This window comes from Cryobacterium sp. TMT2-18-2, from assembly GCF_004402245.1.
GTDB lineage: Bacteria > Actinomycetota > Actinomycetes > Actinomycetales > Microbacteriaceae > Cryobacterium > Cryobacterium sandaracinum.
Genome location: NZ_SOFU01000023.1, coordinates 1 through 56,383, shown reverse-complemented (window position 1 = coordinate 56,383; position 56,383 = coordinate 1). Strand labels below are relative to the sequence as shown.

The window sequence follows — 56,383 nt, the reverse complement described above, 5'->3', positions numbered from 1 at the left end:
ACCCGGGGCGTCGTTTCGTCCCGGGCGCCGTGTTCACGCTGCAGGTCCCCACGGGTTCACCCTGGCACGGCAAGAAAATCGAGCTCGTCGAGCTCCGCTGGTACAACCAGCACGCGGTCGGCTTCTTCAAGGATGTCCCCGACCGCGAAGCGGCCGAAGCCCTGGCCAAAGCGATCCTCTGGATCGACCAGGACGACGCGGAACAGTCCGGCGAAGAAGACGCCTGGTACGACCACCAGCTGATCGGCCTCTCCGTCGTGCGCGACGGCGTCCAGATCGGAACCATCGCGCGGCTGGAGCACCTTCCCGCGCAGGACCTGTTGATCGTGAAGACCCCCGCCGCCGAGGTCATGATCCCCTTCGTGAAGGCCATCGTGCCCTCCGTCGACATCGCGACCGGCATCGTCACCATCACCCCGCCTCCCGGCTTGCTCGAAGAGCTCCCGGAGGAACCGGACGACGACGATGACAACGCCGTCGATGACAACGTCGGCAATAGTGACAACACCGCAGCCACGGCTGCCCCCGAAACTGGATCAGAACCCCAGGCCGAGATCGACGGAGCCCCCGGCCGGAGCTGAAACACGTCCTCGGGGAGAGGCGCGCCGCGCCCGACCGTCTCCCCACCTCGTCACGACGCGGCAGACCTCTTATAGGAGCACCGTCGCATGTCGTACGTTAAACCGAGCCAACTCATCGATGACATTACTCACTCCGGTGTGCTTAAAACGCAATTGACCCTGGGGCAAATGGCGATGCGGGGGGTGCTGGCCGGGGCGATTCTCGGAGCGGCCACGACCGTCGCCTTAACCGCCACGGCTCAGACCGGCCTGCCCATCGTCGGGGCCGTGCTCTTCCCGGTCGGCTTCGCGATGATCCTGTTGTTGGGTCTCGAGCTGGTCACCGGTAGCTTCGCTCTTGTCCCGCTTGCGATCATGGAAAGGCGCACGACGGTCACCCGGGGACTCAGGAACTTCTTCGTGGTCATTCTCGCCCACCTCTTCGGGGCCGGACTGTACGCCGTCCTCTACACGACGTCGATCACGTATCTGGGCACGGACATGTCCGACCCGATGGTCCAGGCCATCATCGACCTCGCCGAGCACAAGGTGCTGCCCTACGAGGCGGTCGGTGCCGGCGGCATCCTTGTCGTGATCATCAAGGCCATGCTCTGCAACTGGATGGTCGCCATCGGCACCATCATGTTCTACACGTCCACGTCCACGGCGGGCAAGGTCCTCGCGATGTGGCTGCCTGTGACGACCTTCTTCAGCCTCGGCCTCGAGCACGCTATCGTCAACATGTTCGCCATTCCGGCCGGCATCATGCTCGGCGCCGACGTCACGGTTGGCCAATGGTGGGTATGGAACCAGGCCCCGGTTCTCCTCGGCAACGTCCTCGGGGCCATCCTCTTCACCGCGCTGCCCATCTACTTCTCGCACCGCACCCATGTGAACCGCGCCCCGGCATCCGGTGACGCAGGCGACGTCGACGCGGAGGTGGCCGCCGAGACGACCGAGCATGCCGAACCGACGCTCGTTCGCTCGTAGACTGCTCCCGTGCGTATCGACATCATCACGATCTTTCCGGAGTTCTTCTCCGTCCTCGACGTCTCCCTGGTCGGCAAGGCCCGGCAATCGGGGCTGATCGACCTTCGGGTGCACAACCTGCGCGACCACACCCACGACCGGCACCACTCCGTCGACGACACGCCCTACGGCGGCGGCGCCGGCATGGTGATGAAGCCGGAGCCATGGGGTGACGCGATCGACGCGATCCTCACCGACGTGCACCCGGGTGGCGAGCCGACGGATGCATCCGCCATGCCCGAAACGACGGATGCCGGTCCGCTCCTGATCTTCCCGTCCCCGGCCGGGGAGTTGTTCACGCAGGCCATGGCCCGGGAGCTGGCCGAGGAATCGAATCTCATCTTCGGCTGCGGACGTTACGAGGGCATCGACCAGCGGGTCTTCGACCACTTCGAGCAGGACGGCCGGGTGCGCCTGGTCAGTCTCGGCGACTACGTGCTCAACGGGGGAGAGGTGGCCGTGATGGCCATGATCGAGGCCGTCGGTCGTCTGATCCCGGGGGTCGTCGGCAACCCGGAAAGCCTTGTCGAGGAGTCCCACGAGGACGGCCTCCTCGAATATCCGAGCTACACGAAGCCCGCGGCGTGGCGCGGCCTCGACGTTCCCTCGGTGTTGCTCAGTGGCAACCATGGCGCCGTCGCCGCGTGGCGGCGGGAGCAGCAATTCTTGCGCACGGCGCGGGTGCGCCCGGACCTTCTGCCGCCAGCGAACTGAGCTCGCCGGCGCAGGTCGCCCGGGTAGTCTGGTGTCGTGTTCGTACGCAGATTCTTCTACTACTGGCAGTTCATTGCCGTCCTCGTGCTTCCGGCGTGGCTCCTGGTCGGCGCCTCCGTTTACGGCAGCGGCGGCTGGGACGTGGTCGGCAGCTTCTTCAGCGGCCTCGTGGTCGGTGTGGGCCTGCTCGCCGTGAGCATGATCTTCTTCGCCCGCACCGAGGTGCGCAGCACCCGCATGGTGTCGTGGGCCGACGTGGGCATCCTCACGCTCTGGCACGCCCTGATCGTGGGCATGGGGTTCACCTACGACGTCGCGCCGGGCCTCGCCGCGCTGGTGATCGTGGTCGGAATCGGCGCGTTCTGGTTCGCCATCTGGGAGCTGATCGCCGCCGCCCGCCGCAGCATGCGGGCCATGATGCTCCTGGTCGAGGAGACGGCGAGGGGCCCCGCGTTCCCGCCGAGCGTGCCGCCCACGCTGCCGCCGACCGACGGTTTCAGCGCCACCCCGGATCCCTCCGTCATCATCGTGCGCGAGCATCCACTCCACCCGCCCGAGGAGTCGGTCGAGAATAAGGAATCCGGGAAGAAGCACGGTCAGGCGCCGGAGGCCTGACCTTCACCCAGCTTTTGCGGGGGTGGTGCGTTTCGTGACATAATCATCGCTTGTGCCGTGGCAAGCCTCTGCCACAGGGGAGCTGCAACGTATCGGCACGAAACACACTCATTCATTTGCGGATTCGCACGCCTCGCGTGTCGCATCGCATAAGCCGTAGTCGTCCTGTGGCGGATACAGAGAGCGAACAGTATGCATATTCTCGACCAGGTGGATGCCCCATCCCTCCGCAAGGACATCCCGGCGTTCCGCGCCGGCGACACCGTCAAGGTCCACGTCAACATCGTTGAGGGCGCTCGCTCTCGTGTGCAGGTTTTCCAGGGAGTCGTCATCGGACGCTCCGGCGAAGGCGTGCGCGAAACGTTCTGCGTTCGCAAGGTCAGCTTCCAGGTCGGCGTCGAGCGTACCTTCCCGGTGCACTCCCCGGTGATCGACCGCATCGAGGTCATCACCCGTGGTGACGTGCGTCGCGCGAAGCTGTACTACCTGCGCAACCTGCGCGGCAAGAAGGCCAAGATCAAGGAGAAGCGCGACTAACACCCGTCGCAGTCGACTCCCGGCTTGCGCTGGATTCCCCCTGAGCTCCTCACCCGTACACTGGGTCAGGAGCTCAGGCGGTTTAATGACAGAAAATTCTCTGCCCACGCGATCCAATCGCCCGGGAACAGAAACAAAGCGCAAGAAGCGCGGCGTTGCACTCTTTATACGTGACCTTCTGGTCATTTTCGTGGTGGCCCTGCTCATCTCGTTCCTGATCAAGACGTTCCTGGTGCGCTCGTTCTACATTCCCTCCGGGTCAATGGAGACCACCCTCCTAATCAACGACCGGATCATCGTGAACCAGCTCGAACCGAAGCTGATCCCGGTCGAACGCGGCGACGTCGTCGTGTTCCGGGATCCGGGCGGCTGGCTGCTGCCGCAGGCGCCCCTTGAGCAGAACGCCGTCATCGCCGCCGTGGACTGGGTCATGGCCGCGGTGGGGCTGTCGGCGCCGGACAGCAACGACCACCTGATCAAACGCGTCATCGGGCTGCCGGGCGACCACGTCACCTGCTGCAACCCGCTCGGCCAGATGAGCGTCAACGACGTGCCTCTGTCCGAACCCTATGTGTCTCTGCCGACCGGGGAGACGAGCGTTTCGCAGGACGACTTCGACATCGTCGTTCCGGACGGCTCGCTCTGGGTGATGGGTGACAACCGCTACAACTCCAAGGACTCCCGCTACAACACCGAGACCCCCGGCAAGGGGTTCGTGCCCATCGACAACGTTGTCGGGCGCGCCCTCGTGATCAGCTGGCCGACCGCGCGCTGGTCTTGGCTCGACGACTACTCGGAGGTCTTCCAGGGCGTCTCCACGGAGACGAGGTAGGGAATGGTCGTGGATCCGACCCTCGACGTCGAACGGGCGTTGCTGGCCGCCGGGGCGACCTGCGTGATCGGCGTCGACGAGGTCGGCCGCGGCGCCCTTGCCGGCCCGGTGGGGGTAGGTGTGGCCGTCGTCAACGCCTCAGCTCCGGCCTTCCCGGCCGGTTTGCGCGACTCAAAGATGCTCAGTGAACCCCGACGCGGGCTCCTCGCGCCGCTGGCCGTCGCCTGGGCGCTGCACTCAGCGGTCGGCCTCGCGACGCCGCTGGAGGTCGACCAACGGGGCATCATCGCTGCGCTCGGCCTCGCCGGCAAGCGGGCCCTCGCGCAGTTGTTCGCGGCCGGGGTCGACATCACCGGCGCCGTGGTGCTCCTGGACGGCAACGACGACTGGCTGAACAGGGCACTGAGCACTCCGCTCAACGTGGTGACCCGTGTGCGGGCCGACCAGGACTGCGCATCGGTGGCCGCGGCATCCGTGATCGCGAAGGTGCACCGCGACGCTCTGATGATCGAGGCGGATGCCGCGACGCCCGGCTACGAGTGGGCCGGCAACAAGGGCTACGGCAGCCCCGCCCACATGGCGGCGATCGCCCTGCTCGGACCCACCCTGCTGCATCGCAAATCCTGGCTGAAGATCACAGCGTAGGATTGAGGAACCATGGAAGAAGATGAATTCGAGGACTACGACCGCGAGGTCGAGCTGGCCCTGTACCGCGAGTACCGAGACGTTGTGGGGCAGTTTCAGTACGTCGTGGAGACCGAACGACGCTTCTACCTCGCGAACGAGGTCGAACTGGTGCGCCGTGACACGGAGCACGATTTCTACTTCGAATTGACCATGAAAGATGTCTGGGTCTGGGACGTCTACCGTTCCGACCGGTTCGTGAAGTCGGTGCGGGTGCTGACCTTCAAAGACGTCAACGTCGAGGAACTCGCGTCCAAGGAGTTCGAACTGCCGAAGGAACTCGCGCTCGACGAGTAGCACAACGAAGACTCAGGCCGGGGGCCTGCACACTCGGCGCAACGATGCGGTCGAGAACGAAGGGTATGTCTTTTGCTGCAGGAATCTGATCGCGCTCTGGCCTCGTGGATCAACCGGGAGGCACTCGCTGAAGAGATGATCCCCTTGATCGGCCGTCTGTATCGGGAAAATCACGTCGTCACGAGCGTGCACGGCCGGGGACTGGTCAACCAGTCGGTGATCGGACTGCTCAAGGCGCACCGCTTCGCGCGGCACATCGACGATGTGGAACTGCCCCTGGAGGAGACCCTGCCGCTGCTGCAGACCCTCAGCACCCTCCGGCTCGGGACCGCGTCGATCGACCTCGGCCGGCTGGCCATGGCCTACAAGCTGGAGGGCGCCGGGCGCGGCCGGGAGGAATTCCTCCGGGCCGAGCTGGCGGATGTCGTCGACCGGCAGGGTGACTTCGTCACCGCGGGCACGGATGTCGTGCTGTACGGCTTCGGCCGGATCGGACGTCTCCTCGCGCGCATCCTGATCGACCACGCCGGCGGGGGACAGGGTTTGCGCCTGCGGGCCATCGTGGTGCGCCGCGGGTCGGACAACGACATCGTCAAGCGGGCGAGCCTGCTGCGCCGCGACTCGGTGCACGGACCATTCGAGGGCACCATCACCGTCGACCCGGTGGGCAACACGATCCTCGCCAACGGCACGCTGATCCAGGTCATCTACTCGAGCGACCCGGCCACCGTCGACTACACCCGATACGGCATCCAGAACGCTGTCGTGGTCGACAACACGGGGCGCTGGCGCGACGCCGACGGACTCCGCCAGCACCTGGCCTGCCCGGGTGTCGCCCGGGTGCTGCTCACGGCGCCGGGCAAGGGCGCGCTGAAGAACATCGTGCACGGCATCAACCATGACGCCATCACCGCGGACGACACCATCATCACGGCGGCATCCTGCACCACCAACGCGATCACGCCCGTGCTCAAGGCCGTGAACGACCGCTTCGGTATCCGGGAAGGCCATGTGGAGACGGTGCACTCGTTCACCAACGACCAGAACCTGATCGACAACTTCCATTCGGGCGACCGCCGCGGGCGCAGCGCCGCCCTGAACATGGTGATCACCGAGACAGGGGCCGCGAAGGCCGTCGCCAAGGCGCTGCCCGAGCTGGCCGGCAAGCTCACCGGCAACGCCATCCGGGTGCCCACGCCCGACGTGTCGATGGCGATCCTCAACCTCACCCTCACGCAGGGCACCACCAAGGACGAGCTCAACACCTACCTGCGCACCATGTCGCTGCACTCCGAGCTGCACAAGCAGATCGACTACATCGACTCGCCCGAGGTGGTCTCCAGTGACTTCCTCGGCTCTCGCCGGGCCGGCATCGTCGACGGTCTGGCTACCATCTGCACCGACACGAAGGCCGTGCTGTACGTCTGGTACGACAACGAATACGGGTACAGCTGCCAGGTCATCCGGGTGCTGGAGGAGATGGCGGGCGTGCATCCTCCGGTGTTCCCGAAGGTGTTGATCGAGCCGGTCGCCCTGGTCTGAGTCACTCTGGTCTGAGTGACTCTGGTCTGGGTCACTCTGGACGGAGTCACCGAGCGGCGTTGGCCCGGGTTCGGGTCAGCGCGGCCGGGGCTCGCAGATCACGACCGGGATATCACGGCCGGTTTTCTGCTGGTAGCCGTCGTAACCCCGATAGGCCGCCACGATCTGCGGCCACAGCTCGGCTTTCTCCGCGGGGGACGCCGTTCGCGCCCGCAGCTTCAGGGTGGTGCCGCGCACGGTCAGTTCGACGTCGGGGTTCGCGACCAGGTTGAGATACCACTGAGGGTGGCGGTCGTCGCCGCCCTTCGAGGCGATCAGCACGAAGCGCTGGTGCCCGTGCACGGGCGCGGTGAGCATGGTTGTGCGACGCTTGCCGCTGGAGCGGCCGATGGTGTGCAGTTCGACCGCCGGCATCGACCCGAACGAGGCGAGCAGGCGCCCGCCGGAGGCCGTTAGTACCGCGCGGTGCAGCACGCTCATCGTCTTCATCTGCAGATCCGTCAGCCGATTACGCAGTCCCATGCCTCCAGCCTACGAGGTGAACAGGGGCGACCGACGGATGTCCCGGCGTCTTCTCCCCCGCTACAGCGGCAGTGCCCCGGCAATGTCCACTAGCGCGGCCTCCAGGTTGACGTCCCAGGTCTCCAGCAGCGCGAACAGCACGCCGTAGCCCGCATAGGCGGTGACCGGGATCAGCAGCAGCCACTCCCGCAGGGAGCCGGCGTTGCCCAGCACCGGCACGGACAGGTAGCCGCCCGATGACCACAGATTCTCGAGCACCGGTACCCGGCGCCACCATCTGGGCGGTTTCGGGATCCACGGCCAGAACAGGGGCAGCCCGCCGGTGGTGAGCAGGTCGCCCAGCAGGTGCACGCCGTAGCCCAGTGTGAAGCAGATCACGAACCACGAGTGCTGCTCCGGGGCGAAAACGGCGATGAAGGCCGCCACGGCGAAGCCGATCGCCCACGCCAGCCCCCACGACTGCTTCGAGAGGCCGAGCACCTTGGCCGCAAACGCGATCGCCGCGGCGCTCATCAGGGCCGGGCCGACGCGCACCGGTTCCGTGGCCCAGACGGGCTCCCAGAGCACGAGACCGATCACGGTGGCGAGCAGCCACGCCGAGAACAGGCCGAGCAGGCTGTGCAGGCCGTGCCGGTGCCCGCCGGAGGCCCGGGAGATCCCCGTGGTGACGAGCCGGCCGAGCACGGGGACGGATTGCGAGATGGTGGCCGAGTTGTGGTCGGCGTCGGCGAGGAGGGCCGCCCCGGCGCAGAGCAGCGAGCCGGCGATCGTTCCGACGGGCGTCACGGGGAAGAGCCCGAGACCGTGCCCGGCGGTCGCCGTGACGGCGATCCAGGCGGCGGCGCCGGTCATGGCATGGTGTGCACCCATCATGAGAGGGGGTCCTAACTGGTCCAGGTCTGATTCAGGCCGTCGGGGGCAGGCCGAGCCTCGATTGGGCCGGTTCACCAGGGCCGGTTCAACTGTAGGTGGCTTCCGCTCCCCGCCCGTGCCGGCCGGCACTAGCGTGGGGGCATGAGCACACCGGTTCCGTCCGCGCCCGCCCCGGCATCCGTCGTTGTCAGCGTCGCGGTATCCGTCGTCGTGGAGCAGGCGCTGGCCCTGGCCCCGCTGATCGACGGCCACAACGACTGGGCGTGGGAGTGCCGGCAGAGCCGCGACTGCTCCGTGGAGGGTCTCGGGGGCGGTCTGTCCACCGACACCGACATCGCCAGGCTGCGGGCAGGGCAGGTCGGGGCGCAGTTCTGGTCGGTCTACGTCAGCGACGACCACACAGGCGCCGACGCCGTGCAGGGCACGCTTGAGCAGATCGACTGGGTCTACCGCCTCGCCGCACGCTACCCTCACGACTTCGGCATCGCGCGCAGTGCCGCCGACGTGGAGGCCGCCCGCGCGACCGGGCGCATCGCCTCCCTGCTCGGCGCCGAGGGCGGACACAGCCTCAACGACTCACCGGCCGCGCTGCGCATGTTCGCCCGGCTGGGCGTGCGCTACCTCACCCTCACCCACGTGCACAACACGACGTGGGCCGACTCGGCCACCGATGAACCCGAGCACGGTGGCCTTACACCCCGCGGCGTCGACTACGTGCACGAACTGAACCGGCTGGGCATGCTGGTCGACCTCTCGCACGTCTCCCCGGCCACGGCGCACGCGGCGTTGGACGCGTCCGACTCGCCCGTCATCTTCAGTCACAGCTCCTGCCGGGCCCTCAGCGACCACCCCCGCAATGTGCCCGACGACGTGCTGCGCCGCCTGGCCGTCAACGGCGGGGTGCTCATGCTCACCTTCGTGCCGCAATTCCTGTCCGAGGACTACTCGGTCTGGTCCGAGGGCGACCGGGACGGGCCGGCGCCCGTCGTGACGCTGACGGATGTCGCGGACCACGTCGAACACGCCCGCCGCGTCGCCGGGATGGCCCACATCGGCCTCGGAGGCGACTTCGACGGCACCGACGAGTTCCCCGCCGGCCTCGAAGGCGTCGACGGTTACCCCGCGCTGCTGTCCGAGCTGGCCCGGCGCGACTGGCCGGCCGCCGACCTCGCGGCCCTTGCCGGCGCCAACGTGCTGCGGGTGTTGCGCGAGACGGATGCCGCGTTCGCGGCCGCCGGACACGCGGCATCCGGCTCCTCGGTGCCTAGGTTGGTGCGCTGAGCATGCCGGGCCGGCGTGTTCCGCCAACCCGGCCGGCGCCCGGCTCCGAATCAGTGTCATGACCCCTCGACGACGCCCTGCCCTCCGGATCACCGTGTGGATCGCCGCCGCCGCCGTGCTGCTCGCGGGGGCGGTGGCCCTGGCAATGCTCGCCCAGAGCGGCGTCCAGGGCCGCGGCCTGGGCGAGGTGGACTCGGGCCCCGCGGCCCGCGGCCCCGGCGAGACCGTGGTTGCCTTCTACGGTGACTCCTACACGCGCGGCACCGGCGGCTCATCCGCGGACAAACGTTGGTCGACCATCGTCTCGGCCGAGCGCGACTGGACCGAGGTCAACCCGAGCCGCAACGGCCTCGGCTTCGTGAACCAGCGGCGGGGGGATGATCTGATCGACCAGGTCATCGCTGCCCGGCCGGACATCGTGATCAGCACCATGGGGCTCAACGACAACTTCTCGATGCCGTCCCGCGCCGACGAGATCGAGGCGGCGATCACCCGCGACTTCGAGACGATCCGGGTGGCCCTGCCAGAGGCGCGCCTCATCGTCGTGGAGCCGTTCTGGTACACCGAGGAGCGCCCGGACTCCGTGGAGCAGATCATCGGCTGGGTTCAGGCGGCCGCGCTCGGCGCCGACGCAGACTACATCTCCGGCGCCTCCCACTGGCTCGACGGGCACCCCGAGTGGATGGCCGACGACGGCCTGCACCCCAACGACGCCGGCTACGCCGCCCTCGCCGAGCGGATGGACGCGGAGCTCGCCGCACTGGGGCTGTAGCGGAGGGAATCCTGATCGTTTAGTTGTGTCGCTCCCGGAACGGCAGAGCTGATTGCACCGCGTGGACGCAGCACTGAACAGCACAGACGGACCGCGGGCCGGCGTCGAATGCGTTCGGGACGGTGGTGCTGGAGGCGGGCCGGGGGTGGTCCTCCCCAGACGAGGCCGCGCCGCCGACCGCACAGCTTGTCGACCCCGGGAGTGCCGGGAGTTCCTACCCGGCACGCTGGGGGCGGAGGTGCTCGTGGCACGCAAAGACGAACTGGGCAGACAGGGCGAGGAGTGCGCCGCCCTCTTCCTCGCCGCCGCCGGCTACCGGGTCGTGGAGCGCAACTGGCGCTGCGGGCAGGGTGAGATCGATCTGGTCGCCGAGCTCGGGGGAGAGGTCGTCTTCGTCGAGGTGAAGACGCGTTCGGGAACCCGCTTCGGGCATCCGTTCGAGGCCATCACGGTCGCCAAGCTCACCCGGCTGCGTCGCCTCGCGGCGGCGTGGTGCGAACAGGCGGATGCCCGGCCCGCCCGCATCCGTGTCGACGCCATCGCCGTGATCATCCGTCCCGGCACCGAGCCCGTGATCGAGCACCTGACGGGGGTGTTCTGATGGGGCTCGCCCGCACGCATGCGGTGGCCCTGGTCGGGTTGACCGGGGCACTGGTCGAGGTGGAGGCCGACATCTCCGGGCAGCTGCCGGGCATCATCCTGATCGGGCTGCCCGATGCGGCCCTGTCGGAGGCCACCGAGCGGGTGCGGGCGGCGGCGAAGAACTCGGGCTGTCCGCTCACCCGCAACAAGCTCACCATCAACCTCTCCCCGGCGTCGTTGCCGAAGCACGGGTCGGGCTTCGACCTGGCCATCGCGCTGGCCTGCCTCGGGGCCGACCAGGTGGTCTCGGCCGCGTCGGTGGGCCGGGTAGTGCACATCGGCGAGCTGGCCCTCGACGGGCGGCTGCGGCCGACGCCGGGCATGCTCCCGGCTGTGATCGCGGCCTCCCGGCTTGGCCACGGCACGGTGATGGTGCCAGCCGGCAACGTCGATGAGGCGTCCCTCGTGCCGGGCGTGCGGGTGATCGGTGTCGCCTCCCTGCGGGACGCCGCGATCTGGCACGGCGCCGAACTCGAACCGATCCCGGTTGACCCCATCCTCGTTTCCGGCGACGCCGCGGCGGAGACGGCCGAACCCGACCTGGTCGACATCATCGGTAATGACGACGCGATCCTGGCGTTGCAGATCGCGGCGGCCGGCGGTCACCACGTGTTCATGGTGGGGCCGCCCGGCGCCGGCAAGACCATGCTGGCGGCCCGGCTGCCCGGGCTGCTGCCCGACCTCGACGCTGAGGCCTCCCTCGAGGTCAGCTCTATGCGGTCGCTCAGCGGCTGCGCCGTCGGGCGCGCCCTGATCACCCGCCCGCCGCTTGAGGCCCCGCACCACACGGCGACGGCGGCGGCCATGGTCGGCGGCGGCAGCGGGCAGATCCGGCCGGGCGCGGCGGCGCGCGCCTCGCACGGGGTGCTCTTCCTCGATGAGGCTCCCGAATTCGCCTCGGCGGTGCTGGACGCGCTCCGGCAGCCGCTGGAATCCGGGGTGATCAGCATTCACCGCGCCAACGCGGTCGCCCACTTCCCGGCCCGCTTCCAGCTGGTGATGGCGGCCAACCCGTGCCCCTGCGGGCAGTACGGCGCCCCTGACCTGAACTGCACCTGCCCGCCGAGCTCCCGGCGACGCTACTTGGCGCGCATTTCGGGACCGCTGCTGGACCGCATCGACATTCAGCTGCGAGTGCAGCGCATCACTGCCGCCCAGCTGCGGCTGGCCACTGAGACGCCCCGACTGGTGAGCGCCGTTGCCCGCGGACGGGTGATCGAGGCCCGAGCCGCCGCGGCCCAGCGCCTCGCCGGCACGCCGTGGACGCTGAACTCCGATGTGCCCGGCCCCTGGCTGCGCGGTTCCCAGGCCCGGCTGGGCAGAGCGGCCACGGCCATCCTTGACCGGGCGCTTGAACGCGGAGGCATCACCATGCGCGGATATGACCGTGTACTGCGGGTGGCCTGGTCCATCGCCGACCTCGAGGGCGTGTCCCGGCCCGGCATCGAACAGGTAGGGCAGGCCTTGTATCTGCGGAAGGGAATGACGTCATGATGCTGTTTGGGCTGGAGGAATCCACGGTGGTTGCGCTGACCGGGGGCGTGCGGTCAACCGTCGGGTCTGGCCCGGCGGATGCCGCGGCCGCCGCCGATGTGTTCGCGCGCGCCGCGTGGACCGGTATCTCGGAGCCGGGCGACGGCGCCGCCGGACTGCTCGTGCAGGGACTGGGGGCTGGGCCCGCACTCACTGCCGTCCTCGACCTGTGGACCGGGGCCCGGCTCGCGGGCGCGCTGGCCGCAACAGGGTTACCACTGACCGACGACCTGCAGGCCCTACTGGAGCTGGCCCTGCAACGCTGGCGGCCGCGATTATCCTCGGCCGAGGTGATCCGTTCCCTGCAGCAGGCGGCACGCGCGTCCGCCGGGCTCCTGGTGCCCACCGATGCACATTGGCCGAGCGGCGTCGACGACCTGGCAGTCCACGCGCCGATCGCACTCTGGTGGCGGGGCATCCCGACCGCTCTGACGGCGCTGTCCAACTCGATCGCCCTGGTGGGTGCCCGCGCGGCCACCGGCTACGGCGAGCATGTGACGATGGAGGCCTCGGCCGGGCTCGTCGACCGCGGCTTTCTCATTGTCTCCGGGGCGGCGTACGGCATTGACGGTATGGCGCACCGGGCGGCACTGGCCAGCTCGGGGCTGACCGTCGCGTTCCTCGCCGGGGGAGTGGACCGCTTCTATCCGAGCGGCCACGACGCCCTGCTGAGCCGCATCGCCACGATGGGGGCGATCATTTCCGAACTGCCCTGCGGGGCCGCGCCCACCAAATGGAGGTTCCTGCAACGCAACCGGTTGATCGCCGCCGCCAGCGCGGCCACGGTCGTGCTCGAGGCCGGCTGGCGCTCGGGTTCGCTCAACACGGCCGGGCATGCCGCCGCTCTCGGCCGGCCGCTCGGGGCCGTTCCGGGCCCGGTGACCTCGCCGACGTCGGCCGGCTGTCATCGGCTGATCCGCGAGTATGACGCCGTCTGCGTCAGCACAGCCGCGGAGATGGCCGAACTGGTGGGCGAACGGATGCTGAGCCTCACCCTCGACCTGCCGCCAGCCGACGGAGACACGGCCGGGTTCGGCGGCCGCACGAGCGAGCAGGTGCGCGTGTTCGACGCTCTGAGCACGCGGGCGGCGCGCAGCGTGACCGACATCGCCCGCCGGGCCGGACTGTCGATGTCAGCGGTGCAGGGGTCCCTCGGCGCCCTCGATCTGGAGGGAGTGGTTCGGGAGAAAGAGACCGGCTGGGTGCGCGGCCGGTAACGGTTCGCCGTTCACCCCCACTGGTCGTCCCCCGTCCTGTCGACGTTTCAGCACATCGACCGTGGCTCCGTCGTTGTCATCCATGATCACTGCAAGACTCCTGATCACTGGACGATCGTGACGATGACGGAGGCGCTCACAAGCCCCGGAGCTTCCGCCCTGAACGTGTACAGGCCCGATTGATTGCCTTGGTAACTGACCTGGCAGTCACTGAACGTAGCAACACCGTTGAGAGAAGTCCCGGTTGTCGCCGCGCACAACAGCGTGCCGGCTCTGTTGGGAGGCGGACTCGCAGAGAGCGTGACGCTTACAGCGACGTTCGCTGTGTTGCCGAAGGCATCCTGGATCGTGATTTCCGGCTGAGGCACGAAGGGGGCGTTCCTCTAGTAGCTCTTCTGAGGGAATGTTCCGGTGAAAGCGAGTTTGGACGCGGCCCCGGCCGAGATCATGATGGTGTTGCTCGCGGCCGTGATGGAGCCTGCCACGGCGGCCGTCAGTGTGTAGGCGACGGCCTTGTCGATCCGTCAACCGGTGAAGGTCGTGACGCCGGCGGTGCTGGCGGAAGCACACGCGAACAGGGTGACCTCGACGGGTGCATTGGTGAGGCTCAATGTCACGGCGGCGGTGCTGTTCGTGACGGTGTTGCCACCGGCATCCTGCACCGTGACAACCGGTTGGGTGAAGAAGGCACTCTGACTGATGGCAGTGCTAGTCGGGAAGGCGATGGCTAGTTTTGCTACGGAGCCGACCAAAATGGTGATGCTGCCGGGTTTGTCGATCCGGCAACCGGTGAAGGCCGCGACACCGGACGCGGCCGCGAGCGGGTTGCCCGAGGTGCTGGACAACGCGGCGCCTGCCTGAGTCGTGAAGCTGATGGGGGCAGTGCTGGTGGTGACGGTGTTTCCGAACGCATCCTGCACGGCAATGACAGGTTGGGTTGAGAACGGGGTTCCGCCGCTACTGCTATTGGCGGGCTGTGCGGTGAAAGCGAGTCTCTGAGCGGGCCCGGCAGTGACGTTGATGCCGTTGCTCGTGGCGTCGGCGAGCCCGGCCGATGTGGCGGTGAGCGTGTAGCTGCCGGCCGTGTCGATCTGGCAGCCGGCGAAGGCGGCGAAGCCCGAGACGGCGGCCCGGGTGTTCGCGGCGCAGGTCAGGATGGCCCCGGCGGGTGAGGTGAGGCCGAGGCTGATCGTTGCGGTGCTGCCGGTGATGGTGTTTCCGCCGGCGTCCTGAACGGTGACAACCGGTTGGACGGGCGCGGCGAACGTGGACTGGCTGGTGGCGGAGAAATCAACGGCAGGTTGAGTGAAGGACAGGTTCTTCACGGAGCCCACGGAAACGGTCAGGGCGGTGGTCGTGGCGGCGGTCAGGGCGCCGGAGGCCGCGGTGAGCGTCTAGGTGCCGGCCCTGTCGACGGCGCAGCCGGTGAAGACCGCGACACCGGATGCTGCCGCCAGCGGGTTGGTTGGGTGCGTGAGCCTGGCACCGCCGGGCGTCGTGATGCTGAGGGTTATGGGGGCGTTGCTGACGGTGACGGTATTTCCGAACGCGTCCAGCACCGTGACCACAGTCTGGGTGGGGACCATCCCGCCGGTGCTGTTGGAAGGTTGCGTTGCGAACACGAGCTGCGTGGCGCTGCCGGCGGCGATGGTGATACTGCCGCTTGTGGCGGCGGTGAGCCCGTTCGCGGTCGCGGTGAGTGTGTACGTGCCGGCCTTGTCGAACTGGCAGCCGGAGAAGACCGCGATGCCGGATCCGGCTGGCAGCGGATTCTGGTCGCAGGTGAGGTTCGCTCCGGCGGGCGACCCGGTGATTGCCAGGGTGACCGGGCTGGTACTGGTCGGCACGGTCTCTCCGGCGGCATTCTGGATCGCGACGCTGGGCTGGGCTGTGAAGACGGTACCGCTGGTCGCGTCGGACGGTTGGGCCTGGAACGCGACGTTCGTCGGATTCGAGACCGTCACGCTGCCACTGGGGGCGCTCGCCGCGGTCCAGCCGTTGTAGACGGCGGTGACCATGTAGGTATAGTCGCCGGTCAGAACGAGCAGGTCCTCGCAAAACGCGGTGGCCACGGTGATGGTCGGGCTGGTGCCGCAGGCCGGGGTCGCCGTGCCGGTGCCGGTCTCGGTGCGGGTGGCGTAGTAGCCGGTCGGCGCGGGCGTGCCGACGGATGCCGTCCAGCGCAGGCTCACGGTGCCGGCGCTCGTCGCGGGAACGATTACTTCGGTCGGCGGAAGAAGCGTGCCGAGGGCTGCCGAGCCGGAGCCGAGCCCGGGGGCGGTGTAATACGCGGAGGCGCCACCGGTGACGGACACGACCAACACGGCAAGGGTCACGGCGGCGGTGAGGCCGAAGAGTGAGAGGCGGGTGTTTCCGGATGCGGAACGGTGGGGACGGAGGGAAGTCACGTCAACCTCTCACAGCTGTCGAACGAGCAAGAATATTCAAGGACTCAGATATACCAAAATGAAAATCGCACAGGGGGGCAGGCCCGAAGGGAGCCTGTCCACCTGTGATCGAGCTAGTTGGACGTGAGCGTCAGCGTGACGGTGGCGCCCTTCCAGGCGTCCTGGTCGTCAGGGGCGTCAAGGAACTCGAGCGTCGATGTTCCCGTGATGGTCACATCGACGGCGGTCTGGTTCCTGGGCGTGCGCATCACGCGCGTGTCGGAGACGACGGACGGGGCGATCGTGAAGTTGTCGGCGAAGACACACCCCGGGGCGTCGGTGGTGCCGGTCTGGGAGATGGTTGCGACCTTGAGGCTGGACGTGCCCGTATTTTTTGCGGAGTACGTGACCGGCACGGAGGCGCCCGGGGTCAGACTGTCGGCCAGGTGGGCGCTCAGCGCCAGCGTGCCGTTGGACTTGGCGTTGGCCGCCGCACCGGTGCCGGAGCCGGTCGTCGACCAGTAGGCGTACGCTCCGCCTCCGCCGACCAGGAGCATCGCGGCCGCGACGAGCGCGATGCTCCTCACCCGCAGCTGCTTGGCGGTGCCGGCGGTTGCCTGGGGTGTGGTCTTTTCGGTCATGTGATGCCCTTCTATCGATCTCGGGTCTCGACAGTCCTCATCTGTGAGGACACGTGCTGAAAGCGAGGGCGGTCTCGTGTGCGCCGTTGGGCCGGATGCGCCTCCAGAACGGGACTCCGGGTACCCCCAATAGTGAGCTCGCGCGATTCCCGCCGAAGGGTGAATTGGCGCGACGACAGGCCGACGTCGGGGGCAGGCCGTAGTCTGGGCGGCACCCACGAAAGGTGAGTCATGTCAGTCGTGCAACTGGGCCAATACCCTCCAGCCACCCACCTCATCGCGCATATCAGCGACACCCACTTCCTCGGCGGAGGCCGAGCGCTCTACGGCGCGGTCGACACCGACACCACCGTGTACCAGGCGATGGCGCAGTTGGAGCGGTCCGGCCTTCGGCCCGACGCGCTGCTCTTCACCGGTGACATCGCGGACCGCGGTGAAGCCGCTGCGTACCGCCGGGTGCGTGACATCGTCGAGGCCGCGGCCGAACGGATGGGCGCGCCCGTCATCTGGGTGATGGGGAACCACGACAAGCGCGAGGCCTTCCGCACCGAGCTGCTCCGGGAAAAAGCATCCTCGGCGCCGATCGACCGGGTCTTCGACATCGGGGGAGTGCGCATCATCGCACTGGACACGAGTGTTCCGGGTTATCACCACGGCGACCTGTCCGGCGCGCAGTTGGCGTGGCTGGCCGAGGTGCTCAGCGAGTCTGCTCCGCACGGCTCCCTGCTGGCGCTTCATCATCCGCCGGTGCCGACGATGTTGCCGCTGATGTCCATTCTCGAGCTGCGGGGGCAGCCCCGACTGGCTGAGGTGGTGGCCGGCAGCGATATCCGGGCGATCCTGGGCGGACACCTGCACTACGCGACGACCGGACTCTTCGCGGGTATCCCGGTGTCGGTCGCCGCGGCGACCTGCTATACGATCGATCCGACCGCGCCGCAGGGGGCGCTCAGCGGTCTGCAGGGTGGGCAATCGATCAACCTCGTGCATGTCTACGACGACCAGATCGTGCACTCGCATGTGGCTCTCGGCGAGTTTCCGGCAGCGACCGGCTTCGACGCGGCCTTCCTCGACCGGATGAAGGCGCTCACGCCCGACGAGCGCACCGAGGCCTTCTCGCGGCAGGTCTGACCGAGGTGACTATGCCTGAGTCCGTTCGTGTACCACCGCCGGTTCCCGCGCCGGTGCACCTCCTCGATGCGTCTGTCGACGACTTCGTGGTCTACCTGGCCGTTGAGCGCGGCTTCTCCGTGCACACCGTGCGCGCCTACCGCACCGACCTGGCGGGACTGATCGCCTTCGCCGAAACCCGCAGCGTCATCGACCCGGCGGCGCTGAGCCTCGATCTGCTCCGCGATTGGCTGTGGGTCGGAACCCAGTCGGGGCTGGCGCGGGCGACCATTGCCCGGCGGTCGGCCTCCGCCCGCAGCTTCACGGCCTGGCTGGCACGCACCGGCGGCAGCGCAACCGACCCCGCCGTGCGGCTGCGCTCGCCGAAACCCGGCAGACCACTGCCCCGCGTGATCAACCACACCCAAATGCAGGAGCTACTCACCCACCTGGAACTTCGTGCCGCGGGTCCCGACCCGGCGGCGCTGCGCGACCTCGCGATAGTGGAACTGCTCTATGCGTCGGGGTTGCGGGTGTCGGAGCTCGTTGGCCTCGACGTCACCGACGTCGATCTGCACCGACTCACTGTGCGGGTCACCGGCAAGGGTTCCAAGGAACGCGTCGTTCCCTTCGGCGTGCCGGCCCAGCACGCGATCCTCGCCTATCTCGAACGGGGCCGCCCCCGGCTCGTTGAGACCGCAGCGCCCGCCGAGACCGCGGGCACCGCTGCCGAGACCGCGGGGACGTCGGTGGGCGCGCTGTTCCTCGGTGCGCGCCGCCAGCGCCTCGGCGTGCGGGCGGTCTACCGGCTGGTCGCCACTCTGCTCGCCGATGTGCCCGGCAATGGCCCGGCGGGCCCGCACGCCCTCCGCCACACGGCGGCCACCCACCTGCTCGACGGCGGAGCCGATCTCCGGGCCGTGCAGGAGCTGCTCGGCCACTCCAGCCTCGGCACCACCCAGATCTACACTCATGTCTCGGCCGAACGCCTCAAACAGAGCTACCGCACCGCGCACCCGCGCGCCTGACTCCCCGGCGACGGGTTCCGGGACTGCTCCGCGACTGCCTCGCGGCTGCCGGCCCCTCAGCTGTCTCCTCTCAGGAGCAGGGCCGGCAGCAGCACCGCGCGAGGAACGCCGACCAGATACAGCAGTGGTGACACATAGCCACCGTTCAACCGGGCGCCAAGATGCAGGCACTGCCCAGCGCAGTGCCCGCCGTCAGCAACCTGGCCGACGGGTTGCCCTGCCGCGACCCGGTCACCGACCGCGACACTGGCCGACACCGGCTCGATGCTGGACACCAGGCCGTCGGCATGTTCGATCGAGAGCACGGGGCGGTCGACCACGACCCCGGCGAACGAGACGATACCGTCGGCCGGTGCGACCACCTGCCGGCCGACCTTGGCCGACAGATCCAGACCCCGATGGCCCGGCGCATACAGCGTGGCCGGCGCCTGGAAACCCCGGAGCACCGGATGCGGCGGAGCCAGCGGCCAGTGCCAGGTGCCGGAGGTGGCCGTCTCCGCAGCCGTCTCCGCAGCCGACTCCGGAGCCGTCTCCGGAGCCGTCTCCGTGACTGACGCCGCCCCGGATGGTGTCGCACCCGCCGCGTCGCTCCGCACGATGGACAGGTAGGACAGCGGCAGCAGCGCGGCCGCGAGGAGCAGACGGAAGGCATTCATGCCACCACCGTGCGGCCTCCGTCCCGCCCGAAACCGGTGAGGGCGGTATTCGTGACCGGATCCCGGACCACCCCGCCTGGGGAGGGACGCCCGCACGTGCCGGCGCGCGCGCGAGGCACCCCCGTGGGTGCTAAACTTCCCGGAGCAGCGCTTGCGCGCTGACTACGCGTGCCCATTCGGCCTCCAGACCCACTCGGTCCTCGTTTCTTTCAGATGCGGGGCGGTTCTGTGCCGGGCACCAGGAGTAGTGATCATCCGATCACGACACAAACCGATTGGCGTTCGCCTGCATCGCAGCGCGCGCCGGACAAGGAGAACGGCTCATGGCCGTCGTAACCATCCGCCAGCTGCTCGACAGCGGCGTGCACTTCGGGCACCAGACCCGCCGTTGGAACCCGAAGATGAAGCGCTTCATCTTCACGGAGCGATCCGGCATCTACATCATCGACCTGCAGCAGTCGCTCGGGTTTGTCGACAAGGCCTATGACTTCGTCAAGGAGACGGTTGCCCACGGTGGCACCATCCTCTTCGTCGGAACGAAGAAGCAGGCGCAGGAATCGATCGCCGAACAGGCCATCCGCGTGGGCCAGCCCTACGTCAACCAGCGCTGGCTCGGTGGCCTCCTCACCAACTTCCAGACCGTTTCCAAGCGTCTGGCCCGCATGAAAGAGCTTGAAGAGCTCGACTTCGAGGACACCGCCAAGAGCGGTTTCACGAAGAAGGAAATGCTCATCAAGAAGCGCGAGCTCGTCAAGCTGCACAAGAGCCTCGGCGGCATCCGCAACCTCACGAAGACGCCGTCGGCGCTGTGGGTTGTGGACACCAACAAGGAGCACCTCGCCATTGACGAAGCCCGCAAGCTCGGCATCCCCGTCATCGCGATCCTTGACACCAACTGCGACCCGGACGACGTCCAGTACCCGATCCCGGGCAACGACGACGCCATTCGTTCCGTCGGCCTGCTGACCCGCATCATCGCGGACGCTGCAGCCGAGGGTCTCATCCAGCGCCACGCCAAGCCGGAGGCCGAAATCGAGCCTCTCGCCGCGTGGGAAGCCGAACTCCTGGCCGCTCCTGCCGAGAACGCCCCGGCAGCTGACGAAGCCGCCGCCGTCTCCGACGAGACCGCCGAGGCCGTCGTGGCCGCGCCGGTTGCCGACGAGGAAGCCGCCGCAGCCTCCGCCGCAGAAGCCGAAGCCGCAGCCGTTGTTGCAGCCGACGCTCCCGCCGAAGAAACCAAGTAAGGACCAAGCATGGCAAGCATCAGCCTCGCAGACGTCAAAGCGCTGCGCGAGCGCCTCGGTACCGGCATGGTCGACACCAAGAACGCCCTCGTTGAAGCCGAAGGCGACATGGAAAAGGCCGTCGAACTCCTTCGAATGAAGGGTGCGAAGGGTAACGCCAAACGCGCCGATCGTTCCACCTCCGAGGGACTCGTCGCCGCCAAGGAAATCGGCAACACTGCCACCCTGATCGAACTCGCCTGCGAGACCGACTTCGTCGCCAAGGGCGATAAGTTCGTTGCACTAGCGGAGAAGGTCTTGGACGCGGTCGCCGCTGCCACGGCCACCACGGTCGAGGAAGGCCTGGCCGCTCCGGTCGACGGTCAGACCGTCGGCCAGCTCATCGACGGCGAGGCCGCGATCATTGGCGAGAAGTTCGAACTTCGCCGCGTCGCATCCGTCACGGGTGAGAAGTTCGCGATCTACCTGCACAAGACCAGCAAGGACCTGCCCCCGCAGGTCGGCGTCGTTCTGGGTTACTCCGGAGATGACGCGGAGACCGCGCGCAGCGTGGCTCAGCACATTTCTTTCGCGAACCCCGAGTACCTCGCTCGCGAAGACGTTCCTTCCGACCTCGTTGAGGCCGAACGCCGGATCGTCACCGAGATCTCGAAGAACGAGGGCAAGCCGGAGGCGGCACTGCCCAAGATTGTCGAGGGTCGCGTGACCGCGTACTTCAAGCAGGTTGCACTCCTCGAGCAGGATTATGCCAAGGACAACAAGCTGTCCGTCAGCAAGGTCCTGGCTGATGCCGTACTGACCGTCTCGGGCTTCGCCCGATTCAAGGTCGGCGCGTAACCGGTCGTTCGATCGTAGTGAAGGAGATCGGGTTGCAGTCGCAATCCGGTCTCCTTCTGTGTGTGGGCACCCACCAGCCCACCCAGTAGTTTTAGAACACCGCCGGAACACGGCACAGCACGGCACAGCACGGCACGGCACAGAGCATCACGAGGGAAGAAGCGCACAGAATGTCAGACACGGTCAAGAAGCGCAGGGTCCTCCTCAAACTTTCCGGCGAAGCCTTCGGGGCAGGCAGCCTGGGCGTCAATCCCGACGTCATCAGTGCCCTCGCCCGCGAGATCGCCGAGGCGGCCAAGCAGGTCGAGATCGCGATCGTCGTCGGCGGCGGCAACTTCTTCCGCGGTGCCGAATTGTCGCAGCGTGGAATGGACCGCGGCCGTGCCGACTACATGGGCATGCTCGGCACCGTCATGAACGCCCTGGCCCTCCAGGACTTCCTCGAGCAGGCCGGAGCCGAGACACGGGTGCAGTCCGCGATCGCGATGACCCAGGTCGCCGAACCGTACATCCCTCGTCGCGCGGAACGCCACCTCGAAAAGGGCCGCGTGGTCATCTTCGGCGCCGGCGCCGGGCTGCCCTACTTCTCCACCGATACGGTTGCGGCTCAGCGTGCCCTGGAAATCGATGCGGACATCGTGCTCGTCGCCAAGAACGGCGTCGACGGGGTTTACTCCGACGACCCGCGCACCAACCCGGACGCGCACAAGATCGACCACATCACCTATCAGGAGGCCCTGCAGCGCGGCCTCAAGGTCGTCGACTCGACCGCCTTCAGCCTCTGCATGGACAACGGAATGCCCATGCAGGTGTTCGGGATGGCCCCGCACGGCAACGTGACGGCCGCCATTCTCGGCGCCGATCTGGGAACCCTCGTCTCCAACTAAGCTTGACAATGCCATCGAAGAAGGAGTCATCGTGATCACGGATGTTCTGTCCGACGCCACCGCCCGCATGCACAAGGCCGTGGAAGCCGCCAAAGACGACTTCGCGACCGTGCGAACCGGTCGTGCGAACCCGCAGATGTTCGCCAAGATCCTGGTGAACTACTACGGCACACCGACGCCGCTGGAACAGCTCGCCTCGCTGCAGAACCAGGAGGCCCGCACGCTCCTGATCGGGCCGTACGACAAGGGCGCCCTGCGAGACATCGAGCAGGCCATTCGCGACACTCCGAACCTGGGCGCCAACCTCGGAAACGACGGCAACGTCATCCGGGCCACACTGCCGGAGCTGACCGCGGACCGCCGCAAGGAATATGTCAAGATCGTACGCACCAAGGCCGAAGATGCCAAGGTGTCGGTGCGCAACCTGCGCCGCAAGGCCAAGGACGACCTCGACGCGCTCAAGAGTGAAGTGGGAGACGACGACGTGGCCCGCGGCGAGAAAGAACTCGAACACATTACCAAGACCCACGTGGATGCCATCGATGACGCCCTGAAGCGCAAAGAAGCAGAACTCCTCGAGATCTAAGGACGATCCAGCCTCATGACGGACGAATCAGGCGATTCCGGAGAACGCGAAGGGTTGCGCGCCAAGCGTGAGCATGGTGTCAGTCGCGCCGAGTTCAGGGCCCAGATGCAGTCGAAGAAGGCCGATCTCGAACGTCAGATGCTGGCGACCCGGGCGCAACTGGATGCGACTCAGGAACGCATCCAGGCGCGCACCGGGCGTAACCTGATCCTGGCAACCCTGATCGGGCTCGCGCTTGGTTTGTTCATGCTGTTCAGCCTCATCTTCATCAAAGACCTGTTCATGGTCTGCGCGATCGCGTTCGTGGGTTTCACGGCCTTTGAACTTGCTCAGGCGCTCCGTCTCGCCGGACGCAACGTGCCGCGCGTGCCGGTTGTCCTGGCATCCGTGGGCGTCGTGCCTGCCGCGTTCTACCTCGGCGCGGCCGGCCAGTGGCTGGCCACGCTCGCCGGCATTGGATTGATCGCCCTGTGGCGGCTGGCTTTTCTCGTCCGGCGCGCCCACCGCGCTCCCGCCCGGGAGGTGCTCGGCGACATCGGTGGTGGCTTCCTGATCCAGGCCTACGTCGTCTTCCTCGGCAGCTTTTCTGTGCTCCTGGTCGCCCAACCCGACGGCCAGTGGTGGACCCTCGCCTTCCTGCTGCTGGTCATCTCCGCCGACACCGCGGCGTACGCCGCCGGCCTCAGCTTCGGCAAGCACCGCATGGTCCCCTCGATCAGCCCGAAGAAGACCTGGGAAGGGTTCGCCGGCGCCGGCGTCGCCTGTCTCGGGATCGGCGTGCTGCTCGCCGTGTTCATGCTCGACCAGCCCTGGTGGTTCGGCCTTGTCTTCGGGGTGGTCATCTTGTTCAGCGCGACTTTCGGCGACCTGGCCGAATCCCTGATCAAGCGTGACCTCGGCATCAAGGATATGAGTTCCTGGCTGCCTGGTCACGGCGGTCTCCTCGACCGGTTGGATTCGATCCTGCCGTCGGCCGCAGCCGCGTACGCCCTCTACCTGATCTTCGCTTAGCGGCCTCGGTTTAGTCAGGCGCGCGGCAGTGAGGCAGAATGTCCCAGTGACCTCCACCTTCCCTCGGACCGGCAAGAAGACGCTCGGCTACAGCGCTCCGCAGGTGGAGGAGTTCCTCGCCGTCGCCCGAAAAGCGTATGACGCCACCGACGACAGCGTCGGGTTGACCGCCGAGGACATCCGTCACACCGCGTTCAGCATGCACAAGGGCGGATATTCGCCTACGCACGTGGATGCGGCCCTCGAGCGTCTCGAAGACGCTTTCGCGACCCGCGACCGGGACCGTGCGGCGCAGGCGCAGGGCACCGAGGCGTGGCTGGCCGAGGTGCATGACCTCGCTCAGGTGCTCGTGAACCGGCTCAGCCGGAAGGACGGACACCGCTTCCACCGGGTGAGCGTCCTCAGCGTCGGCTACAGCCGGGCGGATGTCGACCGGCTCTCCCACAAGCTCGTCCGGTACTTCGAAGACGGGCTCCCCATAACGGTGCAAGATGTGCGCTGTGCCGTCTTCCGGCCCCAGCACGGCGGTTACCGGGAAGCCCAGGTCGACGTTGTGCTGGACAGCGTCGTCGACGTGATCCTGGCCGTCCGTTGAGGTGCGTCGCGCGCCGTGTCGAGGTCAATCGGCACCGTTATCTGGCTGTTATGTCGGATTTCCGATAGGCTCGAAAAATCGTGGGTAGACATCTGAACATCATTGAGTCCGAACACGCCGTCAGGCCCGTCAAGGTCAGAATGAGAAGGTCCCGCCCGCGAGGGCGCATCCCCCTCGTCGCCTTCACCGCCGCAGCGGCGTTCGTACTCGTCACGGTCGTCGACCCGTATTCCGGCGCGACGGCCTCACCCTACTTCCAGGTTGCCGGTGACCGATTCAACGGTGAGGCAGCCCAGGAGATCCAGGTCACTGCCGCAGCCTCGAACACCTTCACGCGTGACAGTTTCACCGTCACCGAGAAACCCAAGCCCGTTCCCGTTCCCGTTCCCGTCGCCGCTCCCGTCGCGTCCCGGTCCGCGTCGAGTTCGGCTCCATCGGCGGCCGTTCCTGACCCCGGTTCCGCGCAGGCGATTGCCGCCGATGCGGTGGCCGCCCGCGGCTGGGGCGACGATCAGTTCAACTGTCTCGTGTCGCTCTGGAACAAGGAGTCCGGCTGGCGCGTCAATGCGGAGAACAGCTCCAGCGGTGCCTACGGAATCCCGCAGTCGCTGCCGGGCTCCAAGATGGCCACCGCCGGTGATGACTGGGCGACCAACCCCGCGACCCAGATCCAGTGGGGCCTCGGCTACATCTCGGGCCGCTACGGCACCCCCTGCGGCGCCTGGGCGCACTCCGGCGACGTCGGCTGGTACTAGCGCTCTGTGTTCGTCCAGGGTCGCACGTAGACTGGCTCAATGGCCCGCAGCAACCGACCCCGTGGCCGCAAGCCCGGTCCGGGAGCCGATGATGACGGCCTTGAGCGGATGCGTGCCGGCTGGCGACGCACGGAAACCCGCCGCGACGGCCTCTGGACGGTGCAACCCGTACCGGGGCCGCAAGCCGTGAAATCGTACCTCTGCCCCGGCTGCCACGGCGAGGTTGCCCCCGGCACCGCGCACGTGGTCGCCTGGCGCGGCGACGGCGTCATGGGTGAGGCATCCGACCTTGCCGCGAGGCGCCACTGGCACTCGCACTGCTGGAAGATCAAATAACCGCCCAAGCGGCACCAGGGGAGAAACCATGACGTCGAGTGTGGAAATTCGTGGCGGCGTCGAGCTGCCGGCCGTGCGCGAGCAGATCGAGCTGCACACCGCGGACGGCCTGACCCTGGTCGGCGAACTGGCCACGCCCGTGAGCCGGGCACCGGTGGCGACGCTGGTAACGCTGCATCCGCTGCCCACTCACGGCGGCTTCATGGACTCACACATCCTGCGTAAGGCGGCCGGGCGGCTGCCGGCCCTGGCCGACCTGGCGGTGTTGCGCTTCAATACGCGCGGCACGACGTCGCCGCGCGGCACGAGTGGCGGCAGCTTCGGCGACGGCCTCGATGAGCGCCTCGACGTTGCCGCCGCGATGGCGTTCGTCGCCGAGCGCGGGCTGCCCGATCCCTGGCTGCTCGGCTGGTCGTTCGGCACGGAACTCGCAATCAAGTACGGCCTGGAGCACCCGGTCCGGGGTGCCATTCTCCTGTCGCCGCCGCTGCACCGGGCGTCTGACGCCGAGCTGGCCGCCTGGGCCGGCCGGGACGCGAGGCTGGTGGCCGTCATCCCCGAGTTCGACGACTACCTCCGCCCCGAGGAGGCCCGGGAACGCTTCGCGAGCGTGCCGGACACCCGGCTCATCGCCGTGGAGGGCGGGAAGCACCTGTGGGTGGGGGAGAGTGCCACCCGCCGCGTACTCGACGAGATCGTCGCCGTGGTCAACCCGGCCGCCGCGCCTCTGCCCACGGAGTGGACTGCATCGGCCTAGTACCCGACCGTCCTAGAGCTCGTTCTGTCGGGGGATCACGACCTGCTTGATGATCATGATGGTTGCCGCGGCGACGGGGATGGCGATCAGCGCGCCGAGGATGCCGAGCAGACTGCCGCCCGCGAGAGCGGCGACCACGACGACGGCGCCGGGAACGGCCACGGCCCGGTTCATGATGTTGGGGCTGAGCAGATAGGCCTCCACCTGCATATAGATCAGGTAGTAGATCGCGGCGACCAACGCCGTGAACATCGAGCTGCCGATTCCGGGGATCAGGCAGGTCAGCACGATGATGATCGACCCGGAGATCGTGCCCACGAGGGGGATCAGCGAGAACAGGAACGCGATCAGCGCGAGCAGCGCCGGGAACGGCGCGCCGATGATCGACAGGAAGATGAAGCTGAGCACGCCGTTGCAGAGCGCCAGGGCTCCCTGGCCGATCACGAATCGGCCGACGGATGTCGTGATCTGCTCGCTGAGATCGGCGAACCGAGCCCGCTTCGAGGCCGGTACCAGCTGATACACGGCCTGCTTGATGCTGTTCAGCGATGCCGTGAAGTACAGCGTGAGGATCAGGATGATCAGGGCGCCGAAAAGGCCGCTGACGATGGCGAGGCCGGACTGGATGATCGTGCTCGTGATGTTGGTGATGTTGCCGCCGACGAAATCGGTGACCGACTCTGTGATTTTCGACAGCGGGAGAGCCGGAAACTGCTTCTGCACATCGGCGAGAAAGGTGGAGGTGTTGATGGACGTGACCAGGTCCGGGATGGCCTTGGAGAGCTTGGAGACCTGGTCGACGATGATCGGCACGACGGCGAAGATCACTCCGGTCAGAACCCCGATCACGGCGACGAGCACCGTGAGCATGGCTGCCCAGCGGGGAAACCTCTTCTTCTCGAGCCAGGAGACGGCCGGGTCGAGCCCGAGCGCGAGGAACAGTGCCGCACCGATGTAGGTGATGATCGTTTGCAGAGTGATCACCGACGTGATGATGAGCAGGCCGACGCCGACGCCGAGGGTGCCGATCAGTCCGACGCGAAAAGCATTCTGAATCTTCACTGATGTCCCCTCGGCTGGTGTCAGTGCTCGTCGTCGTCGTTGGCGGCGACCTTTTCCGCCTGCGTGAGCAGACCGCGCAGGCTCTCGAAGTAGCCGGCCACGGCGTCACGCTCAATCCTAATCTGGGACAGGCGCTCCTCCGCGTCGGCCACGAGCACGCGCGTGCGCAGTTCGGCATCGGTCACCAGCGCGGCGGCCCGCGTCTCGGCGTCTCGCACCAGACGTTCCACCGATTCCTCGGCAACCTTCTTCGATGCCCTGACCTCATCGCGGGCGGAGGCGTCCAGCTGGTCGTTCAATGCGCGCAGTTCGACCGTGCGCCGGTTCGTCTCGGCAAGCTGCTTGGTGGCATCCGCGACGAACTTCTGCGTCTGGGCCACCGCCTCCTGGTGGCGCTGCAGCTGGCCCTGCTCCGCTTCGTCTCGCCGGGCCTTCAGCTCGACGTCGAGGTCGGCCCTGGTCTGATCGATCTCGCGCTTGAGCTTGGCGGCTTCGTGCTCTCCCCGCTTGCGAGCGGCCGTCAGATGGTTCTCCAGGTCGATGCGCAGCTGCTCGCTTTCGGCGGTGAAGTCGGCGCGGGTCTGCTCATTGTCACGACCAAGGTCGGCGTGGGACTGCTCGATCTCGGCCGCGAGGCCGACGCGTGCCTTGTCGATCTCACGGCTGAGGTCGGCGCGCTGGCGTTCGAGGTCGCGGGCCAGGTCGGTCTGGGCCTGCTCGCTTTCGACGGACAAATCCGCGCGCTGCTGCAGCGTCTCCCGTTCGAGGTCGGTTCTCGCCTGCTCGATTTCGATTGCGAGAAGGTTGCGGGCCTGTTCGGTCTCGTGGGCGAGGTCGATGCGAGCCTGTTCGGTTTCCCGGACGAGGTCGATGCGGTGCTGATCCGTCTCGGCGGCGAGGTCGATGCGAGCCTGTTCGGTTTCCCGGGCCAGGTCGGCGCGTTGCTGGTCGAGTTCGTGGGCGACTTCGGCGCGGGTCAACTCGGTCTCGCTCGTGAGCCCGGCCGCGACCTCACGGGCCTCGGTCGCCTCCCGCTGCGCCACCACGCGAACCTCGGCGGCCTCGCGCTCCGCCTCTGAGCGGATCGCGGCCACTTCCCGCTTCACGGTTGCGCGCAGCTCGGCGGCCTCGGTGGCCACCGCTCCGCGGATGGCCGCCGCTTCGTGCACGGCGTCCTGGGTGAGCGTGGTGGAGTCCTCGTGGGCCCGGGCGAGTAAGTCGTCGGCTTCAGCGACGGCATCATTGAGGATGCGGCCGGCCTTGACCGCGGCATCCGACAGAGCCCGTTCGGCGTGCTCCTTGCCCTCGCGGAGCAGGGTCTGCACTTCGCTCGCTGCGGAGGCGCGCAGCCGTTCGGCGTCGATGTCCGCCTGGGCGATCACCCTCGTCGACTGCTCTTCCGCCACGCGCAGGGTGTTCTCGAGCTTGGTGCCGAGACCGGAGAACGTGGGGCTGCCGACCTCTTCGATTTCCGCGTTCAGATCGTCGATCTGGGTGGTGAGGCGTTTGATTTCCTTCTTCGCCTCGGTGCCCTGGGTATTCGCCTGAATCAGGTCGCGGCGCAGTCCCTGGATGGTCTTGTCGACTTCGTCGCGGTCGTAGCCGCGGAATACCTGGGTGAAGTCTGCTTCGTCGTTCGCCACGCTGTCTCCTCAAAATGGGGCTCTGACCCCCGTTTACGGACTGACAGAGGGAGCCTCCACAATTTTAGTCTGTTCAGACCGCACTGGTGCGTCCCAACCCGAGGGACTATTAGGTGCCTCTCAGGGGCAACCAGTATCGTAAGACGTCCTGTCTGTTGCTGATCGGGCCCGCATCCGGGTCCAACGTGCCCGTGTGCGCGATGAGCGGCCGGCGACACAGGAGGGTTGACGTGCGTTTTGTTCTTGCCATAATGGCATTCGTCCTTGCTGCGGCGATGATTGTGCTCGGCATCGCCCAGCGGACCATTTTTCTCGATCCGGCCTCGGTGAGCCTGAGCGCATCCGTGGAGGACGCCCTCTTCGCGGTGGTCGAGTCCAGTGCGCTCAATGCGGTGCCGGGAAGCCAGACGATCACCGTCAGTGGTTCCGAAAAGGTTTTCCTGGCCTACGGGCGCACCGACGACGTCAAGGCGTGGCTCGGAGATGAACCGTACGTCGACATCCGCAAGGCCAAGGACACGGTCGCCCTCAGCAGCACGCTCATCGATCCGGCCACGGAGGCCGAATCGGCCACCGAGTCTGAGTCCGGCCCCGCGGCGCCGGCGGACCCCGCGGCTGAGCCGGAGACGGTCGCCAACCCGGCGGGCTCCGACCTGTGGCTGCAGGAGTTCACGGCTGAGAACACGCTGACCACCACCCTCAAGGTTCCCGACGGCATCTCCCTGATCGTGGCCTCCGACGGCACGGCCCCCGCGCCCACAGATGTCAGCCTGTCCTGGCCTACCGACAACTCCACTCCCTGGGCAGGCCCGCTGATCGTCGGCGGCGCTGCCGTCGGCCTGATCGGCTTGATCATCTACCTCCTGGCGCTCCTGCACCTGCGCCGCTCCCGCGGCCCCCGCCGCAATCTGCCCCGCGGACCACGGATGCCCCGGCTCCCGCGCGTGCCCCGTCCAAAGGCCATCAAGGCGAGCCAGATCAACCGATCCGGTAAATCGATCGCCCGGTCCATGGTCGCCGTGCCCGTGATCCTGGTCAGCGGTTTGGTGCTCAGCGGTTGCTCGGCCGATTTCTGGCCGGCCACGTCCTCTCCCGACGCTGCCGCCAGTGGGACGCCGACTCCGACCGACACCGCCGGCCCGGCCCAGGACGTGCCGCCGCCCGCCGTGACGGTGCCGCAACTCGAACGCATCGTGACCGATATCGCCTCGGTGACCGCGGATGCCGATGCGAGCCTCAACGCCGACACCCTCGCCACCCGGTTCACCGGCCCGGCATTGGAGAAGCGACTGGCGAACTACAAGATCCGCGGGGCCGACCCGGCCATCGCCGCGCTTCCGGCGCTGCCCACGTCGCCCCTCCGGCTCACGCTGCCGCAGCAGTCCTCCACCTGGCCGCGCGTCGTCATGACGGTCCTCCAGGACGAGGCTGACACCGCCGCCGCGCCGACGGCCATCGTGCTGCGACAGGAGTCGCCGCGGGCCGACTACCTGGTCGAATACATGATTCAGCTTGAAGCGGCCGCCACGGTCCCCAAGGTCGCCCCGGCGACCATCGGCGCCCCGATCATTGCGCCCGACTCCACGTTCCTCCTGCTCTCACCCGACCAGGTCGCCGCGGCCTACGCCGACGTGCTCCAGCTGGGGGAGGCCAGCCCCTCCTACGCCCTGTTCGAGGCGGAGGGCGACAGCTTCCGCACCCAGGTCACCGAACTGAAGACCTCACGCCAGGCCGGCCTGCCCTCGACGGCGTCGATCGAATTCGGTGCGGCCGCCGGCACCGGGCGCACCGTGGCATTGGCGACCAACGACTCCGGCAGTATCGTCGCCGTGAGCCTGACCGAGACCGAGACGGTGAAACCGGTGGATGCCGGCGCGACCGTGAGCCCCGAGGGTGCCAGCAAGGCCCTCTCCGGCATTACCGCCACGGCCAAGGGCATCACCAGCACCTACGGCGACCAACTCCTGTTCCATGTTCCGGCCGCCGGTTCGAACGAAAAAATCGTCCTCCTTGGTTTTTCCCAGGGTCTGATCTCATCAACGGAGCTTCCATGAGTGTTGTCCCCCCGTCCCTGTCCGGCATGAACCTGCGTGGAGCCGTAGACCTGTCTACGCTGGTGAACCGTCCGGCGGCGCCGGCCGCGGGCGCACCGCCGGCGCCGGTGGGGCCAGGGGCGCCGGGCGCGCCCGGTACACCCGCGGTGGGTCCGGTCGCCGTACCCAGTCTCGTGCTCGAGGGCACGGATGCGAATTTCGGCGAGATACTGGAACTCTCGATGAGCGTTCCGGTCATCGTGGACCTCTGGGCCGAATGGTGTGAGCCGTGCAAGCAGCTCACGCCGATCCTGGAAAAGCTCGTCCTGGAATACGCCGGCCAGTTCGTGCTGGCCAAGGTCGACGTGGACTCGAACCCGCAGCTCACCCAGGCCTTCCAGGCGCAATCGATCCCGACCGTGGCCGCCGTGATCGGCGGTCAGCCGGTGCAGCTGTTCAGTGGCGCACTGCCTGAGGGCCAGGTGCGCGAGGTTCTGCACCGGGTCTTCGAGCTCGCGGCGCAGCACGGCGTCACCGCCATGGCCGCCGCCCCGGAGGCCGCCGGCGACGCCGAAGCGGAGGCGCCGGCCGCCGAAGAACCCGAGCTGCCGCCGCTGCACCAGGAGGCCTACGACGCCATCGAGCGCGGAGACTATGACGCGGCGATCGCCCTCTACAAGACGGCGCTGGCGCGGGACCCCCGGGACCAGATGGCCGTCGCCGGCCTGGCCCAGGTGAGCCTCCTGGCCCGGTTGCACGGCAAGACCATGGCCGATATCCGCTCCGCCGCGGCGGCCGCGCCCCACGACCTTCAGACGCAGCTCGCGGTCGCCGACCTCGACCTTTCCGGCGGTCACATCGAGGATGCCTTCGATCGGCTGCTCGCCCTCTTCCCCGCGCAGGAGCCGGCCGGCCGCAACCTGATCCGCGAGCGTATCCTGGAATTGTTCGAGGTCATCGGCCAGGACGACCCGCGGGTGCCGCCCACCCGCTCCCGCCTGACCGCGCTGCTGTACTAGACGGCATCGAACTCGTTCGGGATGGGGTCGCTCAGTCCCACGCTCTGCAGCAGCAAAAAATGGCCCCGTCGGCGTTTCCGACGGGGCCATTTGCGCGCTCTCGCGCACTGGGGCGAAGCGGGTCAGCGGTGTAGGCGCAGCCAGAGACCGGCCAGCGGGGGCAGGGTCACCACGGCGGATGCCGGGCGTCCGGCCCACGGCACGGCGAGCGCGGTCACGGCACCCAGGTTTCCGACCCCGGAGCCGCCGAAGTCCGCGGCATCCGTGTTCAGAATCTCCTCCCACACCCCGGCGAACGGCAGGCCGACCTGGTAACCGTTGTGCGGTGCCCCAGAGAAGTTGAACAGGCAGGCAATGGGGTTGCCGTCGGCGTCCCAGCGCAGGAACGAAACCACGTTCTGGGCGGCCGCGCCGCCCTCGAGCAGCTCGAAGCCGCTCGGGTCGTTGTCCTGGGCCCAAAGGCTCGGGTTCGACCGGTACACCCGGTTCAGCTGGCCGACAAGCGTGAACAGGCCGCGGTGAGCCGGCTGGTCGAGGGTCCACCAGTCCAGGCCGCGCTCCTCGCTCCACTCGGAGCGCTGCCCGAATTCCTGACCCATGAACAGAAGTTGCTTGCCGGGGTGCGCCCACATGAAGGCGAGATAGGCACGCACGTTGGCGAGCTGCTGCCAGGAGTCACCGGGCATCTTCGCGACCAGCGAGCCCTTGCCGTGCACGACCTCGTCGTGGCTGATCGGCAACAGGAAATTCTCGCTGAACGCGTAGACGAATGAGAACGTGATCTGGTTGTGGTGGTGCGCCCGATACATCGGGTCGATCTGCATGTACTCCAGCGTGTCGTGCATCCAGCCCATGTTCCATTTGAAACCGAACCCGAGACCACCGGCACTGGTCTGCGCCGTGACCCCACCCCAGTTGGTGGACTCCTCGGCGATCATGACCGTGCCGGGATTTCGCTTGTAGGCGGTGGCCGTGATCTCCTGCAACAGGCTGATCGCCTCGAGGTTCTCGTTGCCGCCGTGGATATTCGGCTCCCACTGGCCGTCCTCGCGGGAGTAGTCCAGGTAGAGCATCGAGGCCACGGCGTCGACCCGCAGCCCGTCGATGTGGAACTCCTCGAGCCAGTAGAGGGCGTTCGCGACCAGAAAGTTGCGAACCTGTTTCTGGCCGAAGTCGAAGACGTAGGTGCCCCAGTCCATCTGCTCGCCGCGGCGAGGGTCGGGGTGCTCGTACAGCGCTTCGCCGTCGAAGCGGGCCAGCGCAAAGTCGTCTTTCGGGAAGTGCCCGGGCACCCAGTCCATCAAGACGCCGATGCCGGCCCGGTGCAGCCGGTCGATCAGGTAGCGCAGGTCGTCGGGGTGGCCGAACCGGCTCGTCGGCGCGTAGTAGCCGCTGACCTGGTAGCCCCACGAGCCGCCGAACGGATGCTCGGTGAGTGGCATGAACTCCACGTGCGTGAACGCCAGTTCGTTCAGATAGTCGATCAGCTGGTCGGCGAGGTCGCGGTAGCTCAGCCCCGGACGCCACGACCCGACGTGCATCTCGTAGATGCTCATGGCCCGGTTGTGGGGGTCGGTGGCCGAACGGTCGGTGAGCCAGCCGGCATCCGCCCACTCGTAGCTGGTCTCACCGATGATGGAGGCCGTCTTGGGCGGGATCTCGGTGTAGCGGGCCATCGGGTCGGCCTTGCGCACCCAGTCGCCCGAGCGGGTCAGCAGCTCGAACTTGTAGTTGGAGCCGGCGGTCAGCCCAGGCACGAACAACTCCCAGACCCCGGTGCTGCCCATGTTGCGCATGGCGTGCAGCGTGCCGGTCCAGGCGTTGAAGTCGCCGATCACGCGGACGGCCCGGGCATGCGGGGCCCACACGGCGAAGGATGTTCCAGACGTGGTGCCCAGCGGGCCCGCGTTCGGCCGGTAGTGGGCGCCGAGAACATCCCACAGGCGTTCGTGGCGACCCTCGCCGAGAAGGTGCAGATCGAGCTCGCCGAGGGTGGGCAGGTAGCGATAGGGGTCGTCGACGATCCAGGTGGGGGCGTCGCTGTAGCGGGCCTCCAGCAGGTAGTCCTGAAGGCCGAGAGTGCTCACGCCCTGCCAGATACCGTGGCCCAGGTGCGCCAGCTCCACATGCGCGCCCGTGAGCAGCACGGCGAAGACCTCGGTCGCGAGCGGGCGGAGGGCACGGATGACGGTGAGCGGGTCCGCGATACCGGCCTGATCGATCAGGTGCTGGCCGAGGACCTCGTGCGGGTTGTAGTAGCTGCCCGTGGAGACGGCCTGGAGGACGTGGTCGGCGATGACCGGCAGCTCGAACGGCCCGGCGGAGTGCAGCGCTCCGGCAGGCTTCGGCACGCTCGCCTTCACGGCTCCCTGCGGCTGGGCGGCAACCGACTCGTCCAGGAACTTCTGGTCAGTGGTCCTTTTGTCAGTGGTCCTTTTGTCAGTGGTCTTCTTGGCTGCGGTCTTCGTGTCTGCGGCCTTCGTGTCTTCGGCCTTTTTGGCCGCCGGACCTCCCTGTGCGTGCTTCATTGAGCTGGTCCTTTCACGTGCAGGATGTGCACCGGTTCGGTGAATGCGTCGAGGCGCACGAAGTTGTCGGCCGACCAGGTCCAGATGGCGCCGGTGATCAGGTCCTCGACCTCGAACACGGAGCCGTACGGCAGACCGAACCGGGCGACGTCGAGGTGCACGACGGTTTGGCGCACGGAGTGGGGGTCGACGTTGGCGACGATGATCAACGCATCCGAGTGCCCGCTGCCCGTGAACGGCGCGTCGAGGAATTTGCTGTAGACAAGGATCCCCTCGTCTTCGCTCTCGTGGAGATCGAGGTTGCGCAGCTGCCCGAGGGCCGGGTGCTCGGCGCGGATCCGGTTGAGAAGGGTGAGGTAGGGCGCCAGGGACGCGCCGGCCGCTTCGGCGCCCGCGAAGTCACGCGGCCGGTACTGGTACTTCTCGTTGTCGATGTTCTCCTCGGCGCCGGGCCGGGCCACGCACTCAAACAGGTCGAAGCCCGTGTACACGCCCCAGGTCGGCGCCGCGGTGGCCGCGAGGGCCGCCCGGATTTTAAACGCCGCCGGACCGCCGAACTGCAGATACTCGGAGAGGATGTCGGGCGTGTTCACGAACAGGTTCGGCCGCAGGAAGTCGGCGGTCTTGTGGGCAAGGCCATCGAAGAATTCCGCGAGTTCCTGCTTCGTGTTGCGCCAGGTGAAGTAGGTGTACGACTGCTGGAACCCCACCTTGCCCAGACCCTGCAGCAGGGCAGGCCGGGTGAAGGCCTCGGCGAGGAAGAAGACATCCGGGAATTCGGCGTTGATCTCAAAAATCAGCCACTCCCAGAAATCGAGCGGCTTCGTGTGCGGGTTGTCGACCCGGAAAATATTGACGCCCACTCCGATCCAGTACCGCACGATCCGCAGCACCTCAGCGCGGATACCCAGAGGGTCATTGTCGAAGTTGACCGGGTAGATGTCCTGATACTTCTTCGGCGGGTTCTCGGCGTAGGCGATGGACTCGTCGGGAAGCGTGGTGAACCACTCCGGGTGCTCGGTGACCCAGGGGTGGTCGGGCGACGCCTGCAGGGCCAGGTCGAGCGCGACCTCGAGGCCGTTCTCGCGAGCAACCGCAAGAAAGAACTGGAAGTCGGCGACGGTGCCGAGGTCCGGGTGGATGGCGTCGTGGCCGCCGTGCGCCGACCCGATCGCCCAGGGCGAGCCGGGGTCGTTCGGTCCGGCGTCGAGCGTGTTGTTGGGTCCCTTGCGGAAAGCCAGGCCGATCGGGTGGATCGGCGGCAGGTAGAGCACGTTGAATCCCATCGCGGCGACGGCCGGAAGCCGGTTGGCCGCGGTGCGGAAGGTGCCGCTCTGCCAGGAGCCGTCGGCGCGCTTCACGGCGCCCTCCGACCGAGGGAAGAACTCGTACCAGGAGCCGACGCCGGCCCGGGTGCGTTCGACCAGCACGGTCCGGGATTCCGAGACCGATTCGAGCCCGGCCATCGGGCGCACGGCGGCCGCGGCAGCCAGCTTCGGGCTGCTGAGCACTTCGAAGCGGGCGGCGACGGACTTGGCCGGGTCGACGAGGGACTTCGCGGCCGCGGTGAACGTGCGCCGCTCGTTCAGAGGGCGGGTCTTGACGGCGCTCTCACGGATGAGCAGCTCAGAGCCGATCAGGAACATGAGTTCCACATCGACCTCGGCGGGGATCTTCAGCGAGGCGTTGTGCCGCCAGGTGGCCCAGTCGTCGGCGTAGGCGCGCACGCGGTAGGTCCAGCGGCCCTGGGTTCCGAGGGTGACGAGGCTCTCCCAGCGGTCGGTTCCGGGGGAGTTCAGGGACATCGGATGCTGCGACTCGGTTCCATCGGGAGCGGTCAGCAGCAGCATGACGCCGATGAGGTCGTGCCCCTCCCTGAACGCGGTCGCGGCGAACGGAACCGCTTCGCCCACGAACGCCTTCGCGGGCCAAAGGTCGTCGTTTAATTGAGGGGACAGATCGAGGATCGGGATACGGCCGATCCGAGGTTCTGCCGGGACTGTCGTCTGGACTTCCTGAACCGCGCCGAGGGTTTCAGGAGCCGCACCTGTGCGTTTTACTGTCTTAGCCACCTACTGACCGTAGCGCGGATCGGGGGTGTATTGCTGCCTCTATTCACCCGCCGGACACGTCACGCACCTAGGCTGAGGATGTGAAAGCGATCCGCAAATTTACCGTCCGAACCGTGCTGCCCGAGTCGCTCGCCGCGCTCGACGAGCTTGCCGGCAACCTGCGCTGGTCCTGGCATGAGCCGACCCGCCAGTTGTTCGAGCACATCGCCCCCGAATTGTGGCGTGAGAGCGGTACCGACCCGGTCGCGTTGCTGGGGGCCGTCGACACGGCCCGCCTCGAAGCGCTCGCCCAGGACAACGACTACGTGGCGTGGGCGAACGCCACCCGCGACGAGCTGCGCGACTACCTCGAGAAGCCCCGCTGGTACCAGGGGCTCGAGGGCGACAAGCCGGCATCGATCGCCTATTTCTCCCCGGAGTTCGGCATCGCCGCCGCGTTGCCGCAGTACTCGGGCGGCCTCGGCATCCTCGCCGGCGACCACCTGAAGAGCGCCTCGGACCTTGGCGTGCCGCTGGTCGGTGTTGGCCTCTTCTACCGTGCCGGGTACTTCAGCCAGGCCATCTCACCCGACGGCTGGCAGCTGGAGAGCTACCCGCTGCTCGACCCCGACGGCCTGCCGCTGTCGGTGCTGCGCCGGGCCGACGGCTCGCCCGTGCAGGTCTCCCTCGCACTTCCCGACGACCGAACCCTGCACGCGCGGGTCTGGCAGGCGATGGTCGGCCGCATCCGGCTCTTGATGCTCGACACCGACATCCCCGAGAACACCGACGACCTGCGACTGGTCACCGACCGCCTGTACGGCGGCGGCGGCGAACACCGTCTGCTGCAGGAGCTGCTGCTCGGCATCGGCGGCGCGCGCGCCGTGAAGAAGTGGAGCAGCCTCAACGGCCAGGCCGACCCTGAGGTGTTCCACACCAACGAGGGTCACGCCGGTTTCCTCGGCCTCGAACGCATCTCCAGCCTGATCGGCGAGGGGCTCAGTTTCTCGGAGGCGCTGCAGGTGGCCCGGGCCGGAACGGTGTTCACGACCCACACGCCGGTCGCCGCCGGCATTGACCGGTTCGAGCGCAGCCTGGTGCGGCGCTACTTCGAGACCGACCTGCTTCCGGGCGTCGCCGTCGACGACCTCCTCGCCCTCGGCGCGGAGAACTTCGAGGATGGCAACCCGGACGTCTTCAACATGGCCCTGATGGGCCTGCGACTGGGGCAGCGCGCCAACGGCGTCTCGAAGCTGCACGGCGAGGTCAGCAGGGTGATGTTCAAGGGTCTATGGCCCGGTTTCGACGCCGACGACGTGCCGATCGCCTCGATCACGAACGGTGTGCACGCCCCCACCTGGACCGACCCGGCCCTTCTCGCGCTCGCGCAGAGCCGACTGGGCACCAGCGACACGTCCGCCGCCGATTGGGCGTCGCCCGCCGTGTCCGACACGGATCTGTGGCAGGTGCGCGGCCAGATGCGCCTGCAGTTCGTCGAGGACGCCCGCCGACGGATCGCCGCGGCCTGGGAGGGGCAGAACCCGGGCGGCATCGTGCCGTCCTGGATCGGGCGGGTCTTCGACCCGAACGTTCTCACGATCGGGTTCGCCCGCCGCGTGCCGACCTACAAGCGTCTGACCCTGATGCTGCACGACCCCGAGCGGTTGCGCGCGCTGCTGCTGCACTCCGAACACCCGATCCAAATCGTAATCGCGGGCAAATCGCATCCGGCCGACGAGGAGGGCAAGCGCCTGATCCAGAGGATCGTGCAGTTCGCGGCCGACCCGGCGCTGCGCACCAAGATCGCGTTCCTGCCCGACTACAACATCGGTATGGCCCAGCTGATGTACCCAGGCACGGATGTCTGGCTCAACAATCCGCTGCGCCCGCTCGAGGCGTGCGGCACGTCCGGCATGAAGGCGGCCCTGAACGGCGCCCTCAACCTGTCGATCCTCGACGGCTGGTGGCCGGAATACTACGACGGCAACAACGGTTGGGCGATCCCCACCGCAGACGCCGCCGGTGACGCGGCCGAACGTGACCGGCTCGAGGCGGACGCGCTGTACGAGCTGATCGAGCACCAGGTCGCACCGAAGTTCTACGACCGCAACGCCGACGGAGTGCCCGAACGCTGGGTCTCCTCGATTCGGCAGTCGCTCGCGAAGCTCTCACCGGAACTCAACGCCGGTCGGATGGTGCGCCAGTACGTGCAGGAGCTGTACCGGCCTGCCGGCACGGCCGAGGCCCGCCTGTCCGAGAACAACTACCGGGCCGCCCGGGAATTGGCCGCCTGGAAGGGGCGGATCGTCTCGGCCTGGCCCGGCGTAGCCGTGACCCACGTCGAATCCGGCGGCGTCGCCTCGGTGCCGCAGGTCGGCGACGAACTGCACCTCCGCGCACACGTGCAGCTGAACGGTCTTGCGCCCGAGGACGTCACCGTCGAGGTCGTCTACGGCAAGAGCCTCGCCAATGACGACCTGAGTGATGTCAGTACCCTGCCGCTCAATACGGAACCGTTCGGGACCGGTGCGACGGATGCCAGCTCGCCGACGCTCTTCACCGGCACGATAGAACTCGACCGTGGCGGCGCATTCGGCTACACCGTGCGGGTCGTGCCGCGCAACGAGCTCCTGGTGAGCCCCGCCGAGATGGGTCTGATCGCCGTCGCCGGCTAGCGCTGACCGGCCTCACGAAAAAGCACCTTCGTTCCGACGGGGGTGTTTTTTCGTGCGGTTACGGGCGTGCGATCGCCGCGAAGACCGCGGAGGCTGCCCGGGCCAGATCGGCCGGTGTCAGCTCGATGTCGAAGCCGCGGCGCCCGCCGGAGACGAAGACGGTGTCGAACGTCAGGGCGCTCGCGTCGACCACGGTCGTGAGCCGGCTCTTCTGACCGATCGGGCTGATGCCGCCCACCACGTAGCCGGTCTTGCGCTCGGCGAGCGACGGGTCTGCCATCACGGCTTTCTTTGCACCCACGGCGGTGGCCAGGGCCTTGAGGTCGAGCTGGCCGGTGACCGGCACGACGCCGACGACCAGCCGGCCGTCGACATCCGTCAGCAGGGTCTTGAACACCCGGCCGGCGGCGACGCCGAGTTTCTCCGCCGCTTCCAGGCCGAAACTCGTCGACGACGCCTCGTGCGGGTAGACGTGCGGGGTGAACGGGATGCCGGCGCGCACGAGCGCCACCGTCGCCGGAGTTCCGGCGCTTCCCTCCACCCGTTTGGCCACGGTCAGCGGCCCCCGGTCCGGTTGCCCACGCTTCGTGCGCCCACGCTCAGTGCGCCCGGAGCAGCTGCATCGAGGCGGCCGGAACGAGGAACTGGTCGCCGGGGGCGTGCTCGATGACGGCGTCGCTCAGGTCGTCGTGGCTGGAATCCCAGAGCAGCGAGTACGAGGTGACGCCCGCGTGCAGGGGCAGCGTCACCGTCACCTCTTCCTCACGACCCTGCACGATCAGCAGGATTCGGTTGAAATCCTCGTGCTCCGGGGTGCTCGCCGCCAGGTACTGCAGAGTGCGCTCATCGGACGAGTGCCAGTCGTCCTCGGACATGGACCGGCCCTCCGCGTTGTACCAGTCCATTTCGCTGGCGCTGAGGGTCGTCTCGCCGGGGCGTCCGAACCGCACCGGGCGCAGCGCCGGGTTCTCGCGGCGCAGCTGGAGCAGGCGCCGGGTTACCCGGTGCAGGTCCTCCTGCCAGTCGTCGAGGTCCCAGTTCAACCAGGTGAGCTCACTGTCGTGGCAGTAGGCGTTGTTGTTGCCGCGCTGGCTGCGACCGAATTCGTCGCCCGCGGTGATCATCGGCACACCGGCCGACAGCAGCAGGGTCGCGAGCAGGTTGCGCATGGCCTTGCGCCGGGCGGTCAGGATGTCCCGGTCTCGGGTCGGGCCCTCCGCGCCGTGGTTGAACGAGTTGTTGGAGTCGGTGCCGTCGCGGTTCGACTCCCCGTTGCCGACGTTGTGCTTGACGTTGTACGAGGTCAGGTCGGCCATCGTGAAACCGTCGTGGGCCGTGATGAAGTTGAGCGAGGCGAGCGGGCCGCGCTCCCGGGAGAATGTGTTCGCGGAACCTGCCAGGCGGGTCGCGAAGCGCCCGATCCCGCTCCCGGCGTGCCCGTCGCGGGCGGCCGCCAGGTCGGTCAGCCAGAACGAACGCATGCGGTCGCGGTAGCGGTCGTTCCACTCGGTCCAGCCGTCCGGGAAATTGCCGGTCTGCCAGCCGCCCATCCCGATGTCCCAAGGCTCGGCGATCAGCTTGACCGTCGAGAGTTCCGGGTCGGCCGTGATCGAGGCGAGCAGTGGGCTGTCCGCCTGAAAGTCGACGTTCTCGTCCCGGGCGAGCGTGGCCGACAGGTCGAAGCGGAAACCGTCGATCTGCACCTCGTTCGCCCAGTAGCGCAGAGAGTCGAGCACGAGCCGGCGGGGAACGTCGTGGGAGACGTTCAGGGTGTTGCCGCAACCCGTGACGTCGATGTATCCGCCGGCGCTGTTCTGCCGGTAGTAGGCGGCGTTGTCGATGCCGCGGAGGCTGCTGACGGGGCCGTTCGGGCCCTCCTCGGCGGTGTGGTTGTAGACCACGTCCAGGATGACCTCGAGGCCGGCCTCGTGCAGGAGCTTGACCATGCCCTTGAATTCCCGGAGCACCGCTTCGGGACCGGCGGCCTGGGACTTCTGGGTGGCGTAGTCGGCGTGCGGTGAAAAGAAGTTGAAGGTGTTGTAACCCCAATAATTGCTCAGACCCTGCTTGAGCAGGCGCTGCTCGGACACGAATGCCTGCACCGGCAGCAGTTCGACGCTGGTCACGCCGAGGTTCTTCAGGTAGCCGATGGTCGACTCGTGGGCAAGGCCCGCATAGGTGCCGCGGAGGTTCGCCGGCACCGAAGGGCTGAGGTTGGTGAGGCCGCGAACGTGGGCCTCGTAGACCACGGTGTGGTCCAGAGCGATCCTCGGTTTGACCGAACCGGCCCAGTCGAAATCGCCATCGACTACGGAAGACTGCCACTGGTCGGGACCGACCCGCACGAGTCCCCGGGAATAGGGTTCGACCAGTGTCTTCTCGGGGTGGAAGGAGTTGCGGGGGGCGGCGGGACCAGAGACGCGGATGCCGTAGCGGCGTCCGGGGGAGAGGGTTCGAGAGTGTCCGGACCAGACGCCGTGCTCATCCTTGACCATGGGCACGGTCTTGATGATCCAATGGGGGTCGGTGGCGTCGAAGATGCACAGGTCGATGGCGTCGGCGGTCTCCGACCACACGCGGAGTTCGCCGCCGTGGGTCGTGACTCGCACGCCGAGGCTGTGCAGGGGATCAGGCGGGGTCATGCGTTCTAGAGTAATGAGTGCAGAAGCCGTGTATTACCACCCGGAGAACCGCCGGTGGGACCCGGCGAAACTCGAGCGAGCGCGAAAGGAGTGAGATGGCGATCTATCTGGACCATGCGGCAACCACCCCCATGCTGCCCGAAGCCATTGACGCCTACGTTCGGGCGATGGGGGTGGTGGGCAATCCCGCATCCGTTCACAGTCAGGGTCAGAACGCGAAACGGATGCTCGAGGAGGCCCGCGAGCAGGTCGCCGCCAGCCTCGGCTGCGACCCGATCGAGGTAGTCTTCACCGGCGGCGGCACCGAGGCGATCAACCTCGGCATCAAGGGGCTGTTCTGGGCCAGGCAGCCGCGCACCCGCATCCTCGTTCCCGGCGGCGAGCACCACGCCACCATGGACACGGTCGAGTGGCTCGAACGCCACGAGGGGGCCGTGGTCGAGTGGCTGCCGCTGGACGCCGTCGGCCGGATCGACCTGTCAGCGGTTGCCCAATCCATCGCCGCGAACCCCGACGACATCGCCCTGGTCACCTGTCTCAGCGCCAACAACGAGGTCGGGACCCTGCAACCGGTCGCCGAGGTGGCCGCGCTCGCCGCGGCGTACGGCATCCCGGTGCACGTCGACGCGGTGGCGGCGTACGGTCACGTTCCGATCGATTTCCACGCCCTCAGCCAGGCCGGCGTGGCCGCGCTCAGCGTCTCGGCGCACAAGATCGGCGGCCCGGTCGGGATCGGGGCGCTCGCCCTCGCGCGCCGGGCCACGGTCGAGCCGCTGCTGCACGGCGGCGGGCAGCAGCGTCAGGTACGCAGCGGCACTCAGGACGTCGCGGCGGCCGTGGCGTTCGCGGTCGCGGCCAACGCCCTGCACGACCTTCAGGCCGAGAACGCGCGGATCTCCGCGCTGCGCGAGCGCCTCGTCGTCGGCGTCTCCGCGGCCGTGCCCTCCGCTGTGGTGAACGGCGACCCGGACCCGCAAAACCATCTGCCGGGCACCGCGCATTTCAGCTTCCCGGGCTGCGAGGGTGACTCGCTCCTGTTCCTGCTCGACGTGGCGGGCATCTCGGTGTCCACGGGGTCCGCCTGCCAGGCGGGCGTGCCCGAGCCCTCCCACGTGCTGCGCGCCATGGGCCGCAGCGAAGTGGAGGCGCGCGGCGCCCTGCGGATCACCCTCGGCCGCACCAACACCGAGGCCGACGTCGACGCTCTGCTCGCCGCCCTCCCGGCCGCCCACGCCCGGGCGGCCCGGGCCGGCCTGGCCGACCGGATGCCGGGCCGCTGAGCCGCGCCGCGGCATCCGCGCTCTGCTGCACGTTGTCGCTCCTCACCCGCCGCGCGGCTGACGTGGTGGTGCTGGACGCCGTGGACCTACACGTGTAAGGTATTTCTTACAGGTAAATGGATGTCGAGGGGAGCGTGAGCACGATGACGCTCGACGAGGAGATCGCCCGGCTGTCCGCACTCGCCAACCCGCACCGGTTCCGCATTATCGCCCTGCTGGCGGAGGAGTCCCTCCATGTGAGTGAGCTCGCCCGTCGGCTGGGGATGTCCCGGGCACTGTTGTATATGCACCTGCAACGACTCGAATCGGCCGGTTACGTGACCGGGCACCTCGAACTCTCCGACGACGGCAAGGCCCTGAAATTTTTCGAGGTCGTTTCGTTCGAGGTCACCACCAACGTCGCACGCATCGTTGCGGCGGTCGCAGCCGATACAGAAAGCACACACTGATGGACAACATTCCCTGGTTCGCCTGGATCGCCATTGTCGGCATCATCGCCGGAGTCACATCGAGCATCGTGGCGGCCGTGCTGCGGTCGCGCGAGAAGCAGGCGGAGTTCGCCGGAGCGGCGGACCTGCGCGGCCTCGTCGAGCAGAGCACCGCGAGCAATCAGGCCGTGCTGGACCGGCTCGCACTGCTGGAGCTCCGCCTCGACTCGATCGAGCGAACCCTGACCGATATCCCCTGACCGATATCCCCTGGCCCTGGCCCTGGCCCTGGCCTTGGCCTTGGCTGGTGCCGCGGGCATCCGTCGTCGCTCGTCCCGGCCCATCGTTTCGTTGCGCGGGGGCTGGGCGGGGGCTGCGCGGGGGCGCTCACCCGATTACACTCGTCAGGTGAAGGTTTTGGCAGCAATGAGCGGTGGGGTGGACTCCGCCGTCGCCGCAGCCCGCATGGTCGAGGCGGGACACGAGGTGGTCGGGGTGCACCTGGCCCTCAGCCGGATGCCCGGAACCCTGCGGACCGGCAGCCGCGGCTGCTGCACGGTCGAAGACTCGATGGATGCCCAGCGGGCGGCCAACATCATCGGCATCCCGTACTACGTCTGGGACTTCTCCGAGCGGTTCAAGCTCGACGTGGTTGACGACTTCATCGCCGAATATGCCGCCGGCCGCACCCCGAACCCCTGCATGCGCTGCAACGAGCGGATCAAGTTCGCCGCCCTGCTCGAAAAAGCCCTCGACCTGGGCTTCGACGCCGTCGCCACCGGTCACTACGCCACGATCGTGACGGATGCCGACGGCAACCGAGAGCTGCACCGCGCCAGCGCCTGGGCCAAGGACCAGTCCTATGTGCTCGGCGTGCTCACCCAGGACCAACTGGCGCACTCGATGTTCCCGCTCGGCGCGACGCCGTCCAAGGCCGAGGTGCGAGCGGAGGCCGCGGCGCGCGGTTTCTCGGTGGCGAACAAGCCCGACTCCTACGACATCTGCTTCATCCCCGACGGCGACACCCGAGGCTGGCTGGCCGAGCGCGTGCCCCCGGCGACCGGAGACATCCTCGACCGGGACGGCAACACCCTGGGCACGCACGAGGGGGCGGCCGCGTTCACCGTCGGGCAGCGCAAGGGGCTGCAGATCGGCACCCCGGCGGCCGACGGCAAGCCCCGGTTCGTCCTCGAGGTGCGCCCGATCTCCAACACCGTCGTCGTCGGGCCGAAAGAGGCGCTCGCGATCAAGAAGATCGCCGGCACGAAGTTCACCTGGTGCGGCGTGGCCCCCGCACACCCGGAGATCGCCTTCGGCTGCGACGTGCAGATCCGCGCCCACGCCGACCCGGTTCCCGCCGTGGCCCAGATCGTTCCGCTCGAGGCCGGCTCGTCCGCCGAGACCAGCGCGAGCCGCGGGAGCGGCGCCACCACCGAGCTCGTCATCATCCCGACCGAGCCGCTCACCGGCGTCGCACCCGGGCAGACCGCCGTCGTCTACCTCGGCACCCGCGTGCTTGGGCAGTGCACGATCGACCGCACGGTCAGTGCCGTCGAGAGCGCCGTCGAGAGTGCCGTCGCCGCCGCTGATGCCGTCGCCGTCGATGCATAGCCCGGCGTCCGACCCGGCGGCAGACGCGCCCCTGCACATCGCCGCGGCCGAGGTCTCCGACCTGACCCAGCGCATCCTGGAAGCACGGGACGCGTACTACGACCGCAACGAGGCCGTCATCACCGACGCGGAGTACGACGCGTCGGTGCGCCGCCTCGCCGAGCTCGAGCGGGAATTCCCCGAGCTGGCCAGTCAGGACAGCCCGACCCAGACCGTGGGCGGCCGCGCCGAGACCAGCCTGTTCGATCCGGTGCAGCATGCCGAACGCATGCTCAGCCTCGACAACGTCTTCTCGCTCGACGAATTCGGCCTCTGGGCCGCGAAGGTCGAACGGGACGCCGGGCGGCCCGTGCACTACCTCTGCGAGCTCAAAATCGACGGACTCGCGATCAACCTGCGCTACGAGCAGGGGGTGCTGGTCAGCGCCGCCACCCGCGGCGACGGGGTGGTCGGCGAGGACGTCAGTGAGAACGTCGCCTGGGTGCCCGGCATTCCGAGAAAACTGCGGGGCACCGGGCATCCGGCCCTGATGGAGGTTCGCGGTGAAGTGTTCTTCCCGGTCGCCGAATTCCTCGAGCTCAACGCGCAGCAGGTCGCCGCCGGCGAACGCGTTTTCGCGAATCCGCGCAACGCGGCGGCCGGCTCCCTGCGCCAGAAGGCCGAGGGTAAGGCCGCGGAACCGCTGCGCCTGATGCGGGCCAGGCTCGGCCGGCTCCGGATGCTGGTGCACGGCATCGGCGCGTGGGCCACCCCGCCGGTTGCGTCCCAATCCGGCGTCTACGAGCTGTTGCAGGGCTGGGGTCTGCCCACCAGCAGCTACTACCGGGTGGAACCCTCCGCGGCTCTCGCGGCGGATTTCATCGCGTACTACGGCGAGCACCGCGCCAGCGTCGACCACGAGATCGACGGCATCGTGATCAAGGTCGACGAGTTGGCCCTGCATGCCGAACTTGGTGCCACCAGCCGGGCGCCGCGCTGGGCGATCGCCTACAAATACCCGCCCGAACAGGTCAACACCAGGCTGCTCGACATCGTCGTCAGCGTCGGCCGGACCGGCCGGGCCACGCCGTTCGCCGTGATGAAGAAGGTGCGGGTCGCCGGTTCCGAGGTGCGCCAGGCCACCCTGCACAACCAGGACGTGGTCCAGGCCAAGGGCGTCCTGATCGGCGACATCGTCGTGCTGCGCAAGGCCGGCGACGTCATCCCCGAGGTGCTCGGCCCGGTGGTCGAGCTGCGCGACGGCACCGAGCGAGCCTTCGTCATGCCGGTGAACTGCCCGGAGTGCGGCACGCCGCTCGCCCCGACCAAGGAGGGCGACATCGACCTCCGCTGCCCGAACGCGCGCAGCTGCCCGGCTCAGGTGCGCGGCCGGGTCGAGCACATCGGCTCCCGCGGCGCCCTCGACATCGAGGTGCTCGGCGAGGTGGCCGCCGCCGCTCTCACCCAGCCCACCCGTCCGGCGGAGCCGCCCCTGCCCACCGAGGCCGGCCTGTTCGACCTCACCCTCGACGACCTGCTGCCGATCGAGGTCATCGTGCGGGACGCCGAGACCGGGTTGGCCAAGGAAGAGGATGACGGCTCCGTGCGACTGCGCACGCCGTTCCGGCGCAACCCTACGGCCGCCGAGAAGAAGGAGGGCGTCGAGGGACCGCAGGCGTCGTCGAGTGCGCAGAAGCTCCTGCGCGAGATCGAGCTGGCGAAGACCAAGCCGCTGTGGCGGCTTTTGGTGGCCCTCAACATCCGTCACGTCGGGCCGGTGGCGGCGCGCGCCCTGGCCGGCCACTTCGGTTCCCTCAAGCTGATCCGGGCCGCGTCCCGCGAGGAGCTCGCCGAGGTCGACGGGGTAGGCGGCATCATCGCCGACGCCATCATCGCGTGGTTCGAGGTGGACTGGCACCAGGGCATCGTGGAGCAGTGGACGCTGGCCGGCGTTCAGTTCCGCATATCGGGACATCCCGGTCCGGGAGCCGCTGCGGCGGCAGGGGGAGTGCTGGCCGGGCTCACGGTGGTGGCCACCGGCTCGATCGAGGGCTACACCCGGGAAGAGGCGCAGGAGGCGATCATTTCCGCCGGGGGCAAATCCGCCGGGAGCGTGTCGAAGAATACCGACTTCGTGGCCGCCGGTCCGGGCGCGGGGTCGAAGCTGGCCAAGGCGGAGGCGCTCGGCCTGCGGATCCTCGACGCCGCCGAATTCCACCAGCTGGTCACGAGCGGCCCCGAGTCCCTGGCCGAGACCACGGCCGACGCCGACGCCGACCCGGCTTGATTCAACGGCTCTCCTCGCCCGGTACCTCTGACGCGTTGACCCAACCGAGCACCATCCGGGTGAACAAATCCACATCCTCGATGCTCCAGACATGGTGCATGCCGGGTGCGGTCCAGGTGCGAGTCTGCGGCAGGTGGGCGAGCAGCGCGGGAAAGCTGTCCCGGACGACGCGGGACTCCCGTTCGCCCGCCACCGCCAGCAGGGGGCCGCGGTAGTCCTGCAGCCTCTCCGGGACGCCGCCGCGGTTCACCTCGGCGAAGACGCGCCGGGCATTGTCGGTTCGGAGACTCAGACCGTGTTCCACGAAGAGGTCGACCGCGTCGGAGGGCAGGCCGAATGCCTTCGCCTGGGCCCGCCAGTACCAGGGGCGGTGCCAGAGCCGCAGTTGCATCGTGCTCAGGAGACGGGCCGTGCCGTGCACCCCGGTGAGCGGCACGCCGGACACCAGGCACGAGTGCAGCAGTCCCGGGTGCCGGGCCATGACGTGCGTGGCCACCAGGCCGCCCAGGGACAGCCCCACCAGATGGGCCCGGCCGCCGCGCGCGTGCGCGGCGATGATGCCGGCCACATCGTCGGCGGTCTGACCGAGGGAAAGCCAGTCCTCTCCGGCCCGGTCACCGAAACCGGGCAGGTCGGGCGTGAGCAGGTGCCGGTCGGTCATTCCCTCCACCTGCGGTCTCCAGGACCACGACGCGACGCTGCCGCCGTGCAGGAACATGATCGTGTCGGTCCCCGTGGTGTCAACGCCGTGCTGCAGGGGATAGCGGGATTCCAGACGGCGGCGGGGAGGGCTCATCCGAGGGCTTCCTTCGTCTCGACCAGCCACGCGAGTTCCGCTTCGGCGTGGAGGATTCCGTTCCGCAGCGTTGCGAAGCGCAGCCTGCGTCCGAGGTCGTCCGGGGCACGATCATCGGGCTCGCGGTGGGCCTGCTCCTGCTCGGCGACGGAACGCAGTGCGGCCACCATCGCGGTGGCCTGGCCGCGCCGCGCCCGCAGCAGTGCCCGGGTGGCCGGCACCCCCAGGGTGCCGACGAAGAACATCCGCATCAGGAACGCGTCGTGCGAGGTTTCGGGTTCCAACGGCGCCCGCAGCCAGTCGCCCAGAGCCGCCCGGCCGGCCGAGGTGATGTGGTGCTCGCGCCGATCGGGGCGTCCCTCCTGCGGAATGACCTCGACGTCGGCGAGTCCGTCGGCGACCAGTGCCGCCAGCGTGCGGTAGATCTGGGATTGGTCGGCGGACCAGAAATGGGCGACGGATGCCTCGATGCTCTTTTTGAGGTCGTATCCCGTCATCGGTGCGAGGTCCAGGATCCCGAGGAGGGCGATTTTCAGCGACATGTTTATATAAGATCACACCTATACAGGATAATGCAAGTATCAATTTTGGCGCAATTGACCCTCGATCGGGGGTCTCCCGGACCCGCTGTGGGGGCACGGCCGCACCATCCGTTTCAGTAGTCTGGAGACGCAATGCTTGTCTGTTAGGGGCCGGGTTGTTTTGCTACTCGGTGTTCGTGAGGGGACGTGCCCAGGTTTGCTGTTAGAAGCGGCGGTTCTAACGCTCTCTCTGGCTCTCAATGGAGTCAGTGAGACCTCTGGCGCGCTCGCTCTCAGCACCACAGTCCAGGGCCAACCGGTGCCGAACCGGGGCGCCGAACCCGCCGCGGCGGAACCGTTGTGGCTGAACCTGTCGGCGCGCACCGGCACGTCGGTCGGGGTACCCGGCGCCGGCGACCCGCGGGTTTCCGCGCAGCCGATCGCATCCGTGCCGAGGTCCGCCACGGTCGCCACGGTCGAATCCGTGCGGGGGTTGACCGGAGCCAGCCTGCTGGCCGGGCTGTCCACCCTCTCCGTGGCCGACCTGGCCGCGTTCGTGGAGCAGGCCCCCGGCCAGATCGACGCCCTGTTGACGGCACCGCCCGCAGCCTCCGCGGTGGCCGGCCTCTGGACGGAACTCGGCGCTTCCGAGCGTTCGTCGCTGCTGGCTGCCGCACCCAAGCTCGTGGGCAACCTGGAGGGCGTCCCCTTCCGGGAGCGGGGCAGGGCCAACGCCCGCTACCTCACGCAGAGCCTGGCCGACGTTACCCAGCGGCTGTCCGACGCGACCGACGACAGCGAGCGCACGCTGCTCAACCGAGAACTCGCCGTCCTGACCCAGGTCAAGGCGGCACTGAGCACCCCCGACGGCGCCCCGCGCCGTTCCTTGATCCTCCTCGACCCCGCAGGCGGCGGGCGTGCCGCAATCGCCCTCGGCAACCCGGACACCGCCGAATTCGTCACCTATCTGGTACCCGGCATGAACTACACCGTGGAGCAGCAGATCGCCAACTGGGCCGACACCGCAGACGCCGTGTACACGGAACAGATCGCGGTGCTGCGCGGGGGGGCGCCGTCCGGGCACGCCCTGACCGGCGGCATCCGCGCCGCCGGCGTCGCCACGATCGCCTGGATCGGCTACGAGGCCCCCACCGTGTTCACCGTGGGCGGGACGGGCCTCGCGGAGGTCGGCGCCGACTTCCTGGAGCAGTCGGCTTTAGGCATCGCGGCCGACCGAGGCACGCGTCGGCCCTTTGTTTCGGTGCTCGCACACTCGTACGGGTCGACCGTGGCGCTCACGGCGCTGGCCCGCGGCACGTTCGGGGTGGACGCCCTGGTGCTGGTGGGGTCCCCGGGCAGCCAGGTGCAGTCCGTCGACAGCCTGAGCGTCGCGCCGGGCAGTGTCTATGTGGGCAGCGCCGACTGGGACCCGACCGTGAACAGCGCTTTCTTCGGCAGCGATCCCGGCGCGGATTCCTACGGAGCGAACACCCTCGGCGTGTCCGGCGGGAACGATCGGATCACCGGCTCCTGGCTGAACGGATCGGTCGGCCACAACGCCTACTTCGACGTTGGAAGCGAGTCCCTGCACAACATGGCGTTGATCGGAACCGGCAACGCGGATCTTGTCACCGACGGCTCCGAATAGAATTGGGGAATTCACCCCCGACGATCGTACGGAGCAACATGTCTGAAATCACGGCCGAGCAGGTTGCCCATTTGGCCAACCTTGCCCGGATCGACCTCAGCTCGGAGGAGATCGCCCGCCTCACGACCGAACTCGGTCAGATCGTTGACTCGGTCGCGAAGGTAGCCGAAGTGGCCACGCCGGATGTGCCGGCGACGAGCCACCCGATGCCGCTGACCAATGTCTTCCGCGCCGACACGGTGGTCCCCTCGCTCACGGTCGAACAGGCGCTCTCCGGGGCTCCCGACCGGGACGGCGACAAGTTCCGCGTGCCCGCAATCCTGGACGAGGAGTAAACCATGACCAACGTGATCAAGTTGTCCGCCGCCGACCTCTCGGGTCTGCTTGTCGAACGGTCCATCAGCTCCGTCGAGGTGACCCAGGCCCACCTGGACCAGATCGCGGCCGTCGACACCGGTGTGCACGCGTTCCTCCACGTGGCCGGCGAGGCCGCGCTCGCCGCCGCAGCCCGCGTCGACGCCCGGCGTGCCGCCGGCGAGGTGCTCGGGCCGCTCGCCGGGGTTCCGATCGCCATCAAGGACGTGCTCGCCACCATCGACATGCCCTCGACCGCCGGTTCCAAGATCCTCGAGGGCTGGATCCCCCCATACGACGCCACCGTGGTCAGGCGCGTGCGCGACGCCGGGCTGATTCTGCTCGGCAAGACCAACATGGACGAGTTCGCGATGGGCTCGTCGACCGAATTCTCCGCCTACGGCCCGACGCACAACCCGTGGGACTTCGACCGGATCCCCGGCGGCTCCGGCGGTGGCTCCGCGGCCGCGGTCAGCTCCTTCGAGGCGCCGCTGGCACTCGGCAGCGACACCGGCGGCTCGATCCGCCAGCCGGCCGCCGTCACCGGCTCGGTCGGCGTCAAGCCCACCTACGGCGGTGTGTCACGCTACGGCTCGATCGCTCTCGCATCCTCGCTCGATCAGGTCGGCCCGGTGACCCGCACGGTGCTCGACGCCGCCCTGCTGCACGACGTGATCGGCGGGCACGACCCGCTCGACTCGACGTCGCTCACGGACACCTGGCCCTCGATGGCGGCCGCCGCACGCGCCGGCCTCGCCGACGGGGCGCTCACGGGGGTGCGGGTCGGCGTGATCAAGGAGCTGAGCGGCGACGGATTCCAGGCCGGAGTCGCGCAGCGCTTCACCGAGACCCTCACGCTGCTTTCCGCGGCGGGCGCCGAGATCGTCGAGATTTCCGCCCCCAGCTTCGAGTATGCGATCGCTGCCTACTATCTGATCCTCCCGGCGGAGGCGTCGAGCAACTTGGCGCGCTTCGACTCGGTGCGCTTCGGAATCCGGGTCAACCCGGAAGACGGCCCGCTGACCAGCGAACGGGTCATGGCGGCCACGCGCGACGCGGGCTTCGGCCCCGAGGTCAAACGCCGCATCATTCTCGGCACCTACGCCCTCAGTGCCGGCTACTACGACGCCTACTACGGCAGCGCGCAGAAGGTGCGCACGCTGATCCAGCGCGACTTCGACGCGGCCTTCGCGAAGGTCGACGTGCTGGTGTCGCCGAGTGCGCCGACCACCGCGTTCAAGTTCGGCGAGAAGATGGCCGACCCGATGGCCATGTACCTCAACGACGTCACCACGATCCCGGCCAACCTTGCCGGGGTCCCCGGCATGAGCCTGCCGATGGGACTCGCGCCCGAGGACGGCCTGCCGGTCGGCCTGCAGATCATGGCGCCCGCGAAAATGGATGCCCGTCTCTACAGCTTCGGAGCCGCCGTCGAGGCGCTGCTCGAAGCATCCTGGGGGCACACCCTCCTCAGCCGGGCGCCGGAACTGGCGCCGAGTGACATGTTTGCCGGCACAGCGTTTACAAGCACAGAGGGAGCCGTCTGATGAAGAAGGCCGAACTGATGGACTACGACAAGGCTCTGGAGCTGTTCGAGCCGGTGCTCGGCTTTGAGGTGCACGTCGAGCTCAACACCAAAACAAAGATGTTCTGCGGCTGCGCGAACGAGTTCGGCCAGGGTGCCAACACCAACACCTGCCCCACCTGCCTGGGTCTGCCCGGAGGGCTGCCGCAGGTGAACGCGAAGGCCATCGAATCGAGCATCCGTTTGGGGCTCGCCCTCGGCTGTGAGATCGCGGAGTACTCGCGGTTCGCCCGCAAGAACTACTTCTACCCGGACACCGCGAAGAACTTCCAGACTTCGCAGTATGACGAGCCGATCGCGTTCAACGGTCAGCTCACGATCGAACTCGAAAGCGGACGCCTGGTCACGGTCGACATCGAGCGCGCTCACATGGAGGACGACGCCGGCAAGCTCACCCACGTGGGTGGGGCGACCGGTCGCATCCAGGGTGCCGACTACTCGCTGGTCGACTACAACCGCGGCGGAGTGCCGCTGGTCGAGATCGTCACCCAGATGATCGAGGGCGGCGAGGCGGACTCACCCGAGATCGGCCGCACCTACGTTGCCGCCATCCGCGAGATCGTGAAGGCGCTCGGCGTCTCCAACGCCCGGATGGAAGAGGGCAACGTGCGTTGCGACGCGAACGTGTCCCTGCGCCCGCGCGGCTCGAACGTGCTCGGTACGCGCACCGAGACCAAGAACGTGAACTCGCTGCGTTCGGTCGAGCGGGCCGTGCGGTACGAGATCCAGCGTCAGGCTGCCCTGCTGCACGCCGGTGGAACCATCACCCAGGAGACCCGGCACTGGCATGAGGACACCGGCATCACCTCGGCCGGTCGGCCCAAGTCCGACGCCGACGACTACCGGTACTTCCCGGAGCCCGACCTCGTTCCCGTGGCCCCGTCGCGGGAATGGGTGGAAGAACTCCGCGCCACCCTGCCGGAGCCTCCGGCCGCCCGCCGCAAGCGGCTCCAGGCCGATTGGGGCTTCGCCAACCTCGAATTTCAGGATGTCGTCAACTCCGACCTTCTCGACGCCGTCGAGGCAACCATCGCGGCCGGCGCCGCAGCTCAGGCCGCCCGCAAGTGGTGGACCGGCGAGGTTGCCCGCCTTGCGAACGCCTCCGGTGTGTCCGCCGACTCGCTTGTACAGCCGGCGCAGGTCGCCGCACTGATCGAACTCGTCGTGGCCGGAACGCTCACCGACCGCCTGGCCCGACAGGTGCTCGAGGGCGTCATCGGCGGCGAGGGCACTCCGCTCGAGGTCGTCGAGTCCCGCGGTCTCGCGGTCGTCTCGGACGATGGCGCGCTGATCGCGGCGATCGATGAGGCTCTGGCCGCCCAGCCCGACGTACTGGTCAAGATCCGCGACGGCAAGGTTCAGGCTGCTGGAGCCGTGATCGGCGCCGTCATGAAGGCCATGCGCGGACAAGCGGATGCCGCCCGCGTGCGTGAGCTCGTGCTCGAGCGTGCCGGAGCGGCCGAGTAATGGGCCTGCGGAACACGCGCCAACCTGCCGCCGACGGGTACCCCGGTTCCCAGCCGGGTGCCCTCGGTGTGGGAGCGCAGGTCGTGGTGCGCTTGGATCGTGGTCGGTATCCGGACTCCGACGCCGAAGACCCGAGCGGCGTGATCGTGGCGGCCGGAGAACTCCAGGGTGCGGCCCTGTACGCCCCCGTGTCCGGACGGGAAAGCGTATGGGTCGTGGAGTTCGACGAACCCTTCTACGGTCTCGACGGTTCTGGCCCGCACGCGTCGGCTCGGGTGGCGCAGAGCTCGCTCGAAGCCGCCCCCGAGGCGTAACCGTCGTGGAGCAGGAACTGGAGCAGGAGCGCCCGGCGACCGCGCGGGACATCCGTCGCTGGCGCCGCTACCTGGCAGACGAACGGGCCGAAGCGACGGTGTACCGCGACCTCGCCGGTCGCCGTAGCGGCGAGGAGCGCGAGATCCTGCTGGCTCTGGCCGACGCCGAGGGGCGCCACGAGCAGCACTGGCGGCACCTTCTCGGTGACCAGGTCGGAGCCCCGCGCCGGGGCGCGATCCGCACCCGTTTCCTGGGGCTACTGGCCCGCAGGTTCGGATCGGTGTTCGTGCTTGCCCTCGCCCAGCGTGCCGAGGCCCGCTCCCCGTATGACGCCGATGCCGACGCCACCGAGACCATGGCCGCCGACGAGCGCATCCACGAGGAGGTCGTGCGTGGGCTGGCCGCTCGCGGCCGGCAGCGGCTGGCTGGCACGTTCAGGGCCGCGGTCTTCGGGATCAACGACGGCCTCGTCAGCAACCTGGCCCTGGTGCTGGGCATCGGCGCCACCGGAGTGCCCGCCGCCACGATCCTCTTCACCGGTATCGCCGGTCTCCTCGCCGGGGCACTCTCGATGGGTGCCGGCGAATATGTCTCGGTACGGTCCCAGCGTGAGCTGCTCGAAGCCTCAACGCCGAATCCGGCGTCCCGGAACGTGCTGGCCCATCTCGATCTGGCTGCGAACGAGTTGACCCTGGTCTATCGCGCGCAGGGGATGTCGCCGGAGAAGGCCGAAATCCATGCACGCGAGGTTCTGCGCACGGTGGCCATCGCGACCGGCTCGGTCGACGTCAAGAAGACCGGCGGCCTGGCTCCGGCGATCGACGAGCACGAGGCCATCGGCACGGGAATCGGAGCGGCCACGTCGAGTTTCTGCTTCTTCGCCTCCGGGGCGATCCTGCCGGTGCTGCCGTATCTGTTCGGCCTCGACGGGATCACCGCGGTCATCGTGGCCGCCGTGCTCGTGGGGCTCGCCCTGCTGGCCACCGGTGCCATCGTCGGTCTGCTCTCGGGCGGGCCGCCCTGGCGGCGTGCCATCCGTCAGCTCATCATCGGTTTCGGTGCCGCCGGCGTCACCTATCTGCTGGGTCTTCTCTTCGGAACCTCGATCGCCTAACGCGGCTCCCGAGCCGGCCGGTAATTGAGCCGCCCCGGTGGTTGAGCTTGTCGAAACCCAGATCAGAACGGGGCCGGATCGTCCCTGGCCAGCGGTCGAACGGTCGGCTTCGATCCCGGCCGCTTCCCNCGGCCGCTTCCCCGGTGGGCGGATGATCGTGGCTGGCTCACTGATGAACGTGCGCCCGGTCGGCGAGGTCCACTTCAGGGTTCCGTCCGGGAGGTGCGTGTAGGTCCACCGGGTCTCTGACTTCAGTGCATGGTCGGCTGGACACAGATGCGCGAGGTTGTCGTGCTCCGTCAGCCCGTCGTACTGCCAGTCGAGGGTGTGGTCGATGTCGCACTGGGTCGCCGCCCGGCGGCAGCCCGGCCACCGGCAGGTTTCGTCTCGCACCCGGAGGTACCGTCGCAGTTCTTTCGGCACCTTGTAGCGGGTGCGCCCGACCGAGAGCACCGCTCCCGTGTCCGGGTGGGTCAGGATCCGGATGAAGCCGGGTGCCCGAGCCGCGATCTCGCGTGCGGTGTCGGGGTCGATCGGTCCGTATCCCTCGAGGTGCCCGGGGGCCTCGGAGTGGCCGAGGAGCGTCATCACCGGGACGGTCACGTGCACCGACCCGCGAACACCCTGGCCCAGCCCTGGCGCGGTGACCCCGTCGAGGATCAGGTCTTCGAACACGTCTGCCCGCAGCTGGGTGAGTGTGCGGGTCTCGTTCGGGCCCTGCAGGCTCATCCCCATCACGGTGAGGCGGTCGTACCCGGCTGTCACCTTCTCGGCCGAGTCGAGCCAGTGCAGCGAGGCCATCCCGTCGGCCTCGGGCTCGAAGATCACCTTGCGGTCGGCCACCGATTTTTGGTGCCGGGCTGTG

Annotated in this window: 53 protein-coding genes and 1 pseudogene (1 of these 54 cut by a window edge); 39 read left to right on the top strand and 15 right to left on the bottom strand. The window is 68.1% G+C overall.

Features of this window, described 5'->3' with window-relative positions; all coding sequences use genetic code 11:
• The 9 genes from rimM to E3O22_RS07390 all read left to right on the top strand — a co-directional run.
• Positions 1-581: the 3' portion of a ribosome maturation factor RimM gene (gene rimM, locus E3O22_RS07430; RefSeq protein WP_134396302.1), read on the top strand. It extends 109 nt beyond the left edge of the window; the window shows 581 of its 690 coding nt (coding positions 110-690); its start codon lies off the left edge, out of view; the stop codon is at positions 579-581.
• A gap of 87 nt (positions 582-668) precedes the next feature.
• The gene (locus tag E3O22_RS07425; protein WP_134396300.1) at positions 669-1,550 is read left to right on the top strand and encodes a formate/nitrite transporter family protein; all 882 of its coding nucleotides are present in this window, start codon (positions 669-671) and stop codon (positions 1,548-1,550) included.
• A gap of 9 nt (positions 1,551-1,559) precedes the next feature.
• Complete coding sequence (trmD, locus tag E3O22_RS07420; RefSeq protein ID WP_134396299.1) at positions 1,560-2,303, top strand: tRNA (guanosine(37)-N1)-methyltransferase TrmD; 744 nt, start codon at positions 1,560-1,562, stop codon at positions 2,301-2,303.
• A gap of 36 nt (positions 2,304-2,339) precedes the next feature.
• Positions 2,340-2,918: an MFS transporter gene (locus E3O22_RS07415; protein WP_134396297.1), complete on the top strand. Its 579-nt coding sequence runs from the start codon at positions 2,340-2,342 to the stop codon at positions 2,916-2,918.
• Positions 2,919-3,110: 192 nt separating this feature from the next.
• Entirely contained in the window at positions 3,111-3,455 is a 345-nt protein-coding gene (gene rplS, locus E3O22_RS07410; RefSeq protein ID WP_104169856.1) for a 50S ribosomal protein L19, read from the top strand.
• Positions 3,456-3,540: 85 nt separating this feature from the next.
• Positions 3,541-4,287, top strand: a complete 747-nt coding sequence (lepB, locus tag E3O22_RS07405) for a signal peptidase I (protein WP_134396295.1) — start codon at positions 3,541-3,543, stop codon at positions 4,285-4,287.
• A 3-nt stretch (positions 4,288-4,290) separates the two neighbouring features.
• Entirely contained in the window at positions 4,291-4,932 is a 642-nt protein-coding gene (locus tag E3O22_RS07400) for a ribonuclease HII (RefSeq protein ID WP_134396293.1), read from the top strand.
• A 12-nt stretch (positions 4,933-4,944) separates the two neighbouring features.
• Positions 4,945-5,268, top strand: a complete 324-nt coding sequence (locus tag E3O22_RS07395; protein WP_066596196.1) for a DUF2469 family protein — start codon at positions 4,945-4,947, stop codon at positions 5,266-5,268.
• 72 nt (positions 5,269-5,340) lie between these two features.
• Positions 5,341-6,810: a glyceraldehyde-3-phosphate dehydrogenase gene (locus E3O22_RS07390; RefSeq protein WP_134396291.1), complete on the top strand. Its 1,470-nt coding sequence runs from the start codon at positions 5,341-5,343 to the stop codon at positions 6,808-6,810.
• Positions 6,811-6,885: 75 nt separating this feature from the next.
• Here E3O22_RS07390 and E3O22_RS07385 read toward each other — a convergent pair whose 3' ends face one another.
• Positions 6,886-7,332 (bottom strand): nitroreductase family deazaflavin-dependent oxidoreductase, encoded by a 447-nt coding sequence (locus E3O22_RS07385; protein ID WP_104103135.1) that lies wholly within the window; start codon positions 7,330-7,332, stop codon positions 6,886-6,888.
• A 60-nt stretch (positions 7,333-7,392) separates the two neighbouring features.
• Positions 7,393-8,205 (bottom strand): metal-dependent hydrolase, encoded by an 813-nt coding sequence (locus E3O22_RS07380; RefSeq protein ID WP_134396289.1) that lies wholly within the window; start codon positions 8,203-8,205, stop codon positions 7,393-7,395.
• Between the two features lie 141 nt (positions 8,206-8,346).
• Between E3O22_RS07380 and E3O22_RS07375 the strand changes: the two genes are divergently transcribed.
• The 5 genes from E3O22_RS07375 (at position 8,347) to dprA (ending at position 13,650) form a co-directional block, all read left to right on the top strand.
• Positions 8,347-9,486: a dipeptidase gene (locus tag E3O22_RS07375; RefSeq protein WP_134396287.1), complete on the top strand. Its 1,140-nt coding sequence runs from the start codon at positions 8,347-8,349 to the stop codon at positions 9,484-9,486.
• A gap of 58 nt (positions 9,487-9,544) precedes the next feature.
• Complete coding sequence (locus tag E3O22_RS07370; RefSeq protein WP_241976553.1) at positions 9,545-10,258, top strand: SGNH/GDSL hydrolase family protein; 714 nt, start codon at positions 9,545-9,547, stop codon at positions 10,256-10,258.
• Between the two features lie 244 nt (positions 10,259-10,502).
• Positions 10,503-10,859, top strand: a complete 357-nt coding sequence (locus tag E3O22_RS07365) for a YraN family protein (RefSeq protein ID WP_134396285.1) — start codon at positions 10,503-10,505, stop codon at positions 10,857-10,859.
• On the top strand, positions 10,859-12,394 hold the full coding sequence (locus E3O22_RS07360) for a YifB family Mg chelatase-like AAA ATPase (protein WP_134396283.1): 1,536 nt from the start codon (positions 10,859-10,861) through the stop codon (positions 12,392-12,394). The genes E3O22_RS07365 and E3O22_RS07360 overlap by 1 nt, the downstream gene beginning before the upstream one ends.
• Positions 12,391-13,650 (top strand): DNA-processing protein DprA, encoded by a 1,260-nt coding sequence (dprA, locus tag E3O22_RS07355; RefSeq protein WP_134396282.1) that lies wholly within the window; start codon positions 12,391-12,393, stop codon positions 13,648-13,650. The genes E3O22_RS07360 and dprA overlap by 4 nt, the downstream gene beginning before the upstream one ends.
• Positions 13,651-14,174: 524 nt before the next feature.
• On the opposite strand, the gene E3O22_RS07350 is transcribed toward dprA, so the two are convergent.
• The 3 genes from E3O22_RS07350 to E3O22_RS07340 form a co-directional block, all read right to left on the bottom strand.
• On the bottom strand, positions 14,175-14,975 hold the full coding sequence (locus E3O22_RS07350; protein WP_134396280.1) for a hypothetical protein: 801 nt from the start codon (positions 14,973-14,975) through the stop codon (positions 14,175-14,177).
• Positions 14,976-15,044: 69 nt separating this feature from the next.
• Complete coding sequence (locus E3O22_RS07345; protein WP_134396278.1) at positions 15,045-16,058, bottom strand: hypothetical protein; 1,014 nt, start codon at positions 16,056-16,058, stop codon at positions 15,045-15,047.
• A gap of 113 nt (positions 16,059-16,171) precedes the next feature.
• The gene (locus E3O22_RS07340) at positions 16,172-16,678 is read right to left on the bottom strand and encodes a hypothetical protein (RefSeq protein ID WP_134396276.1); all 507 of its coding nucleotides are present in this window, start codon (positions 16,676-16,678) and stop codon (positions 16,172-16,174) included.
• Positions 16,679-16,909: 231 nt separating this feature from the next.
• On the opposite strand from E3O22_RS07340, the gene E3O22_RS07335 reads away from it, so the two are divergent.
• Together E3O22_RS07335 and E3O22_RS07330 are read left to right on the top strand one after the other, a co-directional pair.
• Entirely contained in the window at positions 16,910-17,809 is a 900-nt protein-coding gene (locus E3O22_RS07335; protein WP_134396274.1) for a phosphodiesterase, read from the top strand.
• Positions 17,810-17,820: 11 nt separating this feature from the next.
• Positions 17,821-18,816 (top strand): tyrosine recombinase, encoded by a 996-nt coding sequence (locus E3O22_RS07330; RefSeq protein ID WP_134396273.1) that lies wholly within the window; start codon positions 17,821-17,823, stop codon positions 18,814-18,816.
• Between the two features lie 56 nt (positions 18,817-18,872).
• Here the strand turns inward: E3O22_RS07330 and E3O22_RS07325 are convergent, their stop codons facing one another.
• The gene (locus E3O22_RS07325; RefSeq protein WP_134396272.1) at positions 18,873-19,472 is read right to left on the bottom strand and encodes a M23 family metallopeptidase; all 600 of its coding nucleotides are present in this window, start codon (positions 19,470-19,472) and stop codon (positions 18,873-18,875) included.
• Between the two features lie 323 nt (positions 19,473-19,795).
• On the opposite strand from E3O22_RS07325, the gene rpsB reads away from it, so the two are divergent.
• The 9 genes from rpsB to E3O22_RS07280 all read left to right on the top strand — a co-directional run bounded on the left by rpsB (position 19,796) and on the right by E3O22_RS07280 (position 26,480).
• A complete protein-coding gene (gene rpsB, locus E3O22_RS07320) occupies positions 19,796-20,716 on the top strand; it encodes a 30S ribosomal protein S2 (RefSeq protein ID WP_134396271.1) in 921 nt (306 codons plus the stop codon).
• A gap of 9 nt (positions 20,717-20,725) precedes the next feature.
• Positions 20,726-21,553, top strand: a complete 828-nt coding sequence (gene tsf, locus E3O22_RS07315) for a translation elongation factor Ts (protein WP_134396270.1) — start codon at positions 20,726-20,728, stop codon at positions 21,551-21,553.
• 170 nt (positions 21,554-21,723) lie between these two features.
• On the top strand, positions 21,724-22,440 hold the full coding sequence (gene pyrH, locus E3O22_RS07310) for a UMP kinase (RefSeq protein WP_134396269.1): 717 nt from the start codon (positions 21,724-21,726) through the stop codon (positions 22,438-22,440).
• A 31-nt stretch (positions 22,441-22,471) separates the two neighbouring features.
• On the top strand, positions 22,472-23,026 hold the full coding sequence (gene frr / locus E3O22_RS07305; RefSeq protein WP_104103176.1) for a ribosome recycling factor: 555 nt from the start codon (positions 22,472-22,474) through the stop codon (positions 23,024-23,026).
• Positions 23,027-23,041: 15 nt separating this feature from the next.
• Complete coding sequence (locus E3O22_RS07300) at positions 23,042-24,037, top strand: phosphatidate cytidylyltransferase (RefSeq protein ID WP_241976552.1); 996 nt, start codon at positions 23,042-23,044, stop codon at positions 24,035-24,037.
• A gap of 46 nt (positions 24,038-24,083) precedes the next feature.
• The gene (locus tag E3O22_RS07295) at positions 24,084-24,632 is read left to right on the top strand and encodes a DivIVA domain-containing protein (protein ID WP_134396268.1); all 549 of its coding nucleotides are present in this window, start codon (positions 24,084-24,086) and stop codon (positions 24,630-24,632) included.
• 80 nt (positions 24,633-24,712) lie between these two features.
• A complete protein-coding gene (locus E3O22_RS07290; protein ID WP_241976551.1) occupies positions 24,713-25,387 on the top strand; it encodes a lytic transglycosylase domain-containing protein in 675 nt (224 codons plus the stop codon).
• A 39-nt stretch (positions 25,388-25,426) separates the two neighbouring features.
• Positions 25,427-25,723 carry a hypothetical protein gene (locus tag E3O22_RS07285; RefSeq protein WP_134396267.1) on the top strand — a complete coding sequence of 99 codons (297 nt, stop codon included), beginning with the start codon at positions 25,427-25,429 and terminating at the stop codon, positions 25,721-25,723.
• Positions 25,724-25,751: 28 nt separating this feature from the next.
• Complete coding sequence (locus E3O22_RS07280) at positions 25,752-26,480, top strand: alpha/beta hydrolase (RefSeq protein WP_134396266.1); 729 nt, start codon at positions 25,752-25,754, stop codon at positions 26,478-26,480.
• Between the two features lie 12 nt (positions 26,481-26,492).
• Here the strand turns inward: E3O22_RS07280 and E3O22_RS07275 are convergent, their stop codons facing one another.
• Both E3O22_RS07275 and E3O22_RS07270 read right to left on the bottom strand, forming a co-directional pair.
• The gene (locus tag E3O22_RS07275; RefSeq protein ID WP_134396265.1) at positions 26,493-27,542 is read right to left on the bottom strand and encodes an AI-2E family transporter; all 1,050 of its coding nucleotides are present in this window, start codon (positions 27,540-27,542) and stop codon (positions 26,493-26,495) included.
• A gap of 20 nt (positions 27,543-27,562) precedes the next feature.
• Positions 27,563-29,185, bottom strand: coding sequence for a hypothetical protein (locus E3O22_RS07270; protein ID WP_134396264.1), 1,623 nt, complete (start codon positions 29,183-29,185; stop codon positions 27,563-27,565).
• Positions 29,186-29,436: 251 nt separating this feature from the next.
• Here E3O22_RS07270 and E3O22_RS07265 point away from each other — a divergent pair, with 251 nt between their 5' ends.
• Positions 29,437-31,239, top strand: a complete 1,803-nt coding sequence (locus E3O22_RS07265; RefSeq protein WP_241976550.1) for a hypothetical protein — start codon at positions 29,437-29,439, stop codon at positions 31,237-31,239.
• A complete protein-coding gene (locus tag E3O22_RS07260) occupies positions 31,236-32,237 on the top strand; it encodes a tetratricopeptide repeat protein (RefSeq protein ID WP_134396262.1) in 1,002 nt (333 codons plus the stop codon). The genes E3O22_RS07265 and E3O22_RS07260 overlap by 4 nt, the downstream gene beginning before the upstream one ends.
• A 122-nt stretch (positions 32,238-32,359) precedes the next feature.
• Here E3O22_RS07260 and glgB read toward each other — a convergent pair whose 3' ends face one another.
• Positions 32,360-34,765, bottom strand: coding sequence for a 1,4-alpha-glucan branching protein GlgB (gene glgB / locus E3O22_RS07255; RefSeq protein ID WP_134396261.1), 2,406 nt, complete (start codon positions 34,763-34,765; stop codon positions 32,360-32,362).
• A complete protein-coding gene (locus E3O22_RS07250; RefSeq protein ID WP_134396322.1) occupies positions 34,762-36,732 on the bottom strand; it encodes a maltotransferase domain-containing protein in 1,971 nt (656 codons plus the stop codon). Before E3O22_RS07250 ends, glgB begins: the two co-directional genes overlap by 4 nt.
• Positions 36,733-36,917: 185 nt before the next feature.
• Here E3O22_RS07250 and glgP point away from each other — a divergent pair, with 185 nt between their 5' ends.
• The gene (glgP, locus tag E3O22_RS07245; RefSeq protein WP_134396260.1) at positions 36,918-39,491 is read left to right on the top strand and encodes an alpha-glucan family phosphorylase; all 2,574 of its coding nucleotides are present in this window, start codon (positions 36,918-36,920) and stop codon (positions 39,489-39,491) included.
• 58 nt (positions 39,492-39,549) lie between these two features.
• Here the strand turns inward: glgP and ybaK are convergent, their stop codons facing one another.
• Together ybaK and glgX are read right to left on the bottom strand one after the other, a co-directional pair.
• Positions 39,550-40,044, bottom strand: a complete 495-nt coding sequence (gene ybaK, locus E3O22_RS07240) for a Cys-tRNA(Pro) deacylase (RefSeq protein WP_198410580.1) — start codon at positions 40,042-40,044, stop codon at positions 39,550-39,552.
• 46 nt (positions 40,045-40,090) lie between these two features.
• Positions 40,091-42,133 (bottom strand): glycogen debranching protein GlgX, encoded by a 2,043-nt coding sequence (gene glgX, locus E3O22_RS07235; protein ID WP_134396258.1) that lies wholly within the window; start codon positions 42,131-42,133, stop codon positions 40,091-40,093.
• Positions 42,134-42,228: 95 nt separating this feature from the next.
• On the opposite strand from glgX, the gene E3O22_RS07230 reads away from it, so the two are divergent.
• The 5 genes from E3O22_RS07230 (at position 42,229) to ligA (ending at position 47,718) form a co-directional block, all read left to right on the top strand.
• On the top strand, positions 42,229-43,413 hold the full coding sequence (locus E3O22_RS07230) for a cysteine desulfurase family protein (RefSeq protein ID WP_134396257.1): 1,185 nt from the start codon (positions 42,229-42,231) through the stop codon (positions 43,411-43,413).
• A gap of 143 nt (positions 43,414-43,556) precedes the next feature.
• A complete protein-coding gene (locus E3O22_RS07225) occupies positions 43,557-43,862 on the top strand; it encodes a winged helix-turn-helix domain-containing protein (protein WP_104103546.1) in 306 nt (101 codons plus the stop codon).
• Complete coding sequence (locus E3O22_RS07220; RefSeq protein ID WP_134396256.1) at positions 43,862-44,101, top strand: hypothetical protein; 240 nt, start codon at positions 43,862-43,864, stop codon at positions 44,099-44,101. The genes E3O22_RS07225 and E3O22_RS07220 overlap by 1 nt, the downstream gene beginning before the upstream one ends.
• A 148-nt stretch (positions 44,102-44,249) precedes the next feature.
• On the top strand, positions 44,250-45,452 hold the full coding sequence (gene mnmA, locus E3O22_RS07215; protein WP_134396255.1) for a tRNA 2-thiouridine(34) synthase MnmA: 1,203 nt from the start codon (positions 44,250-44,252) through the stop codon (positions 45,450-45,452).
• On the top strand, positions 45,445-47,718 hold the full coding sequence (gene ligA, locus E3O22_RS07210) for an NAD-dependent DNA ligase LigA (protein WP_134396254.1): 2,274 nt from the start codon (positions 45,445-45,447) through the stop codon (positions 47,716-47,718). Before mnmA ends, ligA begins: the two co-directional genes overlap by 8 nt.
• A 1-nt stretch (position 47,719) precedes the next feature.
• Here ligA and E3O22_RS07205 read toward each other — a convergent pair whose 3' ends face one another.
• On the bottom strand, positions 47,720-48,514 hold the full coding sequence (locus E3O22_RS07205) for an alpha/beta fold hydrolase (protein ID WP_134396253.1): 795 nt from the start codon (positions 48,512-48,514) through the stop codon (positions 47,720-47,722).
• Positions 48,511-49,056 carry a PadR family transcriptional regulator gene (locus E3O22_RS07200; protein ID WP_134396252.1) on the bottom strand — a complete coding sequence of 182 codons (546 nt, stop codon included), beginning with the start codon at positions 49,054-49,056 and terminating at the stop codon, positions 48,511-48,513. Before E3O22_RS07200 ends, E3O22_RS07205 begins: the two co-directional genes overlap by 4 nt.
• Positions 49,057-49,354: 298 nt before the next feature.
• Here E3O22_RS07200 and E3O22_RS07195 point away from each other — a divergent pair, with 298 nt between their 5' ends.
• From E3O22_RS07195 to E3O22_RS07175, 6 genes are all read left to right on the top strand, one after another.
• The gene (locus E3O22_RS07195; protein ID WP_166784588.1) at positions 49,355-50,683 is read left to right on the top strand and encodes an alpha/beta hydrolase; all 1,329 of its coding nucleotides are present in this window, start codon (positions 49,355-49,357) and stop codon (positions 50,681-50,683) included.
• 38 nt (positions 50,684-50,721) lie between these two features.
• Positions 50,722-51,018, top strand: a complete 297-nt coding sequence (gene gatC / locus E3O22_RS07190; RefSeq protein WP_166784587.1) for an Asp-tRNA(Asn)/Glu-tRNA(Gln) amidotransferase subunit GatC — start codon at positions 50,722-50,724, stop codon at positions 51,016-51,018.
• Positions 51,019-51,021: 3 nt separating this feature from the next.
• Positions 51,022-52,584: an Asp-tRNA(Asn)/Glu-tRNA(Gln) amidotransferase subunit GatA gene (gene gatA / locus E3O22_RS07185; RefSeq protein WP_134396250.1), complete on the top strand. Its 1,563-nt coding sequence runs from the start codon at positions 51,022-51,024 to the stop codon at positions 52,582-52,584.
• Positions 52,584-54,089: an Asp-tRNA(Asn)/Glu-tRNA(Gln) amidotransferase subunit GatB gene (gatB, locus tag E3O22_RS07180; protein WP_134396249.1), complete on the top strand. Its 1,506-nt coding sequence runs from the start codon at positions 52,584-52,586 to the stop codon at positions 54,087-54,089. The genes gatA and gatB overlap by 1 nt, the downstream gene beginning before the upstream one ends.
• Positions 54,089-54,403 (top strand): hypothetical protein, encoded by a 315-nt coding sequence (locus E3O22_RS15875; protein WP_134398634.1) that lies wholly within the window; start codon positions 54,089-54,091, stop codon positions 54,401-54,403. Before gatB ends, E3O22_RS15875 begins: the two co-directional genes overlap by 1 nt.
• A gap of 98 nt (positions 54,404-54,501) precedes the next feature.
• A complete protein-coding gene (locus E3O22_RS07175; protein ID WP_370448454.1) occupies positions 54,502-55,518 on the top strand; it encodes a VIT1/CCC1 transporter family protein in 1,017 nt (338 codons plus the stop codon).
• A 396-nt stretch (positions 55,519-55,914) separates the two neighbouring features.
• Here E3O22_RS07175 and E3O22_RS16295 read toward each other — a convergent pair.
• Positions 55,915-56,361: pseudogene (locus E3O22_RS16295) on the bottom strand (DUF222 domain-containing protein); the annotation flags it as partial.
• Positions 56,362-56,383: the final 22 nt, after the last annotated feature.

Excerpts from the sequence above, each read along its gene's own strand:
- E3O22_RS07380 (WP_134396289.1), bottom strand. The coding sequence starts at position 8,205 with ATGATGGGTGCACACCATGCCATGACCGGCGCCGCCGCCTGGATCGCC.
- E3O22_RS07325 (WP_134396272.1), bottom strand. The coding sequence starts at position 19,472 with ATGAATGCCTTCCGTCTGCTCCTCGCGGCCGCGCTGCTGCCGCTGTCC.
- E3O22_RS07330 (WP_134396273.1), top strand. The coding sequence starts at position 17,821 with ATGCCTGAGTCCGTTCGTGTACCACCGCCGGTTCCCGCGCCGGTGCAC.
- E3O22_RS07335 (WP_134396274.1), top strand. The coding sequence starts at position 16,910 with ATGTCAGTCGTGCAACTGGGCCAATACCCTCCAGCCACCCACCTCATC.
- E3O22_RS07285 (WP_134396267.1), top strand. The coding sequence starts at position 25,427 with ATGGCCCGCAGCAACCGACCCCGTGGCCGCAAGCCCGGTCCGGGAGCC.
- E3O22_RS07340 (WP_134396276.1), bottom strand. The coding sequence starts at position 16,678 with ATGACCGAAAAGACCACACCCCAGGCAACCGCCGGCACCGCCAAGCAG.
- E3O22_RS07425 (WP_134396300.1), top strand. The coding sequence starts at position 669 with ATGTCGTACGTTAAACCGAGCCAACTCATCGATGACATTACTCACTCC.
- E3O22_RS07260 (WP_134396262.1), top strand. The coding sequence starts at position 31,236 with ATGAGTGTTGTCCCCCCGTCCCTGTCCGGCATGAACCTGCGTGGAGCC.
- gatC (WP_166784587.1), top strand. The coding sequence starts at position 50,722 with ATGTCTGAAATCACGGCCGAGCAGGTTGCCCATTTGGCCAACCTTGCC.
- E3O22_RS07225 (WP_104103546.1), top strand. The coding sequence starts at position 43,557 with ATGACGCTCGACGAGGAGATCGCCCGGCTGTCCGCACTCGCCAACCCG.
- pyrH (WP_134396269.1), top strand. The coding sequence starts at position 21,724 with ATGTCAGACACGGTCAAGAAGCGCAGGGTCCTCCTCAAACTTTCCGGC.
- E3O22_RS07300 (WP_241976552.1), top strand. The coding sequence starts at position 23,042 with ATGACGGACGAATCAGGCGATTCCGGAGAACGCGAAGGGTTGCGCGCC.
- E3O22_RS07395 (WP_066596196.1), top strand. The coding sequence starts at position 4,945 with ATGGAAGAAGATGAATTCGAGGACTACGACCGCGAGGTCGAGCTGGCC.
- ligA (WP_134396254.1), top strand. The coding sequence starts at position 45,445 with ATGCATAGCCCGGCGTCCGACCCGGCGGCAGACGCGCCCCTGCACATC.
- glgB (WP_134396261.1), bottom strand. The coding sequence starts at position 34,765 with ATGAAGCACGCACAGGGAGGTCCGGCGGCCAAAAAGGCCGAAGACACG.
- E3O22_RS07375 (WP_134396287.1), top strand. The coding sequence starts at position 8,347 with ATGAGCACACCGGTTCCGTCCGCGCCCGCCCCGGCATCCGTCGTTGTC.
- dprA (WP_134396282.1), top strand. The coding sequence starts at position 12,391 with ATGATGCTGTTTGGGCTGGAGGAATCCACGGTGGTTGCGCTGACCGGG.
- E3O22_RS07200 (WP_134396252.1), bottom strand. The coding sequence starts at position 49,056 with ATGTCGCTGAAAATCGCCCTCCTCGGGATCCTGGACCTCGCACCGATG.
- gatB (WP_134396249.1), top strand. The coding sequence starts at position 52,584 with ATGAAGAAGGCCGAACTGATGGACTACGACAAGGCTCTGGAGCTGTTC.
- tsf (WP_134396270.1), top strand. The coding sequence starts at position 20,726 with ATGGCAAGCATCAGCCTCGCAGACGTCAAAGCGCTGCGCGAGCGCCTC.
- E3O22_RS07220 (WP_134396256.1), top strand. The coding sequence starts at position 43,862 with ATGGACAACATTCCCTGGTTCGCCTGGATCGCCATTGTCGGCATCATC.
- E3O22_RS07280 (WP_134396266.1), top strand. The coding sequence starts at position 25,752 with ATGACGTCGAGTGTGGAAATTCGTGGCGGCGTCGAGCTGCCGGCCGTG.
- E3O22_RS07385 (WP_104103135.1), bottom strand. The coding sequence starts at position 7,332 with ATGGGACTGCGTAATCGGCTGACGGATCTGCAGATGAAGACGATGAGC.
- rpsB (WP_134396271.1), top strand. The coding sequence starts at position 19,796 with ATGGCCGTCGTAACCATCCGCCAGCTGCTCGACAGCGGCGTGCACTTC.
- E3O22_RS07360 (WP_134396283.1), top strand. The coding sequence starts at position 10,859 with ATGGGGCTCGCCCGCACGCATGCGGTGGCCCTGGTCGGGTTGACCGGG.
- E3O22_RS07265 (WP_241976550.1), top strand. The coding sequence starts at position 29,437 with ATGGCATTCGTCCTTGCTGCGGCGATGATTGTGCTCGGCATCGCCCAG.
- E3O22_RS15875 (WP_134398634.1), top strand. The coding sequence starts at position 54,089 with ATGGGCCTGCGGAACACGCGCCAACCTGCCGCCGACGGGTACCCCGGT.
- E3O22_RS07400 (WP_134396293.1), top strand. The coding sequence starts at position 4,291 with ATGGTCGTGGATCCGACCCTCGACGTCGAACGGGCGTTGCTGGCCGCC.
- E3O22_RS07205 (WP_134396253.1), bottom strand. The coding sequence starts at position 48,514 with ATGAGCCCTCCCCGCCGCCGTCTGGAATCCCGCTATCCCCTGCAGCAC.
- E3O22_RS07370 (WP_241976553.1), top strand. The coding sequence starts at position 9,545 with ATGACCCCTCGACGACGCCCTGCCCTCCGGATCACCGTGTGGATCGCC.
- glgX (WP_134396258.1), bottom strand. The coding sequence starts at position 42,133 with ATGACCCCGCCTGATCCCCTGCACAGCCTCGGCGTGCGAGTCACGACC.
- rplS (WP_104169856.1), top strand. The coding sequence starts at position 3,111 with ATGCATATTCTCGACCAGGTGGATGCCCCATCCCTCCGCAAGGACATC.
- gatA (WP_134396250.1), top strand. The coding sequence starts at position 51,022 with ATGACCAACGTGATCAAGTTGTCCGCCGCCGACCTCTCGGGTCTGCTT.
- lepB (WP_134396295.1), top strand. The coding sequence starts at position 3,541 with ATGACAGAAAATTCTCTGCCCACGCGATCCAATCGCCCGGGAACAGAA.
- E3O22_RS07230 (WP_134396257.1), top strand. The coding sequence starts at position 42,229 with ATGGCGATCTATCTGGACCATGCGGCAACCACCCCCATGCTGCCCGAA.